Origin of the sequence: Snodgrassella sp. ESL0253 (assembly GCF_013344965.1) — a bacterium.
Lineage (GTDB): Bacteria > Pseudomonadota > Gammaproteobacteria > Burkholderiales > Neisseriaceae > Snodgrassella > Snodgrassella alvi_B.
The window spans coordinates 1-44250 of sequence record NZ_JAAEDQ010000015.1 but is presented as its reverse complement, the minus strand read 5'-3'; the positions used below and the strand labels follow the sequence as shown (position 1 = coordinate 44250).

At 44.0% G+C, this 44250-nt stretch carries 41 protein-coding genes and 2 pseudogenes; 23 read left to right on the top strand and 20 right to left on the bottom strand.

The window, feature by feature from the left end:
- Positions 1-235 precede the first annotated feature (235 nt).
- The gene (locus GYX26_RS10475; RefSeq protein WP_174829201.1) at positions 236-1135 is read right to left on the bottom strand and encodes a Rossmann-like and DUF2520 domain-containing protein; all 900 of its coding nucleotides are present in this window, start codon (positions 1133-1135) and stop codon (positions 236-238) included.
- 134 nt (positions 1136-1269) lie between these two features.
- Here GYX26_RS10475 and minC point away from each other — a divergent pair, with 134 nt between their 5' ends.
- The 5 genes from minC (at position 1270) to dtd (ending at position 4733) form a co-directional block, all read left to right on the top strand.
- Positions 1270-2013 (top strand): septum site-determining protein MinC, encoded by a 744-nt coding sequence (gene minC / locus GYX26_RS10470; protein ID WP_100090656.1) that lies wholly within the window; start codon positions 1270-1272, stop codon positions 2011-2013.
- Between the two features lie 83 nt (positions 2014-2096).
- Positions 2097-2912, top strand: coding sequence for a septum site-determining protein MinD (gene minD / locus GYX26_RS10465; RefSeq protein WP_100090657.1), 816 nt, complete (start codon positions 2097-2099; stop codon positions 2910-2912).
- 3 nt (positions 2913-2915) lie between these two features.
- A complete protein-coding gene (gene minE / locus GYX26_RS10460; protein WP_100090658.1) occupies positions 2916-3185 on the top strand; it encodes a cell division topological specificity factor MinE in 270 nt (89 codons plus the stop codon).
- Positions 3182-4108, top strand: a complete 927-nt coding sequence (locus GYX26_RS10455; RefSeq protein ID WP_174829200.1) for a LysR substrate-binding domain-containing protein — start codon at positions 3182-3184, stop codon at positions 4106-4108. Before minE ends, GYX26_RS10455 begins: the two co-directional genes overlap by 4 nt.
- A gap of 190 nt (positions 4109-4298) precedes the next feature.
- Positions 4299-4733 (top strand): D-aminoacyl-tRNA deacylase, encoded by a 435-nt coding sequence (gene dtd, locus GYX26_RS10450; RefSeq protein WP_174829199.1) that lies wholly within the window; start codon positions 4299-4301, stop codon positions 4731-4733.
- 46 nt (positions 4734-4779) lie between these two features.
- Here dtd and GYX26_RS10445 read toward each other — a convergent pair whose 3' ends face one another.
- From GYX26_RS10445 to GYX26_RS10430, 4 genes are all read right to left on the bottom strand, one after another.
- On the bottom strand, positions 4780-5415 hold the full coding sequence (locus tag GYX26_RS10445; protein WP_174829198.1) for a hypothetical protein: 636 nt from the start codon (positions 5413-5415) through the stop codon (positions 4780-4782).
- Between the two features lie 256 nt (positions 5416-5671).
- Positions 5672-6232 carry a DNA-3-methyladenine glycosylase I gene (locus GYX26_RS10440; RefSeq protein ID WP_174829197.1) on the bottom strand — a complete coding sequence of 187 codons (561 nt, stop codon included), beginning with the start codon at positions 6230-6232 and terminating at the stop codon, positions 5672-5674.
- Positions 6233-6287: 55 nt separating this feature from the next.
- Positions 6288-6854 (bottom strand): TMEM165/GDT1 family protein, encoded by a 567-nt coding sequence (locus tag GYX26_RS10435; RefSeq protein WP_174829203.1) that lies wholly within the window; start codon positions 6852-6854, stop codon positions 6288-6290.
- Between the two features lie 323 nt (positions 6855-7177).
- Positions 7178-8635, bottom strand: coding sequence for a DASS family sodium-coupled anion symporter (locus GYX26_RS10430; RefSeq protein WP_100090687.1), 1458 nt, complete (start codon positions 8633-8635; stop codon positions 7178-7180).
- A 399-nt stretch (positions 8636-9034) separates the two neighbouring features.
- On the opposite strand from GYX26_RS10430, the gene dnaK reads away from it, so the two are divergent.
- From dnaK to GYX26_RS10415, 3 genes are all read left to right on the top strand, one after another.
- Entirely contained in the window at positions 9035-10969 is a 1935-nt protein-coding gene (dnaK, locus tag GYX26_RS10425) for a molecular chaperone DnaK (protein WP_100090663.1), read from the top strand.
- A gap of 648 nt (positions 10970-11617) precedes the next feature.
- Positions 11618-12787: an alpha-hydroxy acid oxidase gene (locus GYX26_RS10420; RefSeq protein WP_174829196.1), complete on the top strand. Its 1170-nt coding sequence runs from the start codon at positions 11618-11620 to the stop codon at positions 12785-12787.
- A 167-nt stretch (positions 12788-12954) separates the two neighbouring features.
- Positions 12955-15234: a Tex family protein gene (locus GYX26_RS10415; protein ID WP_174829195.1), complete on the top strand. Its 2280-nt coding sequence runs from the start codon at positions 12955-12957 to the stop codon at positions 15232-15234.
- Positions 15235-15323: 89 nt separating this feature from the next.
- Here GYX26_RS10415 and GYX26_RS10410 read toward each other — a convergent pair whose 3' ends face one another.
- Both GYX26_RS10410 and budA read right to left on the bottom strand, forming a co-directional pair.
- A complete protein-coding gene (locus tag GYX26_RS10410) occupies positions 15324-15764 on the bottom strand; it encodes a hypothetical protein (protein WP_174829194.1) in 441 nt (146 codons plus the stop codon).
- Positions 15765-15878: 114 nt separating this feature from the next.
- Positions 15879-16580 carry an acetolactate decarboxylase gene (gene budA / locus GYX26_RS10405; protein WP_174829193.1) on the bottom strand — a complete coding sequence of 234 codons (702 nt, stop codon included), beginning with the start codon at positions 16578-16580 and terminating at the stop codon, positions 15879-15881.
- 677 nt (positions 16581-17257) lie between these two features.
- On the opposite strand from budA, the gene GYX26_RS10400 reads away from it, so the two are divergent.
- The 4 genes from GYX26_RS10400 to GYX26_RS10385 are packed head-to-tail and all read left to right on the top strand — an operon-like array spanning position 17258 to position 19919.
- Positions 17258-18418, top strand: coding sequence for an MFS transporter (locus GYX26_RS10400; RefSeq protein WP_174829192.1), 1161 nt, complete (start codon positions 17258-17260; stop codon positions 18416-18418).
- 17 nt (positions 18419-18435) lie between these two features.
- Positions 18436-18642, top strand: coding sequence for a cyanate hydratase (locus GYX26_RS10395; RefSeq protein WP_238791279.1), 207 nt, complete (start codon positions 18436-18438; stop codon positions 18640-18642).
- 26 nt (positions 18643-18668) lie between these two features.
- Positions 18669-19262 (top strand): uracil-DNA glycosylase family protein, encoded by a 594-nt coding sequence (locus GYX26_RS10390; RefSeq protein ID WP_174829191.1) that lies wholly within the window; start codon positions 18669-18671, stop codon positions 19260-19262.
- Positions 19263-19289: 27 nt separating this feature from the next.
- Positions 19290-19919, top strand: coding sequence for an NAD(P)-dependent oxidoreductase (locus GYX26_RS10385; RefSeq protein WP_174829190.1), 630 nt, complete (start codon positions 19290-19292; stop codon positions 19917-19919).
- A gap of 80 nt (positions 19920-19999) precedes the next feature.
- Here the strand turns inward: GYX26_RS10385 and GYX26_RS10380 are convergent, their stop codons facing one another.
- From GYX26_RS10380 to metK, 7 genes are all read right to left on the bottom strand, one after another.
- Positions 20000-20884: a lipid A biosynthesis lauroyl acyltransferase gene (locus GYX26_RS10380; protein WP_174829202.1), complete on the bottom strand. Its 885-nt coding sequence runs from the start codon at positions 20882-20884 to the stop codon at positions 20000-20002.
- A 210-nt stretch (positions 20885-21094) separates the two neighbouring features.
- Entirely contained in the window at positions 21095-22624 is a 1530-nt protein-coding gene (locus GYX26_RS10375) for a DHA2 family efflux MFS transporter permease subunit (RefSeq protein ID WP_174829189.1), read from the bottom strand.
- Positions 22625-22648: 24 nt separating this feature from the next.
- A complete protein-coding gene (locus tag GYX26_RS10370; RefSeq protein WP_174829188.1) occupies positions 22649-22861 on the bottom strand; it encodes a hypothetical protein in 213 nt (70 codons plus the stop codon).
- Complete coding sequence (locus GYX26_RS10365) at positions 22830-24026, bottom strand: efflux RND transporter periplasmic adaptor subunit (RefSeq protein WP_174829187.1); 1197 nt, start codon at positions 24024-24026, stop codon at positions 22830-22832. The genes GYX26_RS10370 and GYX26_RS10365 overlap by 32 nt, the downstream gene beginning before the upstream one ends.
- Before the next feature lie 38 nt (positions 24027-24064).
- Complete coding sequence (locus GYX26_RS10360; protein ID WP_174829186.1) at positions 24065-25516, bottom strand: efflux transporter outer membrane subunit; 1452 nt, start codon at positions 25514-25516, stop codon at positions 24065-24067.
- A gap of 19 nt (positions 25517-25535) precedes the next feature.
- Complete coding sequence (locus GYX26_RS10355; RefSeq protein WP_100090675.1) at positions 25536-26030, bottom strand: MarR family transcriptional regulator; 495 nt, start codon at positions 26028-26030, stop codon at positions 25536-25538.
- Between the two features lie 769 nt (positions 26031-26799).
- Positions 26800-27969, bottom strand: a complete 1170-nt coding sequence (gene metK, locus GYX26_RS10350) for a methionine adenosyltransferase (RefSeq protein WP_174829185.1) — start codon at positions 27967-27969, stop codon at positions 26800-26802.
- A gap of 99 nt (positions 27970-28068) precedes the next feature.
- Between metK and GYX26_RS10345 the strand changes: the two genes are divergently transcribed.
- Both GYX26_RS10345 and GYX26_RS10340 read left to right on the top strand, forming a co-directional pair.
- Entirely contained in the window at positions 28069-28932 is an 864-nt protein-coding gene (locus tag GYX26_RS10345) for a lysophospholipid acyltransferase family protein (protein WP_174829184.1), read from the top strand.
- 297 nt (positions 28933-29229) lie between these two features.
- Positions 29230-30129 carry a P63C domain-containing protein gene (locus GYX26_RS10340; protein WP_174829183.1) on the top strand — a complete coding sequence of 300 codons (900 nt, stop codon included), beginning with the start codon at positions 29230-29232 and terminating at the stop codon, positions 30127-30129.
- Positions 30130-30363: 234 nt separating this feature from the next.
- Here the strand turns inward: GYX26_RS10340 and rpsI are convergent, their stop codons facing one another.
- From rpsI to dinG, 3 genes are all read right to left on the bottom strand, one after another.
- Positions 30364-30756 carry a 30S ribosomal protein S9 gene (gene rpsI, locus GYX26_RS10335; protein WP_025329932.1) on the bottom strand — a complete coding sequence of 131 codons (393 nt, stop codon included), beginning with the start codon at positions 30754-30756 and terminating at the stop codon, positions 30364-30366.
- Between the two features lie 9 nt (positions 30757-30765).
- The gene (rplM, locus tag GYX26_RS10330) at positions 30766-31194 is read right to left on the bottom strand and encodes a 50S ribosomal protein L13 (protein ID WP_100090679.1); all 429 of its coding nucleotides are present in this window, start codon (positions 31192-31194) and stop codon (positions 30766-30768) included.
- Between the two features lie 143 nt (positions 31195-31337).
- Positions 31338-33470, bottom strand: coding sequence for an ATP-dependent DNA helicase DinG (gene dinG / locus GYX26_RS10325; RefSeq protein ID WP_174829182.1), 2133 nt, complete (start codon positions 33468-33470; stop codon positions 31338-31340).
- A 132-nt stretch (positions 33471-33602) separates the two neighbouring features.
- Between dinG and GYX26_RS10320 the strand changes: the two genes are divergently transcribed.
- From GYX26_RS10320 to GYX26_RS10290, 7 genes are all read left to right on the top strand, one after another.
- Positions 33603-34436 carry a MetQ/NlpA family ABC transporter substrate-binding protein gene (locus tag GYX26_RS10320; RefSeq protein WP_100114013.1) on the top strand — a complete coding sequence of 278 codons (834 nt, stop codon included), beginning with the start codon at positions 33603-33605 and terminating at the stop codon, positions 34434-34436.
- Positions 34437-34722: 286 nt separating this feature from the next.
- On the top strand, positions 34723-35322 hold the full coding sequence (locus tag GYX26_RS10315; protein ID WP_174829181.1) for a CDP-alcohol phosphatidyltransferase family protein: 600 nt from the start codon (positions 34723-34725) through the stop codon (positions 35320-35322).
- 1 nt (position 35323) lies between these two features.
- Positions 35324-36238 (top strand): phosphatidate cytidylyltransferase, encoded by a 915-nt coding sequence (locus GYX26_RS10310; protein ID WP_100114015.1) that lies wholly within the window; start codon positions 35324-35326, stop codon positions 36236-36238.
- Positions 36239-36241: 3 nt separating this feature from the next.
- Positions 36242-36886 carry a 1-acyl-sn-glycerol-3-phosphate acyltransferase gene (locus tag GYX26_RS10305; protein WP_174829180.1) on the top strand — a complete coding sequence of 215 codons (645 nt, stop codon included), beginning with the start codon at positions 36242-36244 and terminating at the stop codon, positions 36884-36886.
- Entirely contained in the window at positions 36879-38639 is a 1761-nt protein-coding gene (locus tag GYX26_RS10300; protein WP_174829179.1) for a bifunctional alpha/beta hydrolase/class I SAM-dependent methyltransferase, read from the top strand. Before GYX26_RS10305 ends, GYX26_RS10300 begins: the two co-directional genes overlap by 8 nt.
- Positions 38636-39940 (top strand): phosphatase PAP2/dual specificity phosphatase family protein, encoded by a 1305-nt coding sequence (locus GYX26_RS10295; protein WP_174829178.1) that lies wholly within the window; start codon positions 38636-38638, stop codon positions 39938-39940. The genes GYX26_RS10300 and GYX26_RS10295 overlap by 4 nt, the downstream gene beginning before the upstream one ends.
- Complete coding sequence (locus tag GYX26_RS10290; RefSeq protein ID WP_174829177.1) at positions 39898-40305, top strand: hypothetical protein; 408 nt, start codon at positions 39898-39900, stop codon at positions 40303-40305. The genes GYX26_RS10295 and GYX26_RS10290 overlap by 43 nt, the downstream gene beginning before the upstream one ends.
- 669 nt (positions 40306-40974) lie before the next feature.
- Here GYX26_RS10290 and GYX26_RS10285 read toward each other — a convergent pair.
- The 3 genes and pseudogenes from GYX26_RS10285 to GYX26_RS10275 all read right to left on the bottom strand — a co-directional run.
- A pseudogene (locus GYX26_RS10285) lies at positions 40975-41346 on the bottom strand (DDE-type integrase/transposase/recombinase); the annotation flags it as partial.
- Between the two features lie 116 nt (positions 41347-41462).
- Positions 41463-41663: a hypothetical protein gene (locus GYX26_RS10280; RefSeq protein ID WP_174829175.1), complete on the bottom strand. Its 201-nt coding sequence runs from the start codon at positions 41661-41663 to the stop codon at positions 41463-41465.
- Between the two features lie 236 nt (positions 41664-41899).
- A complete protein-coding gene (locus tag GYX26_RS10275) occupies positions 41900-43105 on the bottom strand; it encodes a PD-(D/E)XK nuclease family protein (RefSeq protein WP_174829174.1) in 1206 nt (401 codons plus the stop codon).
- Between the two features lie 608 nt (positions 43106-43713).
- Here GYX26_RS10275 and GYX26_RS10270 point away from each other — a divergent pair.
- Positions 43714-43936, top strand: a pseudogene (locus GYX26_RS10270) (transposase); the annotation flags it as partial.
- Between the two features lie 34 nt (positions 43937-43970).
- Positions 43971-44250, top strand: a 280-nt coding sequence (locus tag GYX26_RS11475; RefSeq protein ID WP_370520885.1) for an IS3 family transposase, incomplete at its 3' end; no start/stop codon positions are given.

Here is a 44250-nt window from a genome sequence, read left to right as displayed (position 1 = left end):
AAGAGCGTTGCTTTCGACTGCGTTCTACTTTAAACTGTTTAGTTCGTTTCGTGTCGCGTCATCAGCGAAGAAGGCGAACTATACGCCTCACCTAAACCTCTGTCAACTACTTCATCCTTTTATTTTTGTATAAATTAATAACAAATTGATTCTTAAATAATTTATTTTTGGAGCTTGGCTTCAATTTGTTTTTGATGTAACGAGCTTCCTTAGATATCTCTCTTACTTTAATGGTTTAGTCATCTGTTGATGAAATTATTTGCAGTATCTGTTGATATTTGTCGCTGCTTAATGTGGTTAAGTTTAAAGTTTGTTCTGCCAGTGCTTTATAAACTGCCTGCTCTGATGGATTTAATGCCTGCCAGTGGTGGGCGATTGTGTTGCTGTCGCCTCGTTTTATTGGACCTGTTAATGCTTCTGTTGGAGACATTATTTGCAGTTGATCCAGATTTTGCTGCATTAGTTGGTTTACCAGTTTTTCTGCTAAATTTTGCGGTAAGGATAAGGAAGCCAATATATTGCGTGCATAAGCATTTAATGTGACTAAAAAGTTAGCACTAATGGATAGCGCTGCGTGATAGCGATTTTTTTGAGCAGAATCAATACTGAAACTGTTTAGATTTGCCGCCTGTGCTAGCTGTTGTAATAGAGGTAATGCTGCACTATCACCTTCTATGGCGCACAGATGGCCGGCCAATGTATTAGTCGCTGTTTCGATTGAGGCAAAAGCAAATACTGGATGTAATGAACCAGTAAGTGCTTTTTGCTTGTTTGGCATTAATACTTTGCTATTTAATGCTCCGCTAAAATGAAGTATCAATGTGTTGGCTGTTATCCAGTCTGCCTGATTAATTTGTTGGCTAATTATTTCTATGGCCTGATCACTGACACCTATGGCTATGATATCTGCTGGTGGTAAGGTATTTAGCTGTTTGTGAAGCTGAATATGCGGTATGTGGTTTTTAAGATGCTGTGCTGCTGTAAAACTGCGGTTCCAGGCTGCCTGTATATTTACTTGCCCACTTTGATGCCAGATGATGGCCAGTGTTGAAGCAACTTTACCGGTACCGATGATATTTATTCGTGGTATATATGACTTTGTTGGTTGAGTGGATTTGGTAAAGGTGTCAGTCATTATCAATTTTTCTCGGCTAAAGGATGATTATTTTGTTTAAGGTCATTGGTTGTAATTGAAGCCGCTTAATCAAAACGGTACACTTCGGTACTTACTCTATATTCTAATCATAATTTACTTGGGCAAACACGTTAATGAAAGCTGCTTTTAATGTGAAATCCGCGCGTCTGGATACACTATCAGTACAATTACTGACTGATGATCTGACTTTGATTAACCATGAACTAAAGCAACGGGCAGAACGTTTCGGTAATTTACGTAATATGCCTTTTACTCTGGATCTGCAAAATCTTGTCAATCCGGCAACATTGGATTTGGGAAAGCTGATTGCGCTGTTTGCACGATATTATTTGCGTATTATAGCCATTCGTCATTCTGATGCAGTCTGGGCCAGTTTGGCTAAACAACAAAATATAGCTTTTAGTATTTTGCCGGAAGAGCAGGCTAATACACGGGTTAAAGCTGTAGCCGAGGCACTGTCCCCACAAGCGGCAGATGTTAATAATGAAAAAATTATTTCATCAGCTGCCACAAATGCCCTGCCAACACTGGTTATTGATCGTACGATCCGTACCGGGCAGCAGGTTTATGCGGAAAAATCTGATTTGATTGTTCTGGGACTGGTTAGCGAAGGCGCGGAAATTATTGCCGATGGCAATATTCATATTTACGGCCCTTTACGCGGACGGGCTTTAGCAGGTGCAGCGGGTAATAAGGATACACGTATTTTTGCCCAGTCTATGCAGGCTGAGCTTGTATCTGTGGCAGGTATTTATCGCATTTTTGATCAACAGTTACCGGCACATCTGGATCGTCACCCGGTGCAGATTTTTCTGCAAAATGACCGGCTGGTACTCAGTGCGATTCAGGCAAATTAATTTATTCAGACTCATGAACTTTATGTGTTGCTGATTTGTGAATGTATTGATTAATTCATTTATATAACAAAAGGAATTTAATTGTGGCAAAGATTATTGTGGTGACGTCAGGTAAAGGTGGTGTTGGTAAAACCACGACCAGTGCCAGCATTTCAACAGGTTTGGCTTTAGCCGGCCATAAAACTGCGGTAATAGATTTTGACGTAGGCTTGCGTAATCTGGATTTGATTATGGGTTGTGAGCGCCGTGTGGTTTATGACCTGATTAATGTTATCCAGAATGAAGCTACTCTTAATCAGGCGTTAATCAAGGATAAGCACTGCGATAATCTTTATATTTTACCTGCCTCACAAACTCGTGATAAGGATGCGCTTACGCGGGATGGTGTGGAAAAGGTTTTAAAAGACCTGACTGGCAAGATGGGCTTCGAATACGTAGTCTGTGATTCACCAGCGGGTATTGAGCAGGGTGCATTGATGGCTTTGTACTTTGCAGATGAGGCCATTGTAACCACCAATCCGGAAATTTCCAGTGTGCGTGATTCTGACCGTATTCTGGGGATTTTATCCAGCAAATCCCGTCGTGCTGAAACTAATAGCGCTCCGGTTAAAGAACATTTACTGATTACGCGTTACTCACCTGAACGCGTAGAAAAAGGTGAAATGCTGTCGGTTCAGGATATTCAGGATATCTTGCGTATTCCTTTGATTGGTGTGATTCCTGAATCGCAAAATGTGTTACAGGCTTCTAATTCGGGTACGCCTGTTATATTGCAGGAGAATTCTGTGGCTGCTGACGCGTATGAAGACGTGGTGGCGCGCCTGTTGGGTGAAGACCGTCCAATCCGCTTTCTGGATGCTGAGAAAAAAGGCTTTCTCAAGCGCCTGTTTGGAGGTTAAGCAATGTCTATAATGGATTTTCTTTTTGGCAAGAAGCAACAATCCGCTCAGATGGCACGCGACCGCCTGCAAATTATTATTGCGCAAGAGCGTGCTACACAAACGCCGGATTATTTGCCTACACTGCAAAAAGAGCTCTTGGAAGTGCTGTCAAAATATGTTCATGTATCTTTGAATGATATTCAGATTACTCAGGAAAAGAAAGATGGTATGGATGTATTGGCACTCAATATTACCTTACCGGAAACAGGAAAGAAAAAGGCCAGTGAATGACGCTGACTGAATTGCGCTATATTGTGGCTGTAGCTCAGGAAAAACATTTTGGACGTGCAGCCCAGAGATGTTTTGTGAGCCAGCCTACTTTATCTATTGCAATTAAGAAGCTGGAAGAAGAGTTAGGACTGACATTATTTGACCGCAGCAGTAATGAAGTCATGACCACTGACGCTGGCCAGCGAATTGTGCTACAGGCACGTCGGGTGCTTGAGGAAGCTGATCGTATCAAGCTAATGGCAAATCAGGAACAAAGCGAGCTGGAAGGGATATTTAAGCTTGGTCTAATTTTTACAATTGCGCCTTATTTATTACCGAAACTGATTTTATCATTGCGGCAGCTGGCACCGGAAATGCCGTTGCAACTGGATGAAAACTACACTGATGTACTAACAGAATTACTCAAGCGTGGTGCTCTGGATGCAATTGTAGTTGCTGAACCGTTTCATGAAACGGGACTGCAAACCATTCCGCTCTATGATGAACCTTTTTTCGTTATTGTTCCAAAAGGCCATCCTTTTGAGCAATTAGACGAAGTTACGCCAAAACAGCTGAGCGAAGAACGTGTATTGTTGCTTACAGAAGGTAATTGTATGCGTGATAATGTACTGGATAGCTGTCAGGAACTGGCTTCGCGTCAGAAAATTTTGGGTTTGTCGAATAGTATTCAAGGAAGTTCTATTAATACAATTCGGCATATGGTTGCCAGTGGTTTGGGTATCAGTGTTATGCCTGCTACAGCATTAACAGAAAATGACCATTTGTTATTCAGTATTATTCCTTTTACCAATCCAACGCCAGAACGGCGTGTGGTATTAGCCTCGCGGCGTAATTTTGTCCGCCCCAAAGCCTTACGCATGATTAAATCAGCTATTTTGTCCTCGCGGTTGACCGGAGTACAGTTTATTCATGATTTTGATTAAGCCTTGTTGTCATAATAAAAAACGCCTGTGTTTAAGCAGGCGTTTTTATTGGGTAGGATTTTCTGATTGATACCAGATGGGCAGTGTCTGGTTATTTGCCTGTATGGTGTTTTTTTAATCTGTACTGATAGAATAATCTTCTAAAGGGAAAGAAATTAAAAAATTAGATAGATTTTAAACAGGATATTTAATGATTGCATTAATACAACGTGTTAAACAGGCCAGTGTCTGTGTAAACGCTGAAATTGTCGGCCAGATAGAACATGGGCTGCTGATTCTGTTAGGTGTTGAACAGGGTGATGATCGACAAAAAGCTGAACGTCTTTGTGACAAGGTACTTGGTTACCGGGTTTTTAGTGATCAGGATGATAAAATGAATTTGAATGTTAAGCAGGTGAATGGGCAACTATTGGTTGTATCACAATTTACTCTTGCCGCTGATACTAAAAAAGGTACGAGACCAAGTTTTACTAAAGGTGCAACGCCTGCTGAAGCTAATCATTTGTATAATTATTTTGTTGAATTATGCCAAAAACAGCTTACTACTAAAACTGGAATTTTTGCAGCCAATATGCAGGTTTCTCTGGTTAATGATGGACCGGTAACGTTCTGGCTACAAGTTTGATTACTGGTTATTGCCTAGGTTTTGAAATATGATTATTGGTTTATTTTTAGTATCGGCTTAACTCTTGTTTCAATACGCGGATATTGGCCTGACGATCGGTAACATTTTGCTGCCAGCGCTGAATTTGAGCAACAATGCCTTGTTTCTGTGCCCGACGCAGTTGCTGCTGAGCTGTCGCCAGCGCGCGTTGTTCACTGGTGATATCACGTTGTACTAGCTGCTTTGGGGTTAATTTAGGCACTACAATTATTTTTGCTGGTACTGTAACCACTTTATTTTTAATTGCAGTGGCGGTATCTGGTTTGGGTGTTTGCTGGCGCAGAAAAATACCCATTTTAGGTGTTGGCGGTACTTTCATTAAATCGCTGTCACGACCAAATTCAGCACTATACCAGAGACGTTGTATCTGCTCTAAGCCGGGAGCATTCTGATTTTCCAGAGAATGTTTTTTTAAATCATCACTGTCTGTGGGCGGATGTTTGGCAATCTGGCATTGAACATCTAAAGGTTTGGTTGTGTAGCTAACATGATTATTTGCCAGTGGACATGCATACCAGGTTATCGGCGCAGGTGTGCTAGCCGCAGATGCTGCTGTTTTATCTTCAGCCCAAACTGGGTTTAAATAGACTGATAACAGTACGCAGGCACTGAAATAAAGACCAAGTCTGAACTTGTTTTGCATGGCAATGGCTCATTGGGTCTAAACTAAACTATTAAACAATAAAAACAAATAGATTAACTACCCTGATTAGGTTAATTAATCAATAAATCTGTATATTCCATACAAGGGGTCTGATTGTACGACAATTTTTTTGCTGTGCTTATGCTTTTTATCGCAGCTTTTACTTTTTTGCATATGATTTTTTAATTTTTGTATTTATTGCGGATGAATGTTGAGTTTATTCTGATTATATGATGATGTGTACAAACTGGCTTTTTTAATGCTGAGCACAAAAACAGCTAGTTAAATGATCATTGACTAATCCCATTGATTGCATGAAAGCATAGCAAGTAGTGGGTCCGACAAAGCTGAAGCCGCGTTTCTTTAAGGCTTTGGACATGGCAGCGCTGACTTTTGTCTGGGACGGCACGTCAGATAAAAATTTATAGTGATTGATAACCGGCTGATGATTGACAAATGACCAGATAAAACGGGCAAAATCCTCTCCATGCTGCTGCATGGAGAGATAGGCATGGGCGTTATTTATAATGGCCTGCAATTTGGCCGGATGGCGAATCAATCCCGGATTTTGTAGTAATGGTCTGATATCTGTGATGGTAATAATTTTATGTGGATCAAAATTGTAAAAACAGCGCCGGTATTCATCGCGTTTTTTTAACACGGTAATCCATGATAAGCCGGCCTGCTGGCCTTCCAGACAGATTTTTTCAAACAGCTTTTGTCCGTCTTTCTGCACCTGCCCCCATTCATGATCATGATAATGCTGATAAAGGGGATCTGTTTTAACCCAGTCACAGCGTTTTAACTGTTTTTGCATGGTATTTTGATGAGTCCGGTAATATTAATCAATCTGCTCAGTCATGCCTGATATTTTAGTTTAACCATGTCTGTATCAGGGTAATGATACCTAAAAGACAAAACAGGAAACAGGCACCTATGCGGATTCGATTGAGAGGTAAGCGTTGCATCAGCCAGTTGCCAAAAAATATCACTGGAACATTAGCCAATAATAAGCCTACGGTACTGCCCAACACTACTGAGTACAAATCACGATATTGAGCGGCCAGTAATATTGTGGCGATCTGGGTTTTATCCCCTACTTCTGCCAGAAAAAACAATACTGCTGTAGCCACAAATGGGCCATAGCGCATAAAACGGGTATCGACCCCATCATCTTTATCTGGTTTTAACAGCCATAAGCCAACTACCAGAAAACTGAACCCAACTACCCAGCCCATTAATTGGGGCGTAAAAAACCGCGCTACTTCAACCCCAAACCAGGCAGAAACAATATGATTAAGCAGGGTAGCACATAGCATACCGGTGATAATGGCATATTTTCGGGCAAAGCGGGTAGCAAGAAATAAAGTCAGTAATTGGGTTTTGTCACCAATTTCAGCCAAAGCAACTGGTATAACAGAAGACAGAAAAGCATGAATCATTTTTAGAATACCGTTGGCGGGCTGAAAGACAAAAGACACGATAAAACGCCCGCCATAGCGGTTTTATCCTGTCTCAAGTCTCGTTAATCCACCATCTGGTCAGACGTTACGACCATACAGCAAATGCTGCAAATATGTTGACCGTAACCACAGGTACTGGAGAAATCACCTGTGCAACTACTCCCTTAAGGCAATGCATCATAACCGATTCCAGACAGAAGCAACAAGTGAAATCCCTGCTAAAACCATTGAATTTGATTTTAAACAACAAAACAGGCTGCCATACTTTCTGGCAGCCTGTGAGGATGAACAGACTTGGATTAATAGTAACCCAGAACTTTCCACCATATACCACCGACAACAACAAATATCATCAGTTCAATTACGCTCATGATGAAACCCACTTTCCACCATTCACCCAAGGTAACGAAACCAGAACCAAATACCACTGGTGAAGTGCCGGTAGCGTAATGGGTAAGTGTCATCATGATGCTGGAGGCGGCAGCCATCATCAGCGCAAACAGCATCGGAGGTGCGCCCAGTGCCAGACCTGCAGAATAGAAGGCAGCAAACATGGCTGTGATATGTGCGGTGGTACTGGCAAACATATAGTGTGCATACATATAAGCCAGTAATAACAGTGCACATGCGCCCATCCAGCCCATGCCCAGACTACCAATACTGCTTTCCAGTACACCAGAGAACCAAGTAATCAGCCCCAGTTTATTCAGGAAAGTCGCCATCATTACCAGTGCGGCAAACCAAGTAATGGTATCCCATGCACTTTTTTCTTTCAGGATGTCGTCCCAGCTTAATACACCGGTTAACAATAACAGTGACAAACCAATGAATGCAGTAGTGGTTGGGTCGACAGTAAAGGCTTTACCAAACAGCATGGCCGGAATACCTGCCCACAGAATCAGCAATACTGCAAAAATACCCAGCATGATTTTTTCATCACGGGTCATTGGCCCTTGTTCTTTCAGGCGTTCTTTAGCAAATGCAACCGCATTCGGAGTCTGCTTGATTTCAGGCGGATACATCCAATATATAATCAGTGGCATCAGGAACATGGCTACCAGACCGGGCAATAACATGGCCAGTGCCCATGTACCCCAGGATAGATGAATATCGCTGTTTGTTGCCTTGGCTACAAGATCCACAATTAGTGGATTAGGCGCAGTAGCGGTAATAAACATGATTGAACTGATGGGATTGGCGTGGTAGTTTACTAGCGCCAGAAATTTACCCATGCGTTTTTCTGTACCTTTTTCTGGGTCAGAATCATAGCTGGATGCAATGGATTTCATGATTGGATGAATAATGCCACCACCACGGGCTGTATTACTTGGTGTAACCGGAGCCAGTAACAATTCCACTACGGCCAGACTATAGGCAACACCCAAGGTGCGTTTACCCCACAAACCAATAAACAGATAGCCGACACGTGCACCCAAGCCGGTTTTTAACAAACCACGTGAAATCATGATAGCCACACCGATCAGCCAAATCAGCGGATTACCGAAGCTGCTCAGGGCATCATTCATGGCTTTGCTGGGGCTTTCTGCGGTGACTCCAGTTAATGCTACCAACATAATAGCAATAATGGATAGCGCGCCAATTGGCATGGCTTTGCCAATGATGGCTGCAATCACGCCAACAAACATGGCCAATAAATGCCATGCCTGAGGTGAAACCCCTTCTGGTACCGGTATGGCAAACCAGATAATCAGGCTGATTAACAGCGCTATGGCAGCGGGAATGGGTTTAAACCCAATTTTTACAGGCATACAACATACTCCTAAATCATGAAGATATAGATACAGCCAGACAGAAATCATTAATATAGAGTGATTGTAAACTCTTACTGCAAAATACCGTCTGATATAGCGCAAAAAAGTATCAGACGGTATTGGCGAAAAAAAAGCACGATTTTACTGTTCAAGCCTGAATGAATATAACATATAACCATGTAAGCAAACGCTATTGATATTAAAGCAGACTTTTACCAAGCTATTAATTGGATAAAATTTGCAAAACTATGCTTGAAATCATCCCGGGCATACCCATTTACGATGCATTAGCAATAGTATAGCGGTGGTTTTGAACTACTGTATTTGCAGCCGTACGATAACGGCGCAAATTACGAAATTAAATTATTAGGAGATTTTTAAATTATGGCAAAAGTAATCGGTATTGACCTGGGTACTACCAACTCTTGTGTTGCCATTTCCGAAGGTGGCCAGACTAAGGTAATAGAAAATGCTGAAGGTGCACGTACTACACCTTCTATTGTAGCTTATCTGGACGACAACGAAATTCTGGTGGGTGCGCCAGCCAAACGTCAGGCTGTAACCAACCCGAAAAACACTGTTTACGCAGTAAAACGTCTGATTGGCCGTAAATTTGATGATGCTGAAGTACAGCGCGATATTAAATCCATGCCTTTCCAGATTGTTAAGGCCAACAACAACGACGCATGGGTAGAAGCGCATGGTGAAAAACTGTCACCTCCGCAGGTTTCTGCTGAAGTATTGCGCAAAATGAAGAAAGCAGCTGAAGATTATCTGGGTGAAACAGTAACTGAAGCTGTGATTACCGTACCGGCCTATTTTAATGATAGCCAGCGTCAGGCTACTAAAGATGCCGGCCGTATTGCTGGTCTGGACGTAAAACGTATTATTAATGAACCAACAGCTGCGGCTCTGGCTTTTGGTATGGATAAAGGTGAAAAAGGCGACCGCAAGATTGCCGTTTATGACCTTGGTGGCGGCACTTTTGATATTTCCATTATTGAAATCGCTGAAATTGATGGCGACAAACAGTTTGAAGTATTGGCCACCAATGGTGATACATTCCTCGGTGGTGAAGACTTTGACCAGCGTCTGATTAACTACATCATTGATGAATTCAAAAAAGATCAGGGCATCGACCTGAAAAATGATGTAATGGCCTTGCAACGTCTGAAAGAAGCTGCGGAAAAAGCCAAAATCGAACTGTCCAGCGGCCAGCAGACTGAAATCAACCTGCCTTACATCACCATGGATGCTTCTGGCCCGAAACATTTGGCCATGAAAATTACCCGTGCCAAATTCGAAAGTCTGGTAGAAGACCTGATTACCCGCTCTATCGAACCTTGCCGCACCGCAATTAAAGATGCCGGCCTGAGCGTAAATGACATTAACGATGTGATTCTGGTAGGCGGTCAGAGCCGTATGCCGAAAGTACAGGAAGCAGTTAAAGACTTCTTTGGCAAAGAACCACGCCGTGACGTTAATCCGGATGAAGCCGTTGCTGTAGGTGCTGCGATTCAGGGTGCGGTACTGGCTGGTGACCGCAGTGACGTATTGTTGCTGGATGTAACACCATTGTCTCTGGGTATTGAAACCATGGGTGGTGTGATGACCAAACTCATCAATAAAAATACTACCATCCCTACCAAGGCAACGCAGACATTCTCTACTGCTGAAGACAACCAAAGCGCTGTAACCATCCATGTATTACAGGGCGAACGTGAACGTGCTTCTGCCAATAAGAGTCTGGGACAGTTTAATCTGGGTGATATTCCGCCAGCTCCGCGTGGTGTTCCACAGGTAGAAGTGACTTTTGACATTGACGCCAATGGTATTCTGCACGTATCTGCTAAGGATAAAGGCACTGGCAAAGTAGCCAATATTACCATTCAGGCTTCTTCTGGCTTGAGTGAAGAAGAAATTGAACGCATGGTAAAAGATGCGGAGGCCAATGCTGAAGAAGATCGCAAGTTGGCTGAATTGGTAAGCAGCCGCAATCAGGCTGAAGCCCTGATTCACTCTGTACAGAAATCTCTAAGTGAATACGGTGACAAACTGGACGCTGCTGAGAAAGAAAAAATTGAAGCAGCCATCAAGGAAGCTGAAGAAGCTGTTAAGGGCGAAGACAAAGCTACTATTGATGCTAAAGCTGAGGCTTTGGGTACAGCCAGCCAGAAACTGGGCGAAATGATGTATGCTCAGGCACAGGCTGAAGGTCAGCAGGCCGGCGCTCAAGCAGAACAGCCACAAAACAAAGGCAACGATGATATCGTCGATGCTGAATTTGAAGAAGTAAAAGACAAAGAGAAAAAAGACTGATTTTTTTCTCCTTATATGTACAACCCCACTTATGAGTGGGGTTTTATTTTATGGATGATTTGTAACCGATAAAGCCTATTTTGTCTGACCAATTGTTCAGGCAGATAAGAATGATTACTTTCATCCTGATATTTTTGGTGTTCAAACCACAGTTTTGGTATTGCTGTCTGCCAGTATTTTTTACACAGATGAATACATATATGGACAGATACTGCCATTATATCTGTAAAAAAACTAACATGTTAGGAGGCTGCCCGTTACAATAATCGTACCAATTATTTACAACAAAGCAATTCTACTGGAGCAGAAGATGGACTTTTATATTTTGCTAATCCTACTCGGCATCTGTTGTGCCATATTAACGGCTGGATTTTGTGGACGTACGCAGCGTTGGGGACCTTGGACAATGCTGATTGGCATTAGCTGCCTGCTGCTTCTGATTATGGTGATGATTTATAAACTGTCACGTGTTGTCTGATTATTGGCAGCCCTCTACCAGTTTGCTGTCCATTCAGGTAGACAACTTAACTAGTCTAAATGCAGACAGAAATCAATGACAATGATTACAACCAGATAGAATTGATGTATAACTTTATCTTGTCCAGTTAATACTATTCCCACTAAGAAAATTTGAAAATAGGTAACCACATGCAAAACAAATTAAGCAAAATGACATGTATCGAAGATTTGCGCAAAGTTGCTAAGCGCAAAGTACCGAAAATGTTTTACGATTATGCCGATACCGGTTCGTGGACAGAATCTACCTATCACGCCAATAGTAATGATTTTCAAGGTATTAAGCTGCGCCAGCGCGTACTGACGGATATGACCGGCCGCACACTAGAAACCACGATGGTAGGACAGCAAGTAAAAATGCCTGTGGCACTGGCACCAACAGGATTAACCGGTATGCAACACGCTGATGGTGAAATTCTGGCTGCGCGGGCGGCAGAAAAATTCGGCGTACCATTCACCCTGTCTACCATGTCTGTCTGCTCCATCGAAGATGTTGCTGAAAATACCAGCGCCCCTTTCTGGTTTCAACTGTATGTAATGCGTGACCGTGAATTCATGCGCGACCTGATTCGCCGTGCGCAAGCTGCCCAATGTTCAGCATTGGTGGTTACTGCCGATTTACAGGTATTGGGACAACGCCACAAAGACATCAAAAACGGCTTGTCTACTCCGCCTAAGCCAACCCTGCGCAACTGGTTGAATCTGGCCACCAAACCGGAATGGTGTCTGGCCATGCTCAATACTCAACGCCGTACCTTCCGCAACATCGTTGGCCATACCAAAGGCGTAGCCGACATGACTTCATTGTCCTCATGGACATCCGAACAGTTTGACCCACGCCTGAGCTGGAGAGACATTGAAGAAATTAAGGATTTATGGGGTGGCAAACTGATTATAAAAGGCATTCTGGATGCCGAAGATGCCGAAATGGCGGTGAAATCCGGTGCAGATGCGATTGTGGTATCCAATCACGGCGGCCGCCAGCTTGATGGTGCGCCTTCTACTATCCATGCTTTACCCAATATTATCTCTGCGGTAGGTAATGATATTGACGTCTGGCTGGACAGTGGAATCCGCAGTGGACAGGACGTTCTTAAAGCCATTGCCATGGGCGCCAAAGGTACCTTGATTGGCCGCGCCTTCCTGTATGGTCTGGGTGCATATGGTGAAGACGGAGTAACACGCGCACTGGAAATCATCTACGATGAGATGGACACCACCATGGCCTTTACCGGTCATACCGATATCAAAACCGTCAATACGGATATCCTGATACCCGGCACTTATCCGGTTGCCAGATAAACCCATCTAATTCAAGCAATATGCAAGGCTATTTGTCTCAGACAAATAGCCTTTTTTACTGATACATGCAACTCACTATACCTTATGGCGATATTCACGAACGGGAACAGGTGACAAAGCCACTATAGCCAGCTATGCTTGCCTTTTTTATTGCATATTAAATTGTTATGAACATCACTGAGAAAATTGCTTCAGAACTGAATGTTGCTTCTGCACGGATTCAAGCAGCGATTGACCTGCTGGATGATGGCGCCACTGTACCGTTTGTGGCACGTTACCGCAAGGAAGCCACAGGAGGCCTGGATGATACTCAACTACGTACCCTCGCCGAAAGACTACAATATCTGCGAGAATTACAGGAACGCAAACAGACAGTGTTATCCAGCATCGAAGAACAAGGCAAACTCACTGATGAATTGCGACAGACCATAGCAGCAGTTGATAACAAAACCGCACTGGAAGATATTTATCTTCCCTACAAACCCAAACGCCGTACTAAAGCCCAGATTGCCCGCGAGCATGGGCTCGCACCACTAGCAGAAGCCCTACTCACTCAGCCAGACCTGAATCCGGAAAGCGCCGCACAAAGCTACCTGAACGACAACGTAGCCGACAGCAAGGCGGCACTGGATGGCGCGCGTGCAATTCTGATGGAACAATTTGCCGAAGATGCCACCCTAATTGGGCGCTTACGTGATAAATTGTGGCGTGAAGGAGAAATCCATGCCACGATACTCGAAGGTCAGGAAAGTGCCGGCGAGAAATTCAAAGACTACTTTAATCACCGCGAACCGATTCACAGTATGCCCAGTCACCGTGCACTGGCCATATTGCGCGGCCGCAATGAAGGCATACTGGCACTCAGTCTGAAATACCAGCCAGATGACACCCCACTGAGCGAACAGAGTATTTACGAACAACTGATTGCGCAACAGTTTGGCATTGCTGATATGGGACGTGCCGCCGACCGCTGGTTACGCGACACCGTACGCTTGAGCTGGCGTGCCAAAATCTTCCTGTCACTGGAACTGGAAGCACTGAACCGACTAAAAGAAAATGCAGATCAGGCTGCCATTAGCGTTTTTGCCCAGAATCTGAAAGATTTACTGCTGGCAGCACCGGCCGGTCGCCTCACCACCATCGGGCTTGATCCCGGCATCCGTACTGGTGTGAAAGTAGCCGTGGTCGACGATACCGGCAAGCTGCTGGAAACCGCCACCATCTACCCGCATCAACCGCGTAACGACTGGAAAGGCGCACTAACCATACTGATGCATCTGGTTAAACAGTATAAAGTCCAATTGATTGCCATCGGCAACGGTACCGCCAGCCGTGAAACTGACAAACTCGCCGGCGAACTGATTCGTGCCCTGCCCGATTACCAGCTACAAAAAATCGTTGTATCCGAAGCAGGCGCATCCGTTTATTCTGCTTCGGCACTGGCCGCTAAAGAATTTCCCAATCTGGATGTTAGCCTGCGCGGAGCCGTTTCCATCGCCCGCCGTCTGCAAGACCCACTGGCTGAACTGGTTAAAATCGATCCCAAATCCATTGGCGTTGGCCAGTATCAGCATGATGTTAACCAGAGCCAGCTAGCCAAAAGTCTGGACGCCGTAGTCGAAGACTGCGTGAATGCTGTGGGCGTAGATGTGAACACTGCCTCAGTTGCACTGCTGGCACGCATTTCCGGCCTAAACAACACACTGGCACAGAATATTGTCAGCTACCGCGACCAGAACGGCGCATTCGTCAATCGCCAGAACCTACTTAAGGTACCGCGTCTGGGTAGCAAAACCTTCGAACAGGCAGCCGGCTTTCTGCGTATTCAGGGCGGAGATGAACCACTGGATGCCAGTGCCGTCCATCCCGAAAGTTATCCCATCGTTGCCAGAATGCTCCAGACAGCGCAACTGCGTGCCGACCAGCTCATTGGCAACCACAGCGTGCTCAAGGCACTGAAACCCGCCGATTACATCGATGCCAATGTGGGGCTGCCTACCATTAACGACATTCTGTCCGAACTGGAAAAACCCGGCCGCGACCCACGTGGTGAATTTCAAACCGCCACCTTTGCCGACGGTGTAGAAGATATTACCGACCTTCAGCCCGGCATGATACTTGAAGGCGTGGTCAGCAATGTGGCTGCATTTGGCGCCTTTGTTGATATTGGTGTCCATCAGGACGGACTGGTACATGTTTCTGCACTGGCCGACCGTTACATTGCCGACCCGCGCGATATTGTTAAAGCCGGTGATGTTGTTAAGGTTAAAGTAATCGAAATTGATATACCGCGCAAACGTATTGCTCTGTCCATGCGTCTGAATGACGATGCTCAGGCAGCATCTCAACGAAACGAACGCCCGCGCAGACAGAATGGCAAAACGCCACACAAGCCCAGCAGTGCAGATAATGCCATGGCTGCGGCCTTTGCCCGTTTGAAACAGTAACTGTAAAGGCAATCAGTTAACAACAGGGGGCATTAACTGCCCCCTGTTTATATCAGTCAGAAAGCAATCATCAAGACACAGCAACACCTCTAGCGACAATCTTTGCCAGACAGCGGCACACTCACCTGCGAATGATCCTGAAACGTATAAACATACACAAAATTAAATCCACCCAGCAACATACGCCGGGTCAGCGGCTGGCGGCAATTCTGCTGTAAATCTTTTTTCGCCGTGGCCACATTAAAATTATTCTGATTACGCTTGCTATCGAGCATCGTATACGAATAATAAATTGTCTGGTTATGCCGTACTGCTGCGTTAAACATAATCTGGTTATGTTTCTGTGGCAGCTTCTTCTGTAACGCCAGCAACTGCTGGTCAACAGATGTTGTCAACGCCGGGTCAATCGCCAGCGGCATATGCGCAGGCTGGCTGGCTGCTTCAGATGAAGCGGTGGCTGAATCCGCTGATTGCCGGTTACAGCCGACCAGCAAACACAGGCAGAATAGCCCACAGATTATTTTTTTCATGGTTTACACTTTCAGCGCAAATAGCAGGCAAGTTATCCAGTAGTACCTGTAAATTCTACCGTACACCCCTTAAATCTATTCCAGATAACCAGAAAATAGTGTAACACGCCTAGATTAATTTTCTACCTGTTTGATAACATTATTTAGATCATCCATTTTCAGGTTTTTGCGCAAATATTCCTCGTTCTCAGGCAGCACAATTTCTACCGATTGCTTGCGCTCAAACGCCAGCACAGCCTTACTGGCCATAAAATCAATTACATGCCCGCCCAGTTTACGCGTGGTATCAATAAAATGCAGGTGAAAACCGGCTACTGATAGCTCCTTGAAAAATTCCGGTGTCCAAAAACCAATTAATGTACCGCTTACATCCTCTATAGTATCTACTACCTGCTGTTCAAATACCTTGACTACAGACGGATAAGGTTTCTGCTGCGCAAACGGACGGCGGATTTTCAGCTTATTAAAGCGGCCACTGATTTTTACGGCCACAAATACATTATCCAGCGGCAAATAGTGCGCCAGATGTGTATACAGATTATTTTTACTCACATCGGTGATATCCACCACTTTATCCGGCTGAAACGTTGTTACTTGTACAAATGGCAAAAGCTCATCGTCACCCATGACCTTTACCGCTTTATCACCGTCTGCTTCCAGAAAATCCTTATCAATAATTACCTCACCGGCAAGTGCATGTGAGCAGCCCAAACCAAAATCACCATGTTTTTTTGCTTCTCCAACAGCGAATACCCCATCAAACAACCCTGCCATCAAAGCATTAATTGTTGAAAACTGCACGATTATCTTCTTCATTTCTGTCTACTCCAGCAGTAAATTCTAAATTATTTACATGTTAATATATTCCATATTACACCTTAAATTAATACATTTTTAGCTGTTTCTTACCTCAGCCTGATTCAGCCGCAGAAGTTTTAAAACAACATAAATAACACCTTGTCCTGACAGATAGCTCCCACAAATACTGCTGTATACGCAACAGCAGTGCCGATACTGTTATGGTATGAGCAATCTTGATTATTTCTGGCTATGATTCAGGCTGGCGCAATCAACCAACCACTCTCACAGGCAACCCGTGCAACTTTTGTTTACTATTTTCTGGCTGTCATTGCAGAAATCTGCACTCTGGCTGCTGGGTACATTACTTTGACGGTTATTTGTATGGCTGCTGGTACTGGTGGAAGTCATATTGGCGACCGCGTATATACACAGTCTGTAGCAGCATTTATATCTGTTGCTCGCTGCTGTCACCATAATTGGTAATAAAGTAATACCGGATAAATGAGATATCAGTGGTGTGCTGGTGTACCCGCTTGGTACTGCAATTATGCTATTAGCACCACGAGACTGAATTTTTGCTCAATTTATTAATTCTGCTGAATGTGGCATTTATGTGCGCGAAAAGTGACAAGCAGGCAAGCTGCGTCTAAACTTGCTGTTTATAGCTGAACGAACTATGGCTGTAGATTATTATGTTATTAAAAAGCTTACTTTCGTTGTCGTTAGGTACATTTGCACTAGGCATGGCAGAATTCAGTATGATGGGTATTCTGCCAGATGTGGCCAATTCACTCGGTATCAATATTGCACAGGCCGGGCATTTTATTGCTGCTTATGCGCTTGGTGTATGCAGTGGAGCATGGCTGCTGGTATTAAGTTACCGCTTACCGCCCAAAACCATTCTGCTGTCACTGTCGGTACTGATTGCGATTGGTAATCTACTGGCGGCCATGGCACCCGGCTATATAACTCTGCTGGTGGCACGTTTTATTTCCGGCTTGCCACATGGCGCCTATTTTGGCATCGGCTCAATTGTTGCTACCAAACTGGCGCCTCCCGGACGTTCGGCGCAGGCGGTAGCCATGATGATTGCCGGCATGACAGTAGCCAATCTGCTTGGTGTACCGGTTGGCACATGGCTGAGTCTGCATTTAAGCTGGCGGCTGGTATTTACTTTGGTTGCCGTAGTAGCAATTGTGCTGGTGTTCACTTTGCAGCGTTTTATTCCATCAATAGAACGGCTACCAGATACCGGTATTCTGGGACAATTCCATTTTCTGAAATCGGCGGCACCGTGGCTGATTCTGGCGGCCACTACTTTAGGTAATGGCGGTATCTTCTGCTGGTTCAGTTATATCAGCCCGTTATTAACGCAGGTATCCGGTTTCAGTGGTAATCAGGTTAGTTTGTTAATGGTGCTGGCCGGTGCCGGTATGGTGGCTGGCAACTGGTGTGGTGGCCGTCTGTCAGACCGCTACACACCGGGACAGGTAGCCGCCAGTTTGCAGGGGCTGGCAGCTGTGGCGCTGCTACTGATTTTTCTGTTTGCTTCAACTGGCTGGCTGTCGGCGACACTGATGTGTATATGTACATTCTGCCTGTTTGCGGTATCGGCACCGCAGCAATTATTATTGCTGCGCCATTCCCCGGGCGGTGCACTGCTTGGTGCTGCCAGTGTACAGATGGCATTTAATCTGGGTAATGCCATTGGTTCGTATGGCGGCGGGCTGGCCATCAGCCAGCACTGGGGCTATCAATATCCGGCATTACTGGGTGTACCACTGACATTATGCGGTTGTGCCTGTCTGCTATGGTTTCACCGCCGCTATGAAAATCAGGGACAGCTTATCTGAAACTTACGGAGACTATGATGAGTGATTCTATACCACTGAACATCAGGCAACGCATGCAAGTGGCCATTAAAAATGGTAATAAAGCCGAACAGCAACACCTGTGGCATGAATACAGTGGCCAGCAGGGTTTTTCCAATGAATGGGTGATGGCGGCGCGACTGGGCGAGCCCGGTTATACAGAAGAACAGGCACATATGGTTGCCTGCCTCTTTGGCCGCTGTTAGACAACACCATTACGCTATGGGTATTTATGGCTGAAATAATAGTTGAAACACATCCGCTGGCACCGTTTCTACCAACCAGTGCGCGGCTGCTGATGCTGGGTTCATTCCCGCCACCAACTGCACGCTGGAAAATGAACTTTTACTATCCCAATCTACAAAATGATATGTGGCGCATTTTTGGGCTGGTGTTCTTTCAGGACAAACACTATTTCTTTACCGAAAACAATAAAGCATTTAATGAGCCCTTAATCCGTGCTTTTTTGTCTGAACGCGGCATTGCCATTAATGATACTGCCTATCAGATTAGGCGCCTGCAAAACAATGCAGCAGACAAATTTCTCGAAGTGGTTACCCCAGTAGATTTACCGGCCTTACTGGCACAGATTCCGGATTGTCAGCACATCATGACTACCGGTGACAAGGCTACCAGCACACTACTACAGTTTCTGCCAGCCGGTACAGCGGCACCAACTATCGGCCATCCCACTGATACCACTCTGGCTGGCCGACACCTAACTTTATCCAGACTGCCCTCTTCTTCGCGTGCCTATCCGCTTGCACTGGAACGTAAAGCAGCCATTTATCGGGATTATTTTCATACCATCGGTTTATTAAACTGATTCTGACTATTTAGCGGGAGAACATTGATGCATATTCTGGTTTTTGGAGCCACTGGTGGCGTTGGCAGGTCTTTAGTTGAGCAGGCACTGGCCAATGGTGATGAAGTTACTGCGGCAGCGCGCACACCGGAAAAACTCAACTTACAGCATCCCAACTTGCATATTCGCCGCTGTGATGCGTTTGAGGCTACTGATGTTGCAGCATTGTTTGCCGCTAACAGCCATTACGATGCAGTGGCCTCAGCCCTGAACACCAATCAGGGGGTCAAACCGGGTGATGATTTGCAGCGCATGCTCAGCAATATTGCTCCGCAATTGCAACAACATGGCATTAAACGCATCGTCTACTGTGCTTCCGCCGGTGTGGATAATGAGCTGGAAGGTGAACGTGGTCAGGCGGCAATGGAATTTCTACGCCATCCGCTGGCCGATCATCGTGCTGCAATTGAGCAGATTCAGGCTGCTGGTCTGGACGCAACGATTGTGCGCCCGCTGGGCTTAACTCATGATGCGCTTTCTGGTCATTATGCTGAAGCAACACAGGGCATTCCAGCTGGCAGTGGCCGTATTGCCCGCGCGGATGTGGCTCATTTTATGTTGAAAGCGCTACATAACGATGCTTATATCGGCCAGTCTATAGCGTTATCAGGTGTCTGAATAAACAACTGCTGCCAGAGAATCAACTCATGGCAGCAGTATTTTTTGGCCAGCTGTTTGCTGTAGCGGATAGCTGGTTTTTATTTGTGAATTTTCTGATAAAACGATGCCTCGCCCTCTGGGCGGGTTTTGAAACGTTTATGTAGCCAGTAATACTGTGACGGCTGTTCGCGTACCCGTGCCTCAATAAAATCATTCATGCGCTGGGTATCGGCAACTATGTCTTTACTGGGAAAATTGTCCCACTGCGGATAAAAACGCAAGGTAACGCTGCCATCCGCTTCACGGGTAGGAATCGCCGGAATAACCTTAGCTTTAGTTAAAGCTGCAATACGGCTAAGGCCGGCAATCGTAGCAGTGGGAATAGCGAAAAAATCCACAAAAATCGATTCACGCCGGCCAAAATCCTGATCGGGCAGATAAAGAAACGGCGCACTGCTGGCTTTGATTTTCTTGATAATGGCACGCAGCCCTTCCGTACGTCCAATCAGAAAAGCATTGTTATAACGCTGGCGACCTTTGAGAATTTGCTCATCCAGCTGCTTGTTTTTCTGGTGCGAATAGACGCTAATCAGAGGAACATCCTGATTGAGGGCATACACCGCCGCCTCAAAAGCAGTAAAGTGTGGATAGAGTAAAATCACTTTCTCACCGGCAGCCAGTGCTTCATCCAGATAATGCTTGTCCTGATAGCGCACTAGCTTTTTCAGCCGTCTGGCATCGCCATACCAGTACAGGCCATATTCCAGTAACAGCATGGACATATGATAAAAATGTTCACGCAGTACCTTGCGCCGCTGCCGTTCTGTCCATTCGGGAAAACATTGGCGCAAATTAATCAGGCCAATGCGCCGCCGCGGCGCTACCGCATAATAACTTAACCAGCCCACACATCGTGCCAGTGCATGAATCATACACAACGGCAATAATTGCAGCACATATAAAAAAGCAAACGCCAATTTCATCATCATCACTAATATTACCTAACTGCTTATCGCCAGCCATGCACTTAAACGCTATCTATTGTACACAAGCTGCCACCACTTTACATTCACAGTTGTATATAAACATTTGCCTTACAACAGATTGTAATAATGTTGTGTATACGGAAAGGATAAAAAAATAACACGGCCTACACAGAATGCACAGGCCGCGTTAGTAGATAGCAAAGGATTTCAATGTGCCCCGCCGCCACCGCCACTACCAAACGGTGGCTTGGCAAACCATACCAGCACAATCAGAATTAAGAAAGTCAAGCCATACAGCCAGAATAAATCATTCGCACCCATAATATGCGCCTGTTGACCAATAGTATGCTCAATCGAACCTAAAGGCTGTACACCACTTAAACCGAGCTGATTCATACCCTGAATTGACTCATTCATGGTGCTATTATAAGGATGGATGTTTTCCACCAATTGCGTATGATGCAAAGCTTCACGTTTATCCCACAATACATTTACCATTGAAGTACCAATACCACCGGCCAGAATGCGCACAAAATTGGAAATGCTCGACGCGCTGGCAATCTGCGAACCAGACATATTAGACAGGGTAATCTGAGTTAACGGCATAAAGAACATCGCCATACCAATCCCCTGCACAAACTGCGGCCAGAATACATCCATAAAACCCATGCCAGCATTAAAATTGGTACGCCAGAAGAAACAGATAGCGTATACGGTAAAGCTGATGGTTACCAGCACCCGCATATCCAGCCGGTTACCAAACTTACCAATCAGCGGCGACAACAATACTGGAAAAATACCAATAGGTGCCGTGGCCAGCCCCGCCCAGGTAGCGGTATAACCAAGCTGCATCTGCAACAGCATCGGCAGCAGTACAATCGCCCCCATATAGGTCATATAGGCTGTACTGAGGGTAATTACCCCTACGGTAAAATTACGGTCTTTAAACAGGCGCAAGTCTACAATCGGGTATCTGGCATACCATTCCCAGATAACAAAGTAGCCCAGACACACTACAGCAATAACAGCCAGAACAATAATTTCATTGGACGAGAACCAGTCCAGCTCATGGCCGCGGTCAAGCATCATCTGCAAGGCACCTACGCCTACGACCATCAGCGATAAGCCCATGCGGTCGATTGGTTCATGTACAGTTTCGGTTTCGCGTTTTTTCATCATCTGCCATGAAATACCGGCAGCCAGCAAACCAATTGGCACATTAATAAAGAAAATCCAGCCCCAATGCCAGTTATCACTGATAATACCACCCAGAATCGGCCCGAAAATCGGTGCCACAATGATTACCATCGACCACATAGCCAGTGCCATTGGACGTTTTTCCGGCGGATAGGCGGCCATCAGCAAACTTTGCGACAGCGGAATCATCGGCCCGGCCACAGCACCCTGCAACACGCGGAAAAACACCAGCAATGCCAGACTGGGTGCAATACCACATAAAAACGAGGCCAACACAAACGACAGTGTCGCCACGACAAAGACTTTCACTTCACCAAAGCGGCGCGCCAGCCAGCCAGTAAGCGGTACTGAAATAGCATTCGCTACCGCAAACGCAGTAATCACCCACGTACCCTGACTATTGGCTGCACCCAGATTACCAGTAATGGTTGGCAATGCCACATTGGCAATGGTGGAATCCAGCACCTGCATAAAAACGGCCAGTGACAGTGCCACCGTAACCAGAGCCAGTGCCGGACCTTTTAAAGGAGAATGCGTCATTCAAGCAGCCTTATTGCAGAAACATTACTCATCTCTCAGCATATCCAAATCTGTGCCCACAGACACAAATAATGCGGTTCGCAAAGATGATGCTTCTGGAATCACAGTAAAATCAGGCCAAATCACTACCTGAGTAAAACCTGCTGGTGACAGGGCTGTTGTTCCTGCACCAGCAGCATCCAGATAAGATTCAGCATTAACAGAATCAGGGAGCGTACTGGGCGAAAATCTGCTCAATCATATTATTGATTGGCGTCCAGTCAATTGCAGCCATATTGCCATTGGTGGGAATCGCATGCACTGATGTTAAATCCTGCCCGTTCTGGTTACGCGTATTTACCTCAACATCCATTGATAACCCTACCCGCAACGGATGCGCAGCCAGCTCTTTCGGATCCAGCGCAATACGCACCGGCACGCGCTGTACCACTTTAATCCAGTTACCGGTTGCATTCTGTGCCGGTAAAAGAGAGAACGCTGCACCCGTACCAGCAGACAAACCAGCCACCTTACCGTGATAGGTTACTTTACTGCCATACACATCTGCTCTGATTTCCACCGGCTGCCCGATACGGATTTTAGCCAGCTGGCTTTCCTTGAAGTTGGCATCCACCCAGACATTATTCAACGGTACTACCGCCATCAGTGCCGCGCCTGTAGCCACTTTCTGACCCACCTGAACATTGCGTTTGGCAACTTGTCCATCTACTGGCGCCTTGATTTGGGTACGCTGTAAATCCAGCCATGCACTTTTCAGATGGCTGACTGCTGTCATCACTGCCGGCTGCTGGCGCAGCGGAACATTATGCCCCAACACCGCTTTTGCCGCACTTTCCTGCCCTTGCACAGCTTTCAGTTTTGCCTGAGCTTCCAATACCGCATCACGAGCATGGCTTAACTCTTCAGCAGAAATGGCATCCGTACCGGCCAGACTCTGGCGACGCTGCAAGTCTGCTTGCAAACGTTTTAACTGAGCCTGTTGTGCGGCCACCTGTGCACTGGCCTGACGTGACTGAGCAGTCTGCTGCTGATTCTGGCGAATTGCATTAATCAGCTCATCATGTGCCCGTTCAAACGCCAGTTGCATATCACTGTTATCCAGCTCAACCAGCACCTGCCCGGCTTTAACGGTTTGCGTGTCATCCACATTCACCTTCTGCACCGTACCAGTAATCTGCGGCGTAATTTGCACCAGATGACCATTCACATATGCATCATCGGTGGATTCTTTATGCTGCCAGACCAGCAGATACATCAGCAGAAAGCCCAGTGCAATCAGCAGAAATACGGCAGTCAGCACTACCAGCTTGCGCTTGCGGCCTGCGGGCACTCGTTCAGACTGCGGCTGAACCGCCGGTTGCGAGGTTGTTACCGCCTCGTTAGTTTGCTTTTGTTCACTCATACGTAAATAGCTCAATAAAATAGAAAAATAACAGTAAATTAACGAGTAGCCTGAGTATCTGAAAGCTGGAAACCACCCCCCAGCGCAGCATGCAGACTATTCCAGCTCTGTTGCTGCCAGGCAATGGTTTTAACCCAATCAGCACGTGCCCTCAAAGCAGTATCTTCGCGTTGCAGTTTGGTAATAGCATTGTCCAGCCCGGCCGCATGACGTTTGCTGCTGGATACTGCATTCTTCTGTGCCACCTGAAAAGCCTGCTGCTGCAATGGCAATGCCACCGTACTGTGCTGATAATCACTCATGGCATCGGCTGCCTGCTGCAAGGCTGTCAGTACCGTCTTATCATATTGGGCTACCTGTTCATTATAGGCAGAACGTTTACCCGACAACGCAGCCTGCAAACTGCCCGAAGTAAAGATAGGCAACGAAATGGCTGGCACAATACCCAGCATCCGTGAAGAAGAATGCACCAGATCAAACGCATCCACGTGCGCCAGACCGGCCAAACCCTTAATTTCAATATCAGGATAAAATGCCGCCTCTGCCGCCTTGATACCAAAATAATTCGACTGTAATAAGGCCCGTTGTGCAGCAATATCCGGCCGTTGTCCCAGAATATCCGCACGCAGCCCATCAACCGCCACCTCAGGCACTTTACCCAGCGGCTGAGGTACCATTGCCGGCAGCTGGTTTGGCGACAGACCAACCAGTGCCGCCATGCTGTGACGGGTACGTTCGATATCCGCCTGCGTCTGGCGCAAGGCACTTTGCAAACCCAGTACTGTTTGCGTAAAAGTATACTCATCACTGGCTGGTTGCAGACCAGCACGAATCCGGTTGGCAACCAGCTTCTGCAACTGCTGATTCACGCCAATACGCTGTTGCAGAATATTCGCCTGCTCCTGCAACAACTGCCATTGTGTATATTGCGATACAATGCTCTGGCTTAACACCAGTCGTGCTTGTTCCTGCTGATAGGCAGCAGCAAGACGCGCACCAAGTGCCGCCTTAATCAGATTACGCTGCTTGCCCCAGAAATCAAAAGTATAATTAACGGCCATTGCAGCCATTTCATTACGGAAAACATGATTTGGGTCATCACCAGCCCTATTTGAATCCGGCTTCGGATTCAAATATGCAGCTACCCCATTTCCCTGTATACCTACCTGTACACCAGCCTCACCTCTGGCACCACGCCATTGCGCTTCTGCTTGCGCAATACGCGCGGCAGCAATGCGCAAATCCGGTGCATTAGCCAAACCTGTATCCATAAGCTTATTCAACAGCGGCTGATTCAAACCCAGCCACCAGCTCTGCCCAGTATGGGCAGACTGACCGGCAGGTAATTGCAGTTGTGTCGCCTCCTTTGGCGTTTGCAAATCTGGCTGCTGGCCAAAATTGGCACAGGCAGACAACAGCAGCAAAGTAACCGGAGTAATAAGGGATAACTGACGTAATCGGAATCGGGGCACAGACACAGTTAATTTCATGCAAATCTCAGCAAAAAAGTTAAGCAGCAGTTAATAACTTGGTTAGCAACTGCTGCAATTGTTCATATTCCGGTTCACTCAGGGCTGACCATACCCGCCGGCGTACCTCATTGGTTTCCGGACTAACCAGCTGAATCAGATTTTCACCAGCCTTGGTTAACTTCAAGGTAATTTTACGTCGGTCTAAAGGATGAGTAGAACGCGTTGCCCAGCCATTGAGCACCAAATCATCAGACAGACGCGTTGCACTGGTGCGGGTTAGATTCAGAATACTGCTCAGTTCTGATGGTAAAATCTCGTGATTCGGCCGCGCATAAACCGCTATCAGCGCATGCCACAGACTTTCTGACAGATGGTGCTGGCGCAAACGTTCATTCAGCTCACTTTGAATAGTCGTATGCACCAGACGTATTAACCGGCTGAGCATTACCAACTGAACATTCATGCTTGGCATTTTCACTGCCAGCACCCCTAAAGTAGCTTCCAGTTCGGTAGCAGGAAGAGAAAAACCCATGTTAGAGCACCTCAAAATCCAAAAAATAAACCATTACAATAACCATACCATTTATTATAAATGAAGCTTATAGTTTGGCTGAAAATATTCCAACCCCAAAATAATAACTATATTATCAAATTTATTGACAAGTACGCTTATATGCCCGTAAACCGCCCCACCAGCAAATATCATTACCGATGCACCTTTTCCAGTTCATAGACATAATCTGCCATATGCCATGCCAGACATCAGGCTGACCACACCACAATCATAAACTGCTTTGAACCATCATTTAGACCAAGGCACCGGCCAGAACCAGTCACAGAAAAATCAACCAGCCGAACTTATTAATAAACAGTCACAAATTCCACACTGATAATTATTTTTCTATACAAACTATAAGATAAAAATCCAGAACTATCCTTATGTGTTAAGGGCATAATTATATTTGATAACAGATTAAATATTTAGTTATTTTGAAGATTTTTACGCCATATTAACCAGATATCTGTTTTATTCTGCCTGTCTCAACAACCCTTCACACCAGCCTTAAACAAAATTGCATCTTTCCCTCTATACAAAACTGCAATTTTCTTAGCAAACATACCACTAACAACGACAAAAATAGCAAGGTTAGTTTATTTCTCAGACAAGCTTTCAGCCTGCCATAAACACAACACGCACCTATTCTGACCAAATCCTGCAACTGCCAAAACCGTATCCGCAGCCGGCACAACAACCAGCAAAAAGGCTGCCTGAAAAGCAGCCTTTCTTCATACAACCTGAATCAAATACCCGCAGCCTCACGCAATAATTGCGCCTTATCCGTGCGTTCCCATGTAAATTCTGGTTCTTCACGGCCAAAGTGGCCATATGCTGCCGTTTTTGCATAAATCGGCCGCTGCAAATCCAGCATTTTAATAATCCCTTTCGGACGCAAATCAAAATGCTCCTGCACAATCTCAATCAGCCGATTTTCATCAATTTTACCGGTACCGAAAGTATCAATCGCAATAGAAGTAGGCTGCGCAATACCGATAGCATAAGAAATCTGAATCTGACACTGGCTGGCCAAACCGGCAGCAACAATATTCTTCGCCACATAACGACAAGCATAAGCAGCAGAACGGTCAACCTTGGTAGGGTCTTTACCAGAAAACGCACCGCCACCATGCGGCGCCGCACCGCCATAAGTATCCACAATAATCTTGCGGCCAGTCAGACCACAGTCGCCCTGCGGGCCACCAATCACAAAACGACCGGTCGGATTAATCAGATACTGCGTTTCATCAGTTAACATATCAGCAGGCAATACCGGCTTGATGATATATTCTTTCACCGCTTCAACCAGTTCCTCACGCCCGACATCCGGTTCATGCTGCGTAGACAGCACCACCGTATCAATGCGCTTCACCTTACCAGTCTCACTGTCATACACACAGGTTAGCTGCGCTTTCGCATCCGGGCGCAACCATGGCAGCTCACCACTTTTACGCACTTCACTCTGGCGCTGCATCAGACGATGCGCATAATAAATAGCAAACGGCATCAGCGTAGGCGTTTCATCACAGGCATAACCAAACATCAGCCCCTGATCACCGGCACCCATATCCAGGTCAAGACCTTCCCCTTCATTAACACCCTGCGCAATATCAGGAGACTGCTCGTCATAACACACCATCACCGCACAGCCGCTGGCATCAAAGCCCAGCTCCGATGAGTTATAACCGATACGTTTAATCGTATCGCGTGCAACCTGAATATAATTAATATGCGCACGTGTAGAAACCTCACCAGCCAGCACACACAAGCCGGTATTGACTAAAGTTTCAGCCGCCACGCGTGCGGTAGGGTCCTGAGTCAGGATAGCGTCTAAAATAGAATCGGAAATCTGGTCGGCAACTTTATCTGGATGACCCTCAGATACCGATTCGGAAGTAAACAGAAATTCACTCATAATTGGCGGATACTTTCTGATGCTAATAATGCTTTATGGGCAGTTATAGATGCTTTTGTTATAATGTTGTCCAAATTTTGAGTTTGAGATACACAACAGATGCAAAAGCTGGTTTATGTCGTATTTTCCTTGTTGGCATTAATTCCCTTGCCAATCTTACAAGGCATAGGTTCAATACTGGGGCGTCTTGGCTATTACTTTGCCACCAATGAACGTAAACGCACAACTAGAAATCTGCATTTTAGCAAACTTGCCGCCAACGACCAACAAGCAGAGAAACTGGTTAAATCCGTTTTCGCCGAAACAGCTAAAAGCGGGCTAGAACTGTCCATCGCATGGACCCGCTCCAGCAAACACATCGTCTCCCTGTTTAAAGAAGTGCACGGCTGGGAACACATCGAAGAAGCCATCGCCCGCAACGAAGGCCTGCTGCTTATTACCCCGCATCTGGGCAATTACGACCTTGCCGGCCGTTACCTGAGTGAAAAACTGCCCTTTCCTCTCACCGCCATGTATCGCCCGCCTAAAATAAGCTGGCTGGAAAGTGTAATGAATAATGGCCGCGTCCGCGATAACGGCTATACCGCACCGGCCAATATGCAGGGCGTCAAACAAATCGTACGTGCCTTAAAAAACAAAGAGGCCACCATCGTATTGCCCGATCAGGTACCTGGTGAAGGCGAAGGTGTATGGGCAACTTTTTTTGGTCAACCAGCCTACACCATGACACTGGCCTCACGTCTGGCCGTCATGCCTAAAGTAACCGCCCTGTTCTTTTGCGGCGAACGCCTGCCCCACGGCCGCGGCTTTGCCCTGCATATCGCTCCGCTGGATGGTACACTCAATGGCAATCGTGAACATGATGCCCAGATTATCAACAACAATGTCGAACAATGGGTAGCACGCTTTCCCAGCCAGTATTTGTTTGGTTATAACCGGTATAAAAAAAGAAAGAAATATTAAATAGATTAATAATTTATAATATATATTATTATAATATAATGTTTTATACTTTTTCGAAATTAATCTAAAAATTATATTTATAAAAATAATAAATTGACCACTTTAAGTCGTGAAATTTTTAGAGTATATAATCTATTAATAATGAAATTTATAGTAATTACAACAACCATTTATTTAAAATAATATCACATGTTAAACATTATTGACTAAAATCAAAATATTAAAATAAAATACGCACAGACTGTAAATATTACTGTATTTATATTTTGGTTATAAAGGAACATTAGGTAGATACATATGCAAATTAGAAAAATAATCTTTGAGGGTGAAATTATTTTGGGAGAAACAGTCATTTCTTGCTATGTCCTAGAAGATGGTACTCGTGTTTTATCTGCTAGAGGAATGCAAGAATCTTTAAAAATGGTTGAAAAAGTTGAAGACGGAAAACAGAACTCTGGAACACGCTTACAAAGATATCTAACACAAAAATCACTTGAACCCTTTATACATAAAGATAAACCAAAAAATTATTTTGACCCAATTGAATGTTATAAGGGAACTCATCAGAAAATTAACGGGTATGAAGCCACCGTATTAGCAGATATTTGCGAAGCATTTCTTGAAGCAAGAAAGCATATTTCTCTTTCTCCTAGACAACAAATTATAGCAAATCAATGTGAAATACTAATCCGTGGATTCGCCAGGGTTGGAATAATCGGTCTTATTGATGAAGCCACTGGATATCAATATGAGCGCGAAAGATTCGAATTAAGAAAGATTCTCAATGCATATGTATCAGATGAAATACTAAAATGGCAGTTAACTTTTACCGATGAATTTTATAAAGAAATCTTTCGTCTCTGGAAATTACCATTTATCCCCAAATATATTAAAAACAAACCTTCTTTTATTGGAAAACTGACAACAAAGTATATTTACGATCAACTACCTAAAGGCGTAGTACAAAAGGTAAAAGAAAATGTTGGTAAAACTGCAAATGGCAACTGGAAATATAAGTGGCATCAGTCATTAACAGCAGAAATAGGAAGAGAGCATCTAAAAAAACAAATAACGGAAGTTACAACTCTTATGTCAGTTTCTGAATCTAAAGAACAATTCGATTATTTGTTTAAGAAAAAATATGATGATGAGCCTCAACTGACATTAGAATTTAATGAGAATAGACTAATAAAATAGAATAGAAATAGAGTGATTCTTAATTTAAATAATTTAATTTTATTTATAGTTTCGATATATAAGTTTTTGTATTTTGGTACAAAAAATAATAAATCAAATTTGATTTACTATCCATTAGATTACCCAAAATAAAATTAATTTTTTCACTCGTAGTATCTCTTCAAAACACAAAAGAAAAAGAGCCATAAAGGCTCTTTTTTGTATTTGTAAACTTTTTGGTAGTGGCAATACAGATTAACGTTTGGAGAACTGTTTGGCACGGCGTGCTTTGCGCAGACCGAATTTTTTACGTTCAACTTCACGTGCATCACGAGTTACCAGACCAGCAGCAGACAGAGTTGGCTTCAGAGCTGCATCGTAGTCAATCAGTGCACGGGTAATGCCGTGACGAATCGCACCAGACTGGCCGGTTTCACCGCCGCCTACTACATTTACTTTAATGTCGAAAGCTTCCAGATTTTCGGTCAGTACCAATGGCTGACGTACAATCATACGGCCGGTTTCGCGACCGAAAAACTCATCAAGCGGACGACCATTTACAATAATCTGACCGCTACCCTTTTGCAGGAAAACACGAGCCACTGAACTTTTGCGGCGACCCGTGCCGTAGTAATATTTACCGTTCATTGCGTGTCCTTAGATATCCAAAACTTTAGGTTGTTGAGCAGCATGGCCATGTTCTGCAGTAGCATATACTTTCAGCTTTTTAATCATGGCATAGCCCAACGGGCCTTTAGGTAACATACCTTTAACGGCTTTTTCCAGCGCACGACCAGGGAACTGGTTTTGCATTTCTGTAAAAGTACGCTCGTAGATACCACCCGGGAAGCCTGAGTGGCGATAGTATTTTTTGTCAGTCTGTTTCTGACCAGTTACACGCAATTTGTCAGCGTTGATTACAATGATGTAATCACCTGTATCAACATGCGGCGTGTATTCTGGCTTATGTTTGCCACGCAGACGGCGAGCGATTTCAGCAGCCAAACGACCCAGAACTTTGTCTTGAGCGTCAACTACATACCAATCGCGCTTCACCTCATGCGGCTTAGCTGAAAAGGTTTTCATAGGAGCTAATCCAGATAAATATACGAAAGCTTCTAATATTAAAGATTAATCAAGTGATTGTCAATTGCCACACTTGGTTGATATGACAAACCCCCTGTACTCAGCAAGGTAGACAGACAATGCTTTTCACCCCAGATTTATGCCTAACCGATGCGTTTGAATGGTGGCAAACACGCCAATAACTGCTTGCCATAACGTGCTGTCAGAATACGGTTATCCAGAATGGTTACCCGGCCGTAATCTGTTTCGGTACGAATCAGCCGTCCTACTGCCTGTATCAGCTTGATACTCGCCTCCGGCACAGTAATTTCCATGAATGGATTGCCGCCGCGTGCTTCTATCCACTGGTTACGGGTTTTCTCAATCGGGTTATCCGGCATGGCAAATGGCAGCTTGGCAATAATCACTTGCACACACATTTCACCAGGCAAATCCAGCCCTTCGGCAAAACTGTCGAGCCCAAAAATGATACTGGGCTTACCGGCAGCAATGGCTTCCTGATGGCGCTGCAATAATACCTGTTTGGATATTTCTCCCTGTACCAATAATAGCGGCAAATGACTGTCTGGTAATTTCAGTGCCACTTCCTGCATTTGTCGGCGTGAAGAAAATAACACCAGAGTACCAATGGCTTCATTTTCATTAATCAGTTTCGGCAGCCATTTGACAATTTCACTGGTATGCGCGGCAGCATCTTTCGGACTGGCGGCCAGTGCCGGTATATACAGTTCACCCTGTTCGGCAAAATGAAACGGACTATCCAGTGCCAGCATGGTGGTATCCGGCAACCAGTTCAGGCCGGTTTGCTTCAACAGTAAATCGAATGTTCCCAGCGAGCGCAGCGTTGCTGAAGTAAGCAGGGCACCGGCTGCACGCCGCCACAAACCACTGGCCAATTTGCTGGCACTGGTAATTGGTGAGGCATTAAAACTGTAATCCACTTTATCTTTAAAAGTTCGCGTAATCCATTTAGCCAGTGGTGCTTCACCTTCTACATTCTCAGTAGAAATTAAATCCCATACATCAACTACCTGCTCTGTTCGCGCCAGCAACATACCCAAATCGCCACTTAGCCGGTCGAGCAGGCTGCTGTCCTGATTTTTATCGCGCCGTGCGGCCACTAGTGCTTCATTCATGCTGTTTATGTGCTTGAGCAACATGCGTGCTGCTATAGCTGTATTGTTTACCAGCATACTTAAGCTGGACGGAATAGTGCCATCCGGCCACAGCCAGCTGCTTTCTTCGATGCCTTCCTGTGTAGCCAGACTGGGTTCATCAGCCAGATGAATCAACCACTCCTGCAAGCTTTCCTGCAAGCCGGATGCAGCCTCGGTAGCCATTACAGCCAGCTCACTCTTATCCAGCACACCAGCCACTTTATCAATAACATTACCAATCCGGTCCAAAAACCACAGTGCCTGATTGAGGCTGTGTTCAGCAGCAAACTGCTGCAAGGCCTTGTGCGATAAATGATGAGCCTCATCAATGCAATAAAAGCTGTTGGCTGGTGATGGCAGAATCACTCCCCCGCCCATACCAATATCAGCTAACAGCAAATCATGGTTGGCCACAACTACATTCACCGTTTCCAGTGTTTCCCGTGCCAGAAAAAACGGACATTCCGGCCGATTAGGGCAGCCGGCTTTCAGGCAGCCATGGCGGTCATTGGTTACCCTTTGCCACAGGCTCTCATCCATCTGTTCCGGCCAAGTGTCACGGTCGCCATTAAAAGTACGCGCAGCAAACTGGTCTGCCATCTCACGCAATACAGCTAATTCTTCAGCTTTCGGCTTTCTGTCCCATAGTTCCTGTTGTGGTTCAAACCCCTGCAAACTATCCTGCGCGTTTAATTGGGTTAATTGATACAGTTTATACGGACACAAATAACGGCCTCGCCCTTTTGCCAGCGCAAAGCTCAGACTCAAGCCACTGTGCCTGACGACAAACGGTAAATCCCGCCCCACCAGCTGCTCCTGTAAGGCCACCGTGGCACTGCTAACCACCAGAATTTTGCCACGTGTCTGCGCCATAATTCCACCAGCCAGTAAATACGCCAGACTTTTCCCGACACCCGTTGGGCCTTCCACTATAACGATAGACTCACCATTGCGCTCCGGTGCATCCTCACCAGCCTGCTGTTGCTGAGTACGCGAAAATGCATTGGCAATGGCTGCAATCATTTCCCGCTGAGCCTGACGCGGCCGGAAATGGGGCAGACTTTTAGCGATATTCTGGTAATGTTCGCGTATGGCGTTTTTTTCTAAATCAGTGAGCATAACTATTCAAGCAGAGGACAAATGGCATAAATGCTTATTCTATTTAGTAGTAAAGTTATTTAAAATCAGTATATTTGCAGACTCATTCCAATTATATACTGAAATTCCATATTAAATTTCAGCAGGTACATTATGAACAAAATTATCTATCTTGTTTTATCCTGTTTAGTGGCAACAGGCCTGATTGCCTGCTCCAAAACCCAGCAGGACACAGCACCTACTACCCCAACCACAAAAAAAGAACTGGTTTTTGGTGCTTCTGCCATGCCCTATAGCACTGTCTTTGAACAAGGTATCAAACCCATTCTGGAAAAACAGGGCTATACAATCAAAACCCTGAATTTTTCCACGCTGGAAGTGAATAATCAATCAGTTAATAATGGTCAGGTTGATTTTAACCTCGATCAGCACACTGCTTACCTTAACGTTTTTAACCATGAAAAAAACACACACCTGTATCCTCTGGTACATATTCCTACAGTTCCAGCCGCCATTTATTCAGATAAATACACTTCTATCCAGCAGGCTCCCAATGGCGCCAGCGTGCTGATTCCCAGCGACCCGGCCAATACTTCCCGTGCATTGCGCATCCTCACCGACAACCATTTAATCCAGCTAAAACCCAATACCAATCCGATACTGGCTACCACCAGAGATATTGCCAGCAATCCCAAACAACTGAAAATCAGGGAAATTGATTCCGTGATGATTCCGCGCACATTGAATGAAGTAGATTTTGGTTTTGCCTCCGGTGGCATTGCTTATCAGTCGAAACTGGATCCGAAAAAAGCTGTCTTACGCGAAAAAGTAGTTCCGGAAATGGAAATGGTGGTTACCATCAATGAAAAAAACAAAGACATGCAATGGGCAAAAGACCTCAAAGCAGCCTATCAGTCACCAGAATTTAAACAATTTATGCAGAAATACAATCAAAATCAGATGTGGGTAATGCCACAGGGAGAATAAATTATTTCAGCCCCCAATTACTCTGAAAACTGCCGGTAATATTATTCCTGTATTACCGGCAGTCTGATATCAGTAACAGCCTAAAGGCTACACCAGCATCTCAACTACCAGCCCCATAGATACCAAAATAAATATCCGCTACAAAATAATATAAATTTTTTATCACCGATTAGCAGTATCACCAGACAAATCGTTTCCAAAGCAAAATATCTTTAATAAAAATAACATAACAACAATATTAAATACATTTTATAATAGAAAAATTACACCACATACTTGCATAAGCATGACTCTCTACAAAATCAAACCTGCTTTTCAAAAACTTTTACGTCCACTTATGTTCTGGCTATACAGAAGGGGCATTACCGCCAACCACGTAACCCTTGGCGCTATAGTCCTTTCAGTCATTATTGGTGTCATACTGGCCATTTTCCCCCACCCCGGGCTTTTCTGGCTGCTACCTATTACCCTGTTTATTCGCATGGCACTCAATGCTCTGGATGGTATGCTGGCACGCGAATGCAACCAGCAAAGCCGGCTTGGTGCAGTTTTAAATGAGCTGGGCGACGTATTATCTGATATCGCCCTGTATTTACCCTTTATCCTATTACCGGGTAGCAATACTGCAGTAGTACTGATTATGCTGTTTTGCGCTGTGCTCACTGAATTTTGTGGCATTCTCGCCCAAACAATTAACGGGATTCGCAGCTATGCCGGCCCAATGGGTAAAAGTGACCGCGCCCTGATTTTTGGCACATGGTCATTACTGCTGGCCATCTGGCCTGAATTAACCTCATGGAATAATCTACTGTGGTGTGTGTCTATCATCTTACTGCTATGGACTTGCGTTAACCGCTGCCGTAGTGCCTTAACCGGAGGCCACTAATATGCTGCTGCAAAAGTCCTTACTGGTTATCTTCTGCCTGTTATTGCTGGCAACAGTTATTAATGGACTGCTGGTATGTCTGAAACCGAACAAAGACTGGCACGAACTAACATTACGCATTCGCACGTGGTGGATTATTATCATCCTGTTTTCTCTGGCACTGATTAGCCCACATTGGCTCGGATTAAGTTTTTTTGCGCTAGTCAGCTTCATGGCCTTAAAAGAATATTTAACATTGGTACCTGCCCGCCATGCCGACCGGATGCCCATTTTATGGATGTTTATCACCATTCCAATTAATTACTGGTTAATCGGAATCGACTGGTATGGGCTGTTTATCGTATTTATTCCCGTATATATGTTCCTGTTCTTACCAGCACGCATGGTGATTGCCGGAGATACCAGACACTTTCTGCGCACTGTCTCTCAGCTACAATGGGGGTTGATGACCACTGTATTTACTTTTAGCCATGTTGCTTTTCTCTTAGTACTACCCAACGATAATCAACAAACTGGTGCACTGCTGGTACTGTTTCTGGTGGGTTTAACCGAATTCAACGATATTACTCAATATCTGTGGGGCAAATCTCTGGGCAGAATTAAAATCACCCCTAAAGTCAGTCCGAATAAAACACTGGCCGGCTTACTTGGTGGAATTGGCAGCACCACCATTGCCGCCATGCTATTAGGCCCGCTACTCACTTCGCTAAACTGGGGTATGGCCATACTGGCCGGCCTGATTATCAGCGTAAGCGGTTTCTGTGGCGATATCGTCATGTCTGCAATCAAACGGGATATCGGTATTAAAGACAGCGGTACACTGTTACCCGGACATGGAGGCATCCTCGACCGTCTGGATTCACTGATTTTTACCGCCCCCGTATTTTTTCACTTTATTCGTTATTTCTATTACTAAACCATGCTGAAATCATTACTCAAACCAATATTTGCCTTATGCATAGTATGGCCGGTTATGCGTTTATGGATGGGTTTACGTATTCACCAACACCACAACTTGCCCAAACAGGGTCCAGCCATCATTGTTGCCAACCACAATAGTCACATGGACGTTTTTGCGTTGATGTCACTCTATTCTCCCTTACAACAACGCCACATTCATCCTGCGGCAGCAGCTGATTACTTTCTCAGTAATAAATGGATGGCCTGGTTTGCACTCAACATCCTGAATATTATTCCAGTAACCCGGCAGAATAGTGGTCAGGGCAATCCCCTGCAAGGCTGCGAAGAAGCCTTACGCAAAAATAAAATTCTTATTCTTTTTCCAGAAGGTTCACGTGGTGAGCCAGGGAAATTGCAGCCATTAAAATCAGGCTTATGGTATCTAAGTGCCGCCATGCCCGATGTACCGATTATTCCAGTGTGGCTACAAGGCACTGAACAGATTATGGCCAAAGGCAATCGCATCCCCTTACCCCTGTTTATCGATGTCAACATTGGCCGTCCCATGTATTACCACCCCGACAAAGAACAATTCAAGGCTAAATTATTAAACAATTTACTAGCATTGCGTCCGCAATATACAAAAAGAGACTCCAATGACTGAACAACGCCAAGCAAAAGAAAGTATTTTTCATACCCGCGATAAACAAGAATTATTTTATCGCCACTGGCCTGCCATCACCACCGGCACAATACGCAAAGTTATTGTCCTGTTTCACCGCGGGCATGAACATTCTGGCCGCTTACAACACATTGTTGATGAGCTGAACATGCCAGATACAGACTTTTATGCGTGGGATGCCCGTGGCCATGGACGCTCACCCGGCCGTCGTGGCTACAGTCCGTCACTGGCACGCTCAGTACAGGACGTAGATGAATTTGTGCAATTTGTTGCCGCTGATAGCCAGACACCCCTTGCCAATATTATCGTTATTGCTCAGAGTGTGGGTGCAGTACTGGCAGCAACTTGGGTGCACGATTACGCACCGCAAATTCGCGGGCTGGTACTGGCCTCTCCGGCTTTCAAAGTAAAATTATATGTTCCATTTGCCCGTCCCCTATTAGCAATTGGTCAACATTTCAAAGGTCTGTTTTTCGTTAATTCATACGTCAAAGGCAAGTATCTAACTCATGATACGCAACGCATTAACAGTTTTAATAGCGACCCACTGATTACCCGCGCCATTGCAGTTAATATCCTGCTAGATTTGTACCGTACAGCTGATCGCATTATTGAAGATGCCGCAGCCATTACGTTACCTACCCAATTGCTGATCTCCGGTCAAGATTACGTTGTGCACCGACAGCCACAACTGGATTTCTATCAACGTATTCGCAATCCACTGAAAGAAATGCACATTCTTCCTGGTTTTTATCACGACACATTGGGTGAACTTAACCGCGAAGAAGCATTCACAAAAATTCACAACTTTGTCGATACCCTGTACCAGCAACCGGCTCCCAACTTTAACTACCAACATGAAGATCGCTGGAGCCCAAGTGCAGATAACTGGCGCCAACTGAGCGGTGGCCCTGTGCCATTTTCACCCAGTGCCTTTGCTTATCGTGCCTTACATAAAGGCATGACTACTCTTGGTACACTTTCCAATGGCATTAAGCTGGGTTGTGAAACAGGCTTTGATTCTGGCAGCACATTGGATTATGTCTACCAAAACCAACCACAAGGCAAAAATTGGCTGGGAAAACAGTTTGATAAAGCCTATTTGAACAGTATTGGCTGGCGAGGTATCCGGCAGCGCAAAATCAATCTGGAATACATGATTAAGCAGGCGGTATCTAAATTACAAGCACAAAAAATGCCTGTTCGCGTAGTTGACATTGCTGCTGGCCATGGCCGATACGTGATTGAAGCATTATCCAGTATTGATACCGTTGAACAAATCCTGTTGCGCGATTACAGCGAAATCAATGTCAACAAAGGACAGCAGATGATAGCTGCCTACGGTTTAAGCGCTAAAGCACGATTTGAAATCGGCGATGCATTCAATCAGCAACAATTGGCTTCACTCTCGCCCAAACCTACACTGGGCATCGTTTCCGGCCTATATGAACTTTTTCCAGACAATAGCCTATTACGCACCTCACTGAACGGTTTAGCCGCCGCTATTCCTGCTGGCGGTATCTTGATATATACCAACCAGCCATGGCATCCACAACTGAACACCATTGCATGGTCACTCACCAGCCATCGTGAAGGTCAACCATGGATTATGCGCAATCGCTCTCAGGGTGAAATGGATGCATTAGTAAACGCAGCCGGCTTCGATAAATGCACACAAATTATCGATGAATGGGGCATCTTTAGCGTTTCTATAGCAATACGCCGTGCATCATGAATCTACGCAGTAAAATAAATTTGCAGGCAGTAGGTTGGTTATGCCTTCTTGGCCCCTATTTCTTCCTGACCTATGGTCAAATAAACCAGTTTACTGCCACACGTATTAATATAAATAGCATCGTTTTTAACTGGGAACAATACATTCCTTTTATACCTCTAACCATTATTCCTTACTGGAGTCTAGATTTTCTATACGGTATATCATTATTTATTTGCCGCTCCTTATCCGAACAGAAGCGTCTGGCTTGCCGGCTATTGTTAGCATCTACCTTTGCCTGCATTGGCTTTTTGCTGTTTCCACTCCGTTTTAGCTTTACCCAGCCGAAAGTAGAAGGTTTTGCCGGATGGTGGTTTAGCCAACTGGAACAATTTGACTTACCTTATAACCAATCACCATCACTACACATCATCCTGAGCTGGCTATTGTGGCAACATTTTCTGCGACATACTGCCAAACGCTATCATTGGCTGATCCATGGCTGGTTTCTGCTAATTGCCATTTCCGTACTGACTACATGGCAACACCACTTTATTGATGTTATTACCGGTATAGCTATCGGCATGTTTATCGACTGGTTGATACCAACCAATAAATTATCATATTTACATACAAAATCTGCACAATCGATACAGCTGGCAAGATACTATGGTTTGGCAGCTTTATTGTGTGCATGTCTTAGTCTGTGGTTAACATCTTGGTTATTATGGCTTACACTTGCTTTATTTATCGTAAGTTTTGCCTATCGTTTTGGTGTTGGTCTGGTATATAAATCACAGCAGGGTAAATATACCGTCGCAGCCTATTGCTTACTGTTACCATGGCGTTACTTAATGAGCATTTCCCGCTGGTTATACACGCGTAAAATTCCTGCTGTCAGTCCAATCAGACGACATATTTTTTTGGGTAGTTACCCATGCAGCACAATATATCAACGAGCCGTGCTTGATTTAACTTTCGAATTTTCGCGCGCATATTCAACCCGCAATTGTGTCTACAGCTGTATGCCCATGCTTGATTTGGTTTGCCCCACCATGCTTCAATTACAGCAAGCAGTAATCGAGCTAGAAAAATTACGCCTACAAAACAGTAGTGTACTGGTACATTGTGCATTGGGACTATCGCGCAGTGCAGTTGTGGTTATTGCCTGGCTACTGGCTTTTGACCATTTCAAAACCGTAGAGCAGGCATATTCCTTTGTGCAGCGACAACGCCCACAAATTGTGCTTAGCACCCAACATATGAAATTACTTCGACAATGGCAAACCAGAATAGCCCAGAACCCGCTGATCCTTACCTGAACAGACAGTTAATCAGACAAACACTAGCCAGCTGGCGCTTTTTGCTGCTGATGGCTTTAGTGCCATTATTATGGGTAATCTTCAGCGCGCCTGTTGGCTTCATACATGTATTGATTGCAGGAAACGCTGGCATTGTTATCTATCAGTGCTGGCGCCTGTGGCTGGACAACCATTATTTCTCTGAACTTACACCAAAAAATAATCAGCAGGCGGGTATTATTCTTGCTTTTATCTGGCAAAAAGAAAAACTGCAATACTTTTCTTTGCAGCAAAGGTATGAGGGCGCAATAAAGCAACTCAAATACGCCTTGGCCAGCTGCGCCATATTATGGCTAATCTGGGTAATTGCTTTACTTTTCAAATAAAATTACTATAAAAATAGTGGATTAAATAAAGCATTAGCTTTAACTACATCACAGTAAAGATATCTTTGCAGCTATTTCCATACAAGTTCAAAAGCCGATTCTTTACATTTTCGCCAAATAAACTACAAAATCAGAATATAACAAATTATTATTGATAATATAACTACTATACTTAGGGAGCGGAAAGATTTTTAATTTCAAATTAAGCAATGATTTTTTTACTACCACAAACTGCTCAAACAAACCCAATAATAAGGGCATAACTGCTCCCATCACTAAACCCAATATATAGTTACAAGCTTAAGCATCAAAGCCTGAATCAGGATATAAGTCTTAGCAGCCATTACATGGTAATCATAAACACCGGTTTTCTCACTCAAACCATGTTTATGACTGCTCACAGCAAACGCGGTGAAATTTGTGCCGAAATTTCTGACTAAATGAAACAAAATGTCATGGTTTTAACTGTTTCCATATAACAAAATTAAAGGAGCATCAATACTGGATTTTTGTAGTATAGCTTTGCAAATACTCTAAACTTAGTAAACAAACCAAGTAGAAAATTATGCTGCTTGTTTTAAGGTTTATATTCAATTCACATTATATTATTCAATGTCTCATGGGATAGTTTATCGTTATAAATGGTTAGCCATTCTTCGGTTACGTTCCTTACTTGTGCGGATTATTGAAAAGATATAAATCCAGTACCTCAGTACGATACCAACGATTAAATCGTTTAATATAGCCATTTTGATATGGGCTGCTGGAGTTGATGTACTCTTCTATAGTTATACCATGTGATTTTGCCCAGTAAGTGAACGTATTTCCGGTAAATTCCGGTTCATTATCCACTCGTATTTTTAGTGGATAACCATGATATTCGGCCAGTTTATCCAGATAACAGGTAATCCTGCCAGCCGGTAAACTGAGCGCAATATCAATGCCTAACGCCTCACGATTAAAGTCATCTATCACATTGAAAGTTCTAAACCTGAGTTGATTGCGACTGCTGTCACTCATAAAATCCATTGACCAGCATTCACCTTGTTTATTCCGTACTGATAGTTTTCTGGGCTTTGTGTTGGAATGCGCTGTTTACGCTTTACCCTGAGATTAAGCTTTAATTGACAATACACCCGATACACACGTTTATGATTTCATTTATAGCCGAGCTTTCTGATGCGATTAAAACACTTGGGAAAGCCACAGCGTAAATGCCTGTCAGTGATAGCACTGAGTACCGACACAATCACCGAATCATCCGGTAACTTGGGTTGATAATAGTAAGCACAGCTGCTTAAGCCAACAATTGCACAACTCATGGCAATAGTAACAGAATGACTTTCTTGCAATTGCACAGCCCAAGCTTTACGTGCCTTAGTAGGCACTATAGCTTTTTTATGATTTCCTTCTAAAGCTGGGATTGTAAGCTTAGCTTAGCCAACATCTGCATAAAAATATAGTCATTGCCAATAATAGTATCAGTAAGTACGTAATAGAAACCTTTAATATAAAGCTTTCTATTGCGGTATGGATGTTGATTTAAATTAAATAACAATACGTATTAATCATACTATTATGCATGTTAATTGCCTCAACGCTCTTTAAGTAATGCCCGCAATGTTTGTTTTTCATACACTTGACGAATTATTTCAATGACCGACTTAGTAAAAGTACTCTCCTGAGGATGGGAAAAACTTATCCATGTTTCGTCTTCTATGAATTTTGGCATGGCATTTTTTTCGGGTGAATCCCAAGCAGGCCACCACAATTCATTTGATTGTGGTGATGAAAGGATACCTTCCATTTGCTCTGCAATATGTTTGTATAGTTTTTTGTTAGGCTGAACAGTAGCATCTTTTCGACGAATCCCATAAATTATATCTCTTTGCATTGTACCTTGAGATTCCCAACGCAAAACAAAATAATCGTTTGGATCAAACTTTATTTGAAAACCTGCATAACGTTTTTCAATTTCAGTATCTCCTTCAATTTTGATACCTACCATACCTAAATTGGCTGTTTGGTCTCGTAAATTTTTAATAAATTTATCAAATAATTCCTTTTTTACTAGTTCAATATTATTTGCAATAAGAAGTGCTGAATTAAGGTTGTTAGAATTTGAAAGAATCATTTTAACTAACTCATCTTGTTGTTTCATATTAATTTCTCCATTTACGTTTTCTTGAATATATTGAATTAAATCCTCAACAAGTAATTTTACTTTAGGTGCTTGAACATATAAAGCACAATCAATTAACCAATTGCGTAATTCATAAAAAGTGATGTGTAATACATTATCGCGAATATACTCATCGGTATCTTCAGACAAAGTATATTCGTTAATCTCTCTATTACATAAATAGATCAATAGCCAATTTTTATCATTTTTTGCTTCTCCATGTAGCCACGTGCCATAATCTTTTAATTGATCTTTTTGATCACATGCCCATGGTTTATTTTCAATTGCAATATAATTTTTATAATCTGTGAGGAGAATATCAATCCTCTGTCCTGTAGGAATTTTATATTCAGTAACAACCTGATATTTTGACTCAAGCTGTATGTTTTTTTGTGAAGAAAATAACTCATAAAACTTGTTAATAAATAAGTCTTGTTGACCATGTGTTTCATTTTTATCCAATAAAAATGCTAAGCAATTGGATAATGCCATTTCATTGATACAAAATAGATTTAATAAACGAAAAGCAGGCGCAAGTTGGCGATCAAATAATGCATTAGCCTTTTTATAACTTTCACGCCATAACGTAACATTATCTAATAATTTTTGAATGCTCAATGCTATCTCCTTTTTGATTTTTTGGTTTATAAATGCAAATATTTGTTAATATTTATGGTTTATTGCCGCAATTCAAAGAATGTAATGACCTGATTTAATGTTGATTTATCTAGTGATATTATATATCACTACTCTCGAATACAAGCAAAAAACAATCTTAATAATTTCAGGCTCAATTATCTTTTCTATTTCTGTCACAATCAAAAATTGCCAACACTTAAAAAAACCAACCTCTTTTAGCATCTAAAAAATTTTAATAATATTGTTAACTCCGCCTATTGATATAAAACAACATATTATTACCATCTATTAAAATTATACTTTTATTTAAAAAGGATAATTCCCGAATTTCTAATTAAAACACATGTAATACAGAGTTTAAATATCAACTGTGATTCTTTTCATTTAATGCAAAAATTCGGAAATTTGAGTCTATAAATAATCTTGTAAAAGTATCACATATCTGACCTAAACAGACACGCCACCCAAAGTAAAAGCTCCGATCCATAACCGTCCGGAGCTCTAAATGGTTGTTTTGTAACTATCCCCTAAAATAGTACAACCTCGAAGTAGAAAATTCTTTTCATTAACCCACAGAGGATTTAAACATGAAAAAGATGACTGAACATCAGATCGTATCTATTTTAAAAGAAGCTAAAGCCGGTATTCCTGTTAAAGAACTTTGCCGTAAATATGGCATCGGTAATTCGACTTTTTATAAATGGCGGGAAAAATACGGTGATATGGAAACCTCCGATATCAAACGTTTAAAGGAGCTGGAAGCTGAAAACCGCAAGCTTAAACAACTATTTGCCGAGCTCAGTTTAAAATCTCAGCTTCAGGAGGAAATCATAAAAAAGCTCTAGTGCCTACTAAGGAGAGTAAAGCCTGGGCTCTGGAGTTACAAGAAAGTCATCCTGTTACTATTACCATGAGCTGCGCTATTGTTGGCCTAAGCCGTTGTGCTTACTATTATCAACCCAAGTTACCGGATGATTCAGTGATTATGTCAGTACTAAGTGCTATTACCGATAAGCATTTACGCTGGGGCTTTCCCAAATGTTTTAATCGCATCAGAAAGTTCGGCTATAAATGGAATCATAAACGTGTGTATCGGGTGTATTGTAAGTTAAAGCTTAATCTCA

Coding starts and splice junctions, on each gene's coding strand:
- GYX26_RS10475 (WP_174829201.1), bottom strand. CDS start 1,135: ATGACTGACACCTTTACCAAATCCACTCAACCAACAAAGTCATATATA.
- minC (WP_100090656.1), top strand. CDS start 1,270: ATGAAAGCTGCTTTTAATGTGAAATCCGCGCGTCTGGATACACTATCA.
- minE (WP_100090658.1), top strand. CDS start 2,916: ATGTCTATAATGGATTTTCTTTTTGGCAAGAAGCAACAATCCGCTCAG.
- GYX26_RS10455 (WP_174829200.1), top strand. CDS start 3,182: ATGACGCTGACTGAATTGCGCTATATTGTGGCTGTAGCTCAGGAAAAA.
- dtd (WP_174829199.1), top strand. CDS start 4,299: ATGATTGCATTAATACAACGTGTTAAACAGGCCAGTGTCTGTGTAAAC.
- GYX26_RS10445 (WP_174829198.1), bottom strand. CDS start 5,415: ATGCAAAACAAGTTCAGACTTGGTCTTTATTTCAGTGCCTGCGTACTG.
- GYX26_RS10440 (WP_174829197.1), bottom strand. CDS start 6,232: ATGCAAAAACAGTTAAAACGCTGTGACTGGGTTAAAACAGATCCCCTT.
- dnaK (WP_100090663.1), top strand. CDS start 9,035: ATGGCAAAAGTAATCGGTATTGACCTGGGTACTACCAACTCTTGTGTT.
- GYX26_RS10420 (WP_174829196.1), top strand. CDS start 11,618: ATGCAAAACAAATTAAGCAAAATGACATGTATCGAAGATTTGCGCAAA.
- GYX26_RS10415 (WP_174829195.1), top strand. CDS start 12,955: ATGAACATCACTGAGAAAATTGCTTCAGAACTGAATGTTGCTTCTGCA.
- GYX26_RS10410 (WP_174829194.1), bottom strand. CDS start 15,764: ATGAAAAAAATAATCTGTGGGCTATTCTGCCTGTGTTTGCTGGTCGGC.
- budA (WP_174829193.1), bottom strand. CDS start 16,580: ATGAAGAAGATAATCGTGCAGTTTTCAACAATTAATGCTTTGATGGCA.
- GYX26_RS10400 (WP_174829192.1), top strand. CDS start 17,258: ATGTTATTAAAAAGCTTACTTTCGTTGTCGTTAGGTACATTTGCACTA.
- GYX26_RS10395 (WP_238791279.1), top strand. CDS start 18,436: ATGAGTGATTCTATACCACTGAACATCAGGCAACGCATGCAAGTGGCC.
- GYX26_RS10390 (WP_174829191.1), top strand. CDS start 18,669: ATGGCTGAAATAATAGTTGAAACACATCCGCTGGCACCGTTTCTACCA.
- GYX26_RS10385 (WP_174829190.1), top strand. CDS start 19,290: ATGCATATTCTGGTTTTTGGAGCCACTGGTGGCGTTGGCAGGTCTTTA.
- GYX26_RS10380 (WP_174829202.1), bottom strand. CDS start 20,884: ATGAAATTGGCGTTTGCTTTTTTATATGTGCTGCAATTATTGCCGTTG.
- GYX26_RS10375 (WP_174829189.1), bottom strand. CDS start 22,624: ATGACGCATTCTCCTTTAAAAGGTCCGGCACTGGCTCTGGTTACGGTG.
- GYX26_RS10365 (WP_174829187.1), bottom strand. CDS start 24,026: ATGAGTGAACAAAAGCAAACTAACGAGGCGGTAACAACCTCGCAACCG.
- GYX26_RS10360 (WP_174829186.1), bottom strand. CDS start 25,516: ATGAAATTAACTGTGTCTGTGCCCCGATTCCGATTACGTCAGTTATCC.
- GYX26_RS10355 (WP_100090675.1), bottom strand. CDS start 26,030: ATGGGTTTTTCTCTTCCTGCTACCGAACTGGAAGCTACTTTAGGGGTG.
- metK (WP_174829185.1), bottom strand. CDS start 27,969: ATGAGTGAATTTCTGTTTACTTCCGAATCGGTATCTGAGGGTCATCCA.
- GYX26_RS10345 (WP_174829184.1), top strand. CDS start 28,069: ATGCAAAAGCTGGTTTATGTCGTATTTTCCTTGTTGGCATTAATTCCC.
- GYX26_RS10340 (WP_174829183.1), top strand. CDS start 29,230: ATGCAAATTAGAAAAATAATCTTTGAGGGTGAAATTATTTTGGGAGAA.
- rpsI (WP_025329932.1), bottom strand. CDS start 30,756: ATGAACGGTAAATATTACTACGGCACGGGTCGCCGCAAAAGTTCAGTG.
- rplM (WP_100090679.1), bottom strand. CDS start 31,194: ATGAAAACCTTTTCAGCTAAGCCGCATGAGGTGAAGCGCGATTGGTAT.
- dinG (WP_174829182.1), bottom strand. CDS start 33,470: ATGCTCACTGATTTAGAAAAAAACGCCATACGCGAACATTACCAGAAT.
- GYX26_RS10320 (WP_100114013.1), top strand. CDS start 33,603: ATGAACAAAATTATCTATCTTGTTTTATCCTGTTTAGTGGCAACAGGC.
- GYX26_RS10315 (WP_174829181.1), top strand. CDS start 34,723: ATGACTCTCTACAAAATCAAACCTGCTTTTCAAAAACTTTTACGTCCA.
- GYX26_RS10310 (WP_100114015.1), top strand. CDS start 35,324: ATGCTGCTGCAAAAGTCCTTACTGGTTATCTTCTGCCTGTTATTGCTG.
- GYX26_RS10305 (WP_174829180.1), top strand. CDS start 36,242: ATGCTGAAATCATTACTCAAACCAATATTTGCCTTATGCATAGTATGG.
- GYX26_RS10300 (WP_174829179.1), top strand. CDS start 36,879: ATGACTGAACAACGCCAAGCAAAAGAAAGTATTTTTCATACCCGCGAT.
- GYX26_RS10295 (WP_174829178.1), top strand. CDS start 38,636: ATGAATCTACGCAGTAAAATAAATTTGCAGGCAGTAGGTTGGTTATGC.
- GYX26_RS10290 (WP_174829177.1), top strand. CDS start 39,898: ATGGCAAACCAGAATAGCCCAGAACCCGCTGATCCTTACCTGAACAGA.